Source organism: Nitrosomonas sp. ANs5 (assembly GCF_050584665.1).
Lineage (GTDB): Bacteria > Pseudomonadota > Gammaproteobacteria > Burkholderiales > Nitrosomonadaceae > Nitrosomonas.
The window spans coordinates 1-49119 of sequence record NZ_JBEUDO010000021.1 but is presented as its reverse complement, the minus strand read 5'-3'; the positions used below and the strand labels follow the sequence as shown (position 1 = coordinate 49119).

47 protein-coding genes, 2 tRNA genes and 2 pseudogenes are annotated in these 49119 nt (G+C 52.7%); 31 read left to right on the top strand and 20 right to left on the bottom strand.

What is annotated here, in order from left to right; genetic code table 11:
• Positions 1-347: 347 nt before the first annotated feature.
• Positions 348-434 (bottom strand) — tRNA-Leu (locus tag ABTW62_RS07090).
• A 280-nt stretch (positions 435-714) separates the two neighbouring features.
• On the opposite strand from ABTW62_RS07090, the gene ABTW62_RS07085 reads away from it, so the two are divergent.
• Complete coding sequence (locus ABTW62_RS07085; protein ID WP_430903896.1) at positions 715-2856, top strand: RelA/SpoT family protein; 2142 nt, start codon at positions 715-717, stop codon at positions 2854-2856.
• A 128-nt stretch (positions 2857-2984) separates the two neighbouring features.
• Here ABTW62_RS07085 and ABTW62_RS07080 read toward each other — a convergent pair whose 3' ends face one another.
• The 3 genes from ABTW62_RS07080 to argS form a co-directional block, all read right to left on the bottom strand.
• The gene (locus ABTW62_RS07080; RefSeq protein WP_430903895.1) at positions 2985-3632 is read right to left on the bottom strand and encodes a thiol:disulfide interchange protein DsbA/DsbL; all 648 of its coding nucleotides are present in this window, start codon (positions 3630-3632) and stop codon (positions 2985-2987) included.
• A gap of 147 nt (positions 3633-3779) precedes the next feature.
• On the bottom strand, positions 3780-4427 hold the full coding sequence (locus ABTW62_RS07075) for an SPOR domain-containing protein (RefSeq protein ID WP_430903894.1): 648 nt from the start codon (positions 4425-4427) through the stop codon (positions 3780-3782).
• Positions 4428-4451: 24 nt separating this feature from the next.
• A complete protein-coding gene (gene argS / locus ABTW62_RS07070; RefSeq protein WP_430903893.1) occupies positions 4452-6215 on the bottom strand; it encodes an arginine--tRNA ligase in 1764 nt (587 codons plus the stop codon).
• 238 nt (positions 6216-6453) lie between these two features.
• Between argS and ABTW62_RS07065 the strand changes: the two genes are divergently transcribed.
• The 16 genes from ABTW62_RS07065 (at position 6454) to ABTW62_RS06990 (ending at position 23784) form a co-directional block, all read left to right on the top strand.
• Positions 6454-7110 carry a hypothetical protein gene (locus ABTW62_RS07065; RefSeq protein WP_430903892.1) on the top strand — a complete coding sequence of 219 codons (657 nt, stop codon included), beginning with the start codon at positions 6454-6456 and terminating at the stop codon, positions 7108-7110.
• 157 nt (positions 7111-7267) lie between these two features.
• On the top strand, positions 7268-8155 hold the full coding sequence (gene folD, locus ABTW62_RS07060; protein ID WP_430903891.1) for a bifunctional methylenetetrahydrofolate dehydrogenase/methenyltetrahydrofolate cyclohydrolase FolD: 888 nt from the start codon (positions 7268-7270) through the stop codon (positions 8153-8155).
• Between the two features lie 36 nt (positions 8156-8191).
• Positions 8192-10849 carry a pyruvate dehydrogenase (acetyl-transferring), homodimeric type gene (gene aceE / locus ABTW62_RS07055; protein WP_430903890.1) on the top strand — a complete coding sequence of 886 codons (2658 nt, stop codon included), beginning with the start codon at positions 8192-8194 and terminating at the stop codon, positions 10847-10849.
• Positions 10850-10924: 75 nt separating this feature from the next.
• The gene (gene aceF, locus ABTW62_RS07050; protein ID WP_430903889.1) at positions 10925-12274 is read left to right on the top strand and encodes a dihydrolipoyllysine-residue acetyltransferase; all 1350 of its coding nucleotides are present in this window, start codon (positions 10925-10927) and stop codon (positions 12272-12274) included.
• A gap of 47 nt (positions 12275-12321) precedes the next feature.
• Entirely contained in the window at positions 12322-13005 is a 684-nt protein-coding gene (nadD, locus tag ABTW62_RS07045) for a nicotinate-nucleotide adenylyltransferase (RefSeq protein WP_430903888.1), read from the top strand.
• Positions 13002-13358: a ribosome silencing factor gene (gene rsfS, locus ABTW62_RS07040; protein ID WP_430903887.1), complete on the top strand. Its 357-nt coding sequence runs from the start codon at positions 13002-13004 to the stop codon at positions 13356-13358. Before nadD ends, rsfS begins: the two co-directional genes overlap by 4 nt.
• 147 nt (positions 13359-13505) lie before the next feature.
• A complete protein-coding gene (rlmH, locus tag ABTW62_RS07035; RefSeq protein ID WP_430903886.1) occupies positions 13506-13973 on the top strand; it encodes a 23S rRNA (pseudouridine(1915)-N(3))-methyltransferase RlmH in 468 nt (155 codons plus the stop codon).
• 98 nt (positions 13974-14071) lie between these two features.
• Positions 14072-14695: a Maf family protein gene (locus ABTW62_RS07030; RefSeq protein WP_430903885.1), complete on the top strand. Its 624-nt coding sequence runs from the start codon at positions 14072-14074 to the stop codon at positions 14693-14695.
• A 38-nt stretch (positions 14696-14733) separates the two neighbouring features.
• Positions 14734-16185 carry a ribonuclease G gene (gene rng / locus ABTW62_RS07025; RefSeq protein ID WP_430903884.1) on the top strand — a complete coding sequence of 484 codons (1452 nt, stop codon included), beginning with the start codon at positions 14734-14736 and terminating at the stop codon, positions 16183-16185.
• Positions 16186-16348: 163 nt separating this feature from the next.
• Positions 16349-17686: an amidohydrolase family protein gene (locus ABTW62_RS07020; RefSeq protein WP_430903883.1), complete on the top strand. Its 1338-nt coding sequence runs from the start codon at positions 16349-16351 to the stop codon at positions 17684-17686.
• A gap of 183 nt (positions 17687-17869) precedes the next feature.
• On the top strand, positions 17870-18586 hold the full coding sequence (locus ABTW62_RS07015; protein ID WP_430903882.1) for a TonB family protein: 717 nt from the start codon (positions 17870-17872) through the stop codon (positions 18584-18586).
• Positions 18587-18589: 3 nt separating this feature from the next.
• The gene (locus ABTW62_RS07010) at positions 18590-19378 is read left to right on the top strand and encodes a MotA/TolQ/ExbB proton channel family protein (protein ID WP_430903881.1); all 789 of its coding nucleotides are present in this window, start codon (positions 18590-18592) and stop codon (positions 19376-19378) included.
• On the top strand, positions 19378-19797 hold the full coding sequence (locus tag ABTW62_RS07005) for an ExbD/TolR family protein (protein WP_430903880.1): 420 nt from the start codon (positions 19378-19380) through the stop codon (positions 19795-19797). Before ABTW62_RS07010 ends, ABTW62_RS07005 begins: the two co-directional genes overlap by 1 nt.
• Positions 19798-20168: 371 nt before the next feature.
• Positions 20169-22247, top strand: coding sequence for a TonB-dependent receptor family protein (locus ABTW62_RS07000; RefSeq protein WP_430903879.1), 2079 nt, complete (start codon positions 20169-20171; stop codon positions 22245-22247).
• 121 nt (positions 22248-22368) lie between these two features.
• Positions 22369-22551, top strand: coding sequence for a hypothetical protein (locus ABTW62_RS06995; RefSeq protein WP_430903878.1), 183 nt, complete (start codon positions 22369-22371; stop codon positions 22549-22551).
• Between the two features lie 87 nt (positions 22552-22638).
• On the top strand, positions 22639-23784 hold the full coding sequence (locus ABTW62_RS06990) for a PQQ-dependent sugar dehydrogenase (protein WP_430903877.1): 1146 nt from the start codon (positions 22639-22641) through the stop codon (positions 23782-23784).
• A 335-nt stretch (positions 23785-24119) separates the two neighbouring features.
• Here ABTW62_RS06990 and ABTW62_RS06985 read toward each other — a convergent pair whose 3' ends face one another.
• The 3 genes from ABTW62_RS06985 to ABTW62_RS06975 form a co-directional block, all read right to left on the bottom strand.
• The gene (locus tag ABTW62_RS06985; RefSeq protein WP_430903876.1) at positions 24120-24860 is read right to left on the bottom strand and encodes a DUF72 domain-containing protein; all 741 of its coding nucleotides are present in this window, start codon (positions 24858-24860) and stop codon (positions 24120-24122) included.
• 2 nt (positions 24861-24862) lie between these two features.
• Complete coding sequence (locus ABTW62_RS06980; RefSeq protein WP_430903875.1) at positions 24863-26293, bottom strand: RtcB family protein; 1431 nt, start codon at positions 26291-26293, stop codon at positions 24863-24865.
• A 320-nt stretch (positions 26294-26613) separates the two neighbouring features.
• Entirely contained in the window at positions 26614-27036 is a 423-nt protein-coding gene (locus ABTW62_RS06975) for an archease (protein ID WP_430903874.1), read from the bottom strand.
• Positions 27037-27238: 202 nt separating this feature from the next.
• On the opposite strand from ABTW62_RS06975, the gene amrB reads away from it, so the two are divergent.
• The 5 genes from amrB (at position 27239) to lon (ending at position 32840) form a co-directional block, all read left to right on the top strand.
• Positions 27239-28042, top strand: a complete 804-nt coding sequence (gene amrB / locus ABTW62_RS06970) for an AmmeMemoRadiSam system protein B (RefSeq protein WP_430903873.1) — start codon at positions 27239-27241, stop codon at positions 28040-28042.
• Positions 28032-28604: an AmmeMemoRadiSam system protein A gene (amrA, locus tag ABTW62_RS06965; RefSeq protein WP_430903872.1), complete on the top strand. Its 573-nt coding sequence runs from the start codon at positions 28032-28034 to the stop codon at positions 28602-28604. Before amrB ends, amrA begins: the two co-directional genes overlap by 11 nt.
• Before the next feature lies 1 nt (position 28605).
• Entirely contained in the window at positions 28606-29703 is a 1098-nt protein-coding gene (gene amrS, locus ABTW62_RS06960) for an AmmeMemoRadiSam system radical SAM enzyme (protein WP_430903871.1), read from the top strand.
• Positions 29700-30356 (top strand): dienelactone hydrolase family protein, encoded by a 657-nt coding sequence (locus tag ABTW62_RS06955; protein WP_430903870.1) that lies wholly within the window; start codon positions 29700-29702, stop codon positions 30354-30356. The genes amrS and ABTW62_RS06955 overlap by 4 nt, the downstream gene beginning before the upstream one ends.
• A gap of 147 nt (positions 30357-30503) precedes the next feature.
• The gene (lon, locus tag ABTW62_RS06950; RefSeq protein ID WP_430903869.1) at positions 30504-32840 is read left to right on the top strand and encodes an endopeptidase La; all 2337 of its coding nucleotides are present in this window, start codon (positions 30504-30506) and stop codon (positions 32838-32840) included.
• A gap of 312 nt (positions 32841-33152) precedes the next feature.
• Here the strand turns inward: lon and ABTW62_RS06945 are convergent, their stop codons facing one another.
• Genes ABTW62_RS06945 through ABTW62_RS06935 form a run of 3 tightly spaced genes read right to left on the bottom strand, consistent with a single transcriptional unit; the run spans position 33153 to position 34304 of the window.
• Complete coding sequence (locus ABTW62_RS06945) at positions 33153-33662, bottom strand: Hsp20/alpha crystallin family protein (protein WP_430903868.1); 510 nt, start codon at positions 33660-33662, stop codon at positions 33153-33155.
• A 49-nt stretch (positions 33663-33711) separates the two neighbouring features.
• Positions 33712-34104 carry a PAS domain-containing protein gene (locus ABTW62_RS06940; RefSeq protein WP_430903867.1) on the bottom strand — a complete coding sequence of 131 codons (393 nt, stop codon included), beginning with the start codon at positions 34102-34104 and terminating at the stop codon, positions 33712-33714.
• A complete protein-coding gene (locus ABTW62_RS06935; RefSeq protein WP_430903866.1) occupies positions 34101-34304 on the bottom strand; it encodes a DUF2934 domain-containing protein in 204 nt (67 codons plus the stop codon). Before ABTW62_RS06935 ends, ABTW62_RS06940 begins: the two co-directional genes overlap by 4 nt.
• A 179-nt stretch (positions 34305-34483) precedes the next feature.
• Here ABTW62_RS06935 and ABTW62_RS06930 point away from each other — a divergent pair, with 179 nt between their 5' ends.
• The 3 genes from ABTW62_RS06930 (at position 34484) to ABTW62_RS06920 (ending at position 37412) form a co-directional block, all read left to right on the top strand.
• Complete coding sequence (locus tag ABTW62_RS06930; protein WP_430903865.1) at positions 34484-36013, top strand: PAS domain-containing sensor histidine kinase; 1530 nt, start codon at positions 34484-34486, stop codon at positions 36011-36013.
• A 299-nt stretch (positions 36014-36312) separates the two neighbouring features.
• The gene (locus ABTW62_RS06925; RefSeq protein ID WP_430903864.1) at positions 36313-36933 is read left to right on the top strand and encodes a response regulator transcription factor; all 621 of its coding nucleotides are present in this window, start codon (positions 36313-36315) and stop codon (positions 36931-36933) included.
• A gap of 257 nt (positions 36934-37190) precedes the next feature.
• Positions 37191-37412: a hypothetical protein gene (locus ABTW62_RS06920; RefSeq protein WP_430903863.1), complete on the top strand. Its 222-nt coding sequence runs from the start codon at positions 37191-37193 to the stop codon at positions 37410-37412.
• Positions 37413-37467: 55 nt separating this feature from the next.
• Here the strand turns inward: ABTW62_RS06920 and rlmB are convergent, their stop codons facing one another.
• Both rlmB and rnr read right to left on the bottom strand, forming a co-directional pair.
• Positions 37468-38211, bottom strand: coding sequence for a 23S rRNA (guanosine(2251)-2'-O)-methyltransferase RlmB (gene rlmB, locus ABTW62_RS06915; protein ID WP_430903862.1), 744 nt, complete (start codon positions 38209-38211; stop codon positions 37468-37470).
• A 26-nt stretch (positions 38212-38237) separates the two neighbouring features.
• Complete coding sequence (gene rnr, locus ABTW62_RS06910; RefSeq protein WP_430903861.1) at positions 38238-40430, bottom strand: ribonuclease R; 2193 nt, start codon at positions 40428-40430, stop codon at positions 38238-38240.
• Between the two features lie 87 nt (positions 40431-40517).
• Between rnr and ABTW62_RS06905 the strand changes: the two genes are divergently transcribed.
• Positions 40518-40602, top strand: a tRNA-Leu gene (locus ABTW62_RS06905).
• Positions 40603-40865: 263 nt separating this feature from the next.
• Here ABTW62_RS06905 and ABTW62_RS06900 read toward each other — a convergent pair.
• The 4 genes and pseudogenes from ABTW62_RS06900 to ABTW62_RS06885 form a co-directional block, all read right to left on the bottom strand.
• Entirely contained in the window at positions 40866-41168 is a 303-nt protein-coding gene (locus tag ABTW62_RS06900) for a HigA family addiction module antitoxin (protein ID WP_430903860.1), read from the bottom strand.
• Between the two features lie 118 nt (positions 41169-41286).
• Complete coding sequence (locus tag ABTW62_RS06895; RefSeq protein ID WP_430903897.1) at positions 41287-41445, bottom strand: type II toxin-antitoxin system RelE/ParE family toxin; 159 nt, start codon at positions 41443-41445, stop codon at positions 41287-41289.
• A gap of 393 nt (positions 41446-41838) precedes the next feature.
• Positions 41839-41975: pseudogene (locus ABTW62_RS06890) on the bottom strand (IS3 family transposase); the annotation flags it as partial.
• A gap of 26 nt (positions 41976-42001) precedes the next feature.
• The gene (locus ABTW62_RS06885) at positions 42002-42679 is read right to left on the bottom strand and encodes an NADPH-dependent FMN reductase (RefSeq protein WP_430903859.1); all 678 of its coding nucleotides are present in this window, start codon (positions 42677-42679) and stop codon (positions 42002-42004) included.
• A 219-nt stretch (positions 42680-42898) separates the two neighbouring features.
• Between ABTW62_RS06885 and ABTW62_RS06880 the strand changes: the two genes are divergently transcribed.
• From ABTW62_RS06880 to ABTW62_RS06865, 4 genes and pseudogenes are all read left to right on the top strand, one after another.
• Positions 42899-43036 (top strand): hypothetical protein, encoded by a 138-nt coding sequence (locus tag ABTW62_RS06880; protein WP_430903858.1) that lies wholly within the window; start codon positions 42899-42901, stop codon positions 43034-43036.
• Positions 43037-43051: 15 nt separating this feature from the next.
• Positions 43052-43201, top strand: a pseudogene (locus tag ABTW62_RS06875) (c-type cytochrome); the annotation flags it as partial.
• A gap of 28 nt (positions 43202-43229) precedes the next feature.
• Positions 43230-43934, top strand: coding sequence for a hypothetical protein (locus ABTW62_RS06870; RefSeq protein WP_430903857.1), 705 nt, complete (start codon positions 43230-43232; stop codon positions 43932-43934).
• Positions 43918-45516 (top strand): FAD-binding oxidoreductase, encoded by a 1599-nt coding sequence (locus ABTW62_RS06865; RefSeq protein ID WP_430903856.1) that lies wholly within the window; start codon positions 43918-43920, stop codon positions 45514-45516. Before ABTW62_RS06870 ends, ABTW62_RS06865 begins: the two co-directional genes overlap by 17 nt.
• Here ABTW62_RS06865 and ABTW62_RS06860 read toward each other — a convergent pair.
• The 4 genes from ABTW62_RS06860 to ABTW62_RS06845 form a co-directional block, all read right to left on the bottom strand.
• Positions 45506-46855: an ATP-binding protein gene (locus ABTW62_RS06860; RefSeq protein ID WP_430903855.1), complete on the bottom strand. Its 1350-nt coding sequence runs from the start codon at positions 46853-46855 to the stop codon at positions 45506-45508. The two genes, ABTW62_RS06865 and ABTW62_RS06860, sit on opposite strands and share 11 nt — an antisense overlap.
• A 54-nt stretch (positions 46856-46909) precedes the next feature.
• Positions 46910-47599, bottom strand: coding sequence for a response regulator transcription factor (locus tag ABTW62_RS06855; RefSeq protein WP_430903854.1), 690 nt, complete (start codon positions 47597-47599; stop codon positions 46910-46912).
• 34 nt (positions 47600-47633) lie between these two features.
• The gene (locus ABTW62_RS06850) at positions 47634-47930 is read right to left on the bottom strand and encodes a PepSY domain-containing protein (protein WP_430903853.1); all 297 of its coding nucleotides are present in this window, start codon (positions 47928-47930) and stop codon (positions 47634-47636) included.
• A gap of 85 nt (positions 47931-48015) precedes the next feature.
• Positions 48016-48363 carry a hypothetical protein gene (locus tag ABTW62_RS06845; RefSeq protein ID WP_430903852.1) on the bottom strand — a complete coding sequence of 116 codons (348 nt, stop codon included), beginning with the start codon at positions 48361-48363 and terminating at the stop codon, positions 48016-48018.
• Between the two features lie 444 nt (positions 48364-48807).
• Here ABTW62_RS06845 and rpsT point away from each other — a divergent pair, with 444 nt between their 5' ends.
• Positions 48808-49071, top strand: a complete 264-nt coding sequence (gene rpsT / locus ABTW62_RS06840; RefSeq protein WP_430903851.1) for a 30S ribosomal protein S20 — start codon at positions 48808-48810, stop codon at positions 49069-49071.
• The last annotated feature ends 48 nt before the right edge of the window (positions 49072-49119 follow it).

The window sequence follows — 49119 nt, the reverse complement described above, 5'->3', positions numbered from 1 at the left end:
GTTAAGAAAAATGAAGGTGACGATTGGGGGGGGTCGCAAGAACCCGCTGCGCGTTCTATTCTTGACCCATCCCCAACTACTTTCGCCGGCAATGCAAGTCATTCAACGTATTATTTCCACTTCGATTTTAGTTGCTGATGTCCGGCTTGAGCCTTGGTGAGAAAACTTGCTGGTTTACGAATGTTCTGGCGATATAAAAATACTCGCCAAGACTTTTCTAAAAAGTGGCTGCATCTGGTGCAATTCATGGCGTAAAGATTATGGAATGAGTGCGCCAAAGAATTATAATAACCTTGTGATTCGTTTGAACAAACTACTTGGTGTGATGTTGTGAGAGTATGCTGATGTGGTGCCGGGAGGGGGAATCGAACCCCCATGAAGTTGCCCTCGCGGGATTTTGAGTCCCGTGCGTCTACCAATTCCGCCATCCCGGCTTTTTTCCTGCAAGTGCGCAATTATTACCGAAATCGGATCGTACGGCAACTAATACCGACAGTTTGCTGGCCAGAGTTTGCATTCCAGGTGAAAAAATTGGTCAACAAATGTTATATTGCTGGAAAAGGGCGAGCGAGTCTTTACTGGTATTTCAGATATTTGTACTTTCGAACCATGCCGCTATTTTTGCCAGCCTGGTGATTGTTGGTTTTCTCAGTGAATGGCAATCCAGAATATTAATCCAACCAGCATATAACACGAGAATTGGAGAATTATTCCATGTCGAGACCTTCTTTGGCTGACTGCGAGGCCACTACGCCGGAAGCGGATTTGCTTTTTTATAAAGTATCCAAGTATCTCAAGTCTGATGATATAGCGTTGCTCAAGAATGCTTATGTCTTCAGTCGGGGTGCGCACGCCGGCCAATTCAGGAAAACTGGCGAGCCTTATATTACGCATCCGGTCGCGGTCGCGGGAATTCTCAGTGAATTGCATCTGGATGCGGTGACGTTATCTGCGGCCTTGTTGCACGATGTCGTGGAAGATACCGGTATTTCCAAGCAAGAGATCAGTGAGCGCTTCGGTGTCTCCGTGGCCGAGCTTGTGGACGGCGTTTCCAAGCTTGACCGTATCGAGTTTCAAACAAAAGCCGATATGCAGGCTGAAAATTTTCGCAAGATGCTGCTGGCCATGGCGCAGGATGTGCGCGTCATGCTGATCAAGCTGGCCGATCGTTTGCATAACATGCGCACCCTCGGGGTCATGCGCCCCGAAAAACAGCGCCGTATTGCAAAGGAGACGCTGGAAATTTATGCGCCGATTGCGCATCGCTTGGGGCTGGAAAATGTCTATCACGAACTGCAGGAGCTGGGTTTTTGTTTTTCCTATCCGACTCGTTATAAGGTTCTGGTGAAAGCATCCAAGGCGGCTCGCGGGAACCGGCGGGAAGTGGTTGGAAAAATACTGGAGGCAATCAAGCAGCGTCTGCGGGATGTCGGGCTGGATGCGGTCGTCACCGGGCGCGAGAAACATTTGTACAGCATTTACAAGAAAATGGTCGAGAAACAGCTTAGTTTCTCCGATGTGCTGGATATTTATGGCTTCCGGGTTGTCGTCAAGGATGTTTCATCCTGTTATGTGGCGCTTGGGGCACTGCATGGCCTGTATCGGCCCATTCCAGGGAAATTCAAGGACTATATCGCCATTCCCAAAGCAAATGGTTATCAGTCGCTGCACAGCACGCTGCTTGGCCCTTACGGATTGCCGATAGAAATACAGATTCGCACCCGTGACATGCATCATATTGCAGAAACTGGCGTTGCCTCGCACTGGCTCTATAAAAGTGGCGATGCTGAAATAGATGATCTGCATTTGAAAACCAATCAATGGATGAAGGGTTTGTTGGAAACGCTCAGCGATTCGTTTGATTCGCTGGAATTTCTCGAACATATCAAGGTTGATCTGTTCCCGGGGGAGATTTATGTCTTCACGCCGCAGGGCAAGATTCTGGCTTTGCCCAGAGGTGCCACGGCGGTCGATTTTGCTTACGCTGTCCATACTGATGTGGGCAATTGTTGCGTGGCTGCCAGAATCAACGGTGAAAATGCGCCGCTGCGTACCCGGCTGAAAAGCGGGGATCGGGTGGAGATTGTGACGGCTCCGGCCGCCAAGCCCAATCCGGCCTGGTTGACTTATGTGGCGACCGGCCGGGCACGCTCGAGTATTCGGCACTTTCTGAGAACAATTCAATACGATGAGTCCGTCAAGCTAGGAGAGCGCTTGCTGAACCAAGCGTTGAGTTCGTTCGGGATGGATCCGGAAACTGTCAGCAGCTCGCAGTGGGAAAAGCTGGTAAGAGATATCGGCGTCAAATCAAAAGACGAGCTGCTGGCAGATATTGCGCTGGGTAAACAGCTGGCTGCCGTCATCGCGAAACGCTTGGTTATGCCGGGTGAATCGGTTTCTGATCATCCGGGCAAGAGTTCCATCACCATACTCGGCACCGAGGGTATGGCGGTTAAGTTTGCAAAGTGCTGCTATCCCATTCCCGGGGACGGGATTGTCGGATTGATCAAGAAGGACCGCGGGCTGGTGATACATACCCAGGATTGCTCGACAGTGGCCAAGAATCACAAGAATGCCGACAGTCAACTGGATGTCGTCTGGGGGCGGGATATCAATCGATCGTTTCCGGTGGGCATATTCATGGTGGTGGTCAACAAAAGCGGGGTGCTCGCGCGGGTTACCACCGAGATCGCCAAGGCGGACTCGAATATCGATGATATCGCGCTGGAAAATGACAAGGATTACGCGACCATGCGCTTTGTTCTGCAAACCAGGGATCGCCGCCACCTGGCACGGATTTTACGTCGACTCAAGCATATCGAGGAAGTCGTGAAACTTGGCCGTATCAGGCATTAGTGAATGATGTCCGGTGTGAAAACCGGCTGATATTGCGATGAGGTGGATAAGGGAAGCTTTGCAGACAGGCGGCCTGGCTGATTGATTAAATAGTTCGCTTCCCTTTACAGGGTAAAAGAGTGCGGTTTTTATGGCTGTTTTTTGTCCTGGCGCACTTTCTCGATCAGCTGTTCGAGTACGGCAATGGTGTCCTGGGGCGTGCTGGCGAATTTGCCGCTGGCGAGATATTTTCCGTCGACTATCAGAGCGGGTACGCCCGTGATCTTGTATTGCCGGGTCAATTGCGCGGACCGGTTCGCCTGGTTTTGTACGGAGAATGAATTATACGCGTTGGCAAATTTGCTGCGCTCGATGCCCTGTTTTTCGGCCCAATCGAAAAGCACGTTTTCTTTGAATAGATTGATTTTCTCGCGATGGATTGCATGGTAGATCTTGCCATGGAATTCGGTGGTGATGTCCAGGCTCTCGATGGCATAAAAAGTTTTGGCGGCGGGCATCCAGTTGGCGCGGAATACCGCGGGCACGTAGCGGAAATTGACATCGTCGGGCTTGTTTTCCAGCCATTTCGCCAGATAGGGATGCAGATCATTGCAGTGTGGGCAGCCATACCAGAAAAATTCGATGACTTCGATCTGCTGCGCGTTTTCGGTGGGTTGCGGTGAGGGTAGCAGGGCGTAATCCCTGCCCTCAACAATTTCCGCATGGGCAATGGAGATGCCTGCCAAACCTGCAAGAAGGGTACTCAGAAAAAAATGGGCGATTTTTTTTACATTCATTTACATGTCCTCATCATCGAATTGAATGGGATGCTTGCGTTTGAACCAGGATCCCCCGGTTGGCCGGTCAGGCTGTGATGATGCTGGTAATCGGCAGCCAAGCGCTGAACTTCGGAGTTCGGCATGGCCAGGGCGTACCTGCCTGATTTACTGGCCATTACCTGGTGTGCGAACGAGACTCGTTGCCATGCCGCTTGCCTGCAAGGAGGATCTGACCCGGTCGACTTCTTCCAGCTTGTTGAAAGGCCCGATGCGTACCCGGTGCAATACCATGTTGTCTGCCGATTTTCCGACCTGGACCGAGGCCACTACACCCAGCATTGCGAGCTCGGCTTTCATTCTTTCCGCATCACCGGGGTTTCTGAAGGATCCAGTCTGTATGTAGTAATGTTCCCTGGCTGCGGGCGCTTTTTTTGCCGGCGAGGCAGGGATGGCAGGTGTGGGGGCGCTAGGAGCAGGGCGAGGAGAAGGCGGTGGTTCGAACAAGTCTTCGCCAGCCGGCTCTTCGATGCCGGGCAATATATTATAAAAATCAAAGCGTGGTTTGTTCAGGTTTGCCTGGTTAGCATCAGAGGTGGCCTCTTTCTTTGGAGATTTTGGCGTGGATTTCTCCGGCGGCGCTGATTTGGCAATTTTTTCCTCGGTGAGGTAAGGGCTGGGCGCCTGGCTGATGTATAGCCATACGCCTATGGCGCTGGCCAGGCCCAGGGTATAGCCGATGAATAATCCAAGCATCATTGAGCCGCTGCCTTTGCGGTTTCTGGTGGCGTTTCTTTGCTTGTAATCCCGACTCATGAATAATTCCGTGCTCTGGTTTAATTACATTTCACGAGGCGACGTTACGCCGAGCAGCGTCAGCCCCTTGGATAGGATTTGTTGAATCACTGAAATCAATGCCAGCCTGACAATCTTGAGGGCTTCTTCGGAAACGAGAAAGCGCGTTGAATTGTAATAGCTGTGAAATTCGCTGGCCAGCTCGCGCAGGTAAAACGCAATCAGGTGCGGGGCGCGTTCCCTTGCTGCCGCTTCCACGGTCTCCGGAAAATCGATCATTTTCTGTAGCAGTGCCAGCTCAGCCGGATCGTTCAGTAAAGTAGTATCGGCGGTGGCAAGCATGGCTGGGGTGCCGTCCCATTGGGCGAGTACACTGCAAATGCGGGCATGTGCATATTGCACATAATAGACCGGATTATCATTGCTTTGTGATTTGGCGAGATCCAGATCGAAATCCAGATGCTGATCGCTTTTGCGCAAGACATAGAAAAAACGTGCCGCATCGTTGCCCACTTCCTCGCGCAACTGCCGCAGTGTGACGAAATCCCCGGAGCGGGTCGACATGGAAACTTTTTGACCATTCCGGTACAGGACAGCAAATTGGACCAGGGCGATTTCAAGTTTTTCAGGGTTCAGCGAGAGTGCTTCGATAGCACCCTTTACTCGCGGGATGTAGCCATGATGATCCGCGCCCCAGATATTGATCATGTGATCAAAGCCGCGCTCATATTTGTTGAGATGATAAGCAATGTCGGATGCAAAATAGGTATACTGGCCGTTTTCCCGCTGTACCACGCGATCCTTTTCGTCACCGAACTCGGTGGAGCGGAACCAGACGGCGCCATCTTGCCGATACAGCAGCTTTTTTTTCTCCAGCAGGTGCACGGCATGGGCGACCATGCCGCTGTCAAACAGGGATTGTTCCGAGAACCAGGTCTCAAACTCCACGCCGAATTCCATCAGGTCATTCCGGCAGTCGCCCAATTGTTCTGTCAGAACTAAATTGTGCAAATAGGCGTAATCCTGTCCGAGGATGGATTTTGCGGTAGCGATGAGGCTGTCCAGTAATCCATCATCGCTTCCAGCCGTTTCCAGCGAGCTGGCTTCGGTCAGTTTCTGTATCATGGCGTCGGAGCGATGCACGTAACGATCCCCATGGGCGCGGTATATTTCCGTCGCCATGTCGATGACATACTGGCCCTGATAAGCGCTGCCCGGGAATGGGAAAAAGAGACCATTCAGTTCCAGATAGCGCAGCCAGGTGGATAAGGTCAAGATGTCCATTTGCCGGCCGGCGTCATTGACATAGAACTCGCGTGCAACCGTATAGCCGGCAGCAGCGAGAATGTTGGCTAGACTGGCGCCAAACGCCGCGCCGCGCCCATGTCCGACATGCAGGGGACCGGTCGGATTGGCAGAGACAAACTCAACCTGAACGGTTTTTCCCGCACCGAGCGAGCTTTGGCCGAACAGTTCGCCTGTTTGTAATACAGTATGCAGAAACTGCTGCTTGGCGGTATTTTTTAGAAACAGGTTGATAAAGCCGCCGCCGGCAACTTCGGTTTTCTCTAGCCAGGGCGATTCGGGTAACGCTTTGATCAGTGCCTGTGCTAATTCACGTGGATTTTGGCGCAAGTGCTTGGCCAGTTTCATGGCGAGATTACTCGCGTAATCGCCATGGCTGGCTTGCTTGGGCCGGGACAGCTCGACATGAATCTTTGTTTCGGACGGAAGCAAGTTGCTTGCAGCCTGGTCGAGTAACTGGGTGCAATGCGCTTTGAAATTAGGTGGAATAATTCTTGTGACCATGTTGGGAATCGTGTTTCAGCAAGCTCGCATTATACCGGCTTGCACGCAAACCTGTACGCGGTTTTGTCGCACAGGTCATGTCACGTGCATTTTGTTTGTTGTCAGCGGTGTAGCGGGAGTGATGCCAGTCAGGTGTTCGTGTATTTCGAGGCCTGCCGATTTCATGTGTGCATCAGCCAGTATATAATGTGTCAATATTCTATTGAACCGATTCTAAAAATGACGAGGGGTCCTGGTAATGGAAGAAGTAGTGGAAAAATCTGAGGAAGCGATACTCGATGAATGCATTCAACACGCGACAGAGGTCCTGGCAGAACAGCTTCCGCACATCAAGGACAAAAAGAAGTATGATTTTGCGCCGCAATTCAAGGAGATGACCATCCAGCTTTACCTGGTTGGGGTGATGTGGAAGTTTTATAAGCAGTATGAAACAGCCGAGAATGCGCTGGAAAAAGCCTATGGCGCGCTGGCTGCCATGATGGCCAAGGACGGGATTAAACCCAAACGCGTAGAAAAACAGGTCGCTTTTATCAGGAAGGTTTCCAAACTCGAGGATGATGAAGCATTAGCGACGGCGTTAGGGTATGAATCCAAACCTGGCGACCGAAGCCTTGCGGCAGTATTTGACCAATACCTCGACGATGTCAGGGTGTCGGGCAGTTTGTGGCGCTATTATGATAACGGTAAGAAAATTTTGCTGCTGGGCGGGCTACTTTTCGCGATGATTGGGGTCTGGTTTATGACGATTTTTATGCCGGAAAGCGACGACATGGTCATTCTCGCGGTAGGTCTTTTGATGGCGTTCTTGTTCATGATTCCGGTTTCTCTGATCGGCCTGTTGATTTACCGTCACAAAATCAAGAAAGGCGGACGTTCTGATATGCCATCCTCCTAGCATTTGAGCTGGTGAATCAGACACATTCAAGCATGATAAAGCCATGCTTTCTGGAGCAGAATGTTTGCAAAGATAGGCTTTTTGTAAGTGATTTTACCCATTCAATAATCTGCTGGTGGGGTAACTGCCCATCACGCTTGACATTACCTTGGAGTTTATGAGCGCAAACATCATTGACGGTAATCTTGTCGCGCGCAAGCTTCGTGCCGAATTGAAATTACGCGCCGACTTGCTGGCGGAAACCTGGCTGCAGCCAGGACTGGCGGTTATTCTGGTTGGCAATGACCCGGCTTCTTCCGTGTATGTCCGTAACAAAGCCAAGACATGCGGAGAGCTGGGTATTCGATCTGAGGTCTTCAATTTTCCTTCCGACATCTCTCAGGATATGTTGTTACGGCAAATACTGGACCTGAATGCAAACCCTGAAATTCATGGCATCCTGGTCCAGTTGCCATTGCCCGGGCATATTCAACTAGACGAGGTGATCGCCGCGATAGCCATCGAGAAGGATGTGGATGGATTTCATCCTTGCAATGTGGGGGCGCTGGTAACCGGCCATGCCTTGTTTCGGCCCTGCACGCCGTTTGGGGTGATGAAAATGATGGCCGAATACGCTATTCCTGTTCAGGGGCAACATGCTGTCGTTGTCGGGCGCAGCAATATTGTCGGCAAGCCCATGGCGCTGATGCTGCTGGAGAAAGGTGCTACCGTTACGATCTGCACCTCCAAAACCCGCGACTTGGCGCATCACACCCGCCATGCGGATATTGTCATTATGGCGACGGGCAAGGCTAATTTGCTGACAGCAGAAATGGTCGGGGAAGGTGCGACGGTTATCGATGTCGGCATCAATCGTATGGCTGATGGCAAGCTGTGCGGGGATGTGGCATTCACGGCCGTCAAGGAAAAAGCCGGCTATATTACGCCAGTGCCCGGCGGTGTTGGTCCCATGACCATTATGATGCTGATGAACAATACCATTGAAGCAGCCGAACGTGCTAAAACAGGTATGCAATCTATTGCCCGGCGTGGACCGGTGCAATAGTCTTGGAATTGCTTAATAAGGGAGCAACGATTCGATATGGATTCACAGGATATTGACCCTCAGGAAACACAGGAGTGGCTGGACGCTCTGGAAACGGTGCTGGCAAACGAAGGCGCCGAGCGCGCGCACTATCTGCTGGAGCGGCTGGTAGAGAAAGCACGCCGTTCCGGTGCATACCTGCCGTACAGCGCCAATACGGCCTATATCAATACGATTCCATCTGGTAAGGAAGAGCGCTCACCGGGTGATCATGCGCTTGAGCATCGTATCCGCTCCTATGTGAGGTGGAACGCGATGGCCATGGTGTTGCGCGCCAACCGCAAAACCAATGTGGGTGGGCATATCGCCAGCTTTGCCTCGGCCGCAACGCTTTATGATGTGGGCTATAACCATTTCTGGCGGGCTCCAACTGAAAAGCATGGAGGCGATCTGGTTTATGTGCAGGGCCATTCCTCGCCCGGTATCTATGCTTATGCCTATCTGTTGGGCGCTTTGACGGAAGAGCAGCTCGATAATTTTCGCCAGGAAACTGAAGGGAATGGATTGTCTTCCTACCCGCACCCATGGTTGATGCCGGATTTCTGGCAATTCCCCACCGTTTCGATGGGTTTGGGGCCCTTGATGGCTATTTACCAGGCCCGTTTCATGAAGTACCTGGGAAGCCGGGGGCTGGTCGACACCGAGGATCGGAAAGTGTGGGCATTCATGGGCGATGGTGAAATGGACGAGCCGGAGTCGCTTGGCGCCATCACTTTGGCTTCGCGCGAGAATCTGGATAACCTGATTTTCGTTGTTAACTGCAATTTGCAGCGTCTGGATGGGCCTGTCAGAGGGAATGGCAAGATCATACAGGAGCTTGAAGCGGCTTTCCGTGGCGCCGGCTGGAATGTGATTAAGGTGATTTGGGGCTCGTATTGGGACCCGTTGCTGGCCAAAGATACTAGAGGATTGTTGCAGCAGCGCATGATGGAATGTGTGGACGGTGAGTATCAGACCTTCAAGTCTAGGGATGGCGCTTACGTCAGGGAACATTTTTTCGGCAAGTATCCCGAGCTGCGCGAAATGGTGGCCAACATGTCTGATGATGATATCTGGCGCCTGAACCGTGGCGGGCATGATCCGCATAAGGTTTATGCGGCCTATACAGCTGCATTGCGCCACCGCGGACAGCCCACTGTGATTCTGGCCAAAACCATCAAGGGTTATGGGATGGGAGAATCGGGTGAGGCACAAAACATCACGCACCAGCAGAAAAAAATGGGAACGACTTCATTGCAAGCGTTCCGTGATCGTTTTGGGGTACCCGTGCCCGATGATAGGATTGATGACGTGCCCTATCTCAAATTTGACGAAGATTCCCCTGAACATTCGTATATGCATGGGCGTCGCGAAGCTCTGGGAGGATTTCTACACCGTCGTCGGCGGCAAGCAGAGAGCCTGCAGGTGCCGCCATTGGAAGCATTTGAATCTTTGCTGAAAGGCAGTGGCGAGGGCCGGGAATCGTCCACTACCATGGCGTATGTGCGCGCGCTCAATGTGTTGGTCAAAGACAAAAAAATCGGTAAGCATATTGTGCCGATTGTAGCGGATGAATCGCGCACCTTCGGCATGGAGGGCATGTTTCGCCAACTCGGTATCTGGTCTTCGGTCGGTCAGCTCTATACCCCGCAGGATGCCGATCAGTTGATGTATTACAAGGAAGACAAGCATGGTCAGATTCTGCAGGAAGGCATCAACGAAGCGGGTGCCATGTCTTCCTGGATTGCAGCCGCCACTGCCTACAGCACGCACAATGTGCAGATGATCCCTTTCTTCATCTATTATTCAATGTTCGGCTTTCAGCGTGTCGGGGATCTTGTCTGGGCGGCCGGCGATATGCGTTGCCGGGGATTTCTGATAGGCGGAACAGCCGGGCGTACGACACTCAATGGCGAGGGGCTGCAGCACGAGGATGGGCATAGCCATATCCTGGCTTCCACGATTCCCAATTGTGTCGCTTATGATCCCGCCTATGCTTATGAGTTGGCTGTCATCATTCAGGATGGCCTGCGCCGCATGTGTCAGGAACAAGAGGATGTGTTTTATTACATCACGGTGATGAATGAAAATTATTCTCATCCGGACATGCCGAAAGGTGCGGAGCAGGGCATTTTGAAAGGCATGTATCTGTTGCGTGAAGGGAGCAAGCGTTCCAAAAAGCCGCGCGTACAGTTATTGGGCTCGGGAACCATTCTGCGGGAAGTGATCGCGGCGGCCGAGTTGTTGGAGAAGAACCATAACGTCGTGGCAGATATCTGGAGCGTGACCAGTTTCAACCAGCTGCGGCGAGAAGCGCTCACTGCTACCCGCTGGAATCTGCTTCATCCGACGGAGTCAAGCAGGCTTTCGTATGTGCAAACCTGTCTCAAGGATCGCGATGGTCCGGTGGTTGCCGCTAGCGATTATATGAAGATCGTTGCGGACCAGATCAGGGAATTTGTGCCAGGACGCTATTGCGTGCTGGGAACGGATGGTTTTGGCCGTTCCGATACCCGCGAACGGTTGCGGCGATTTTTTGAGGTTGACCGGCATTACATTACCGTGGCAGCGCTCAATGCGCTGGCAGAGGAAGGTAAAATCCCGGCAGCACAGGTTGCCGAGGCAATCCAGGCTTATGCGATTGACCCGGATAAACCGGAGCCGGTCAACGTATGAGTGGGATGCCAATGAGTCGAGTTATTATGTTGGATCGTCTTGCTGGCCGTTGTGGCAGCAAATCGGGGAGTGCGCGTGGCTGAAATCAAAAAAGTACTGGTTCCAGATATTGGGGATTTCGAAAATATTCCAGTGATCGAAATCATGGTCAAAACGGGTGATGCTGTCCGGGTAGAAGATCCCTTGATCGTGCTGGAGTCGGATAAGGCTACGGTCGAAGTGCCTTCGCCGTATGCCGGGATTATCAAGCAGATCAAGGTCAAAGCCGGCGCCAAGGTGTCGGAAGGCGCAGAGATTCTGACCATGGAGGTGACTGCCGAAGACAGTGAAGCTGAGGGTTCCAGTCCGGCGCAATCCGAAACCAGGGCGCCTGAAGCACCAGCCGGCCAGCCAGTCGAAGAGGGCGGCGAAGAAACCAAGGCGGTGCAGTCACAGGCTGCTGCCGCAAAGAAACCGGCTGAGCCCTCTCGTCCCCCTGTGCGGATGGAAGAGAGGGCCGGGCACGATGCGGATGTGAAGCCTCACGCGGGCCCTGCTGTGCGGCGATTTGCCCGGGAACTCGGGGTAGATCTGAGCCGGGTAACCGGAACGGGCCCTAAGCTGCGTATTCTGAAAGAAGATGTTCAAGCCTATGTCAAGCAGGTAATGGCTGGAAATCAGGGCGGGACAGCCGGTGGCGGACTGAATCTATTGCCCTGGCCACAAGTGGATTTTGCTAAGTTTGGGCCCATTGAATTGAAGCCGTTGGCGCGCATTCAGCAGCTCTCTGGTGCGAATCTTCATCGCAACTGGGTCATGATCCCGCATGTCACGCAATTTGACGAAGCAGATGTGACGGATCTGGAATCACTTAGAAAGTCGCATAATGATACGAATCAGGAAGGGGGTATCAAATTGACCATACTTGCCTTTCTGATCAAGGCTGTGACAGCCGCTCTCAAGAAATTTCCGGAATTCAACGCTTCACTCGATAATGGCGCGGAAGAAAGCCAGCTGATCATCAAGCGTTACTATCATATCGGTTTTGCGGTGGATACACCCAACGGGCTGGTCGTGCCGGTGATTCGTGACGCTGATCAGAAGGGTGTGATGGGGATCGCCGAGGAACTTGGCGTAATGTCGTCGCTGGCTCGCGACGGTAAATTGAAGCCCGCCGACATGCAGGGCGCGAGTTTTACCATATCCAGCCTGGGGGGTATCGGCGGGACGGGCTTCACACCGATTATCAATGCACCAGAGGTGGCCATATTGGGTGTTTCGCGGGCAAGCCTGAAACCGGTTTATCGCGACGATAAACTTGTCCCGCGTCTGATGCTGCCCTTGTCGCTGTCGTACGACCATCGCGTGATCGATGGCGCTTCGGCTGCCCGGTTTACCACACATCTCGCCAATATCCTGGCAGATATGCGGCTGGCGTTGTTCTGAGGATGCCGGATTGTGCCGGTTCCTTTATATGTTGCGTATTTCAGTAAATGATCGCAGCTAACGGCTTCTCACTGGTAGGAATCTACGGCGGCACATTTGACCCCGTGCATTACGGCCATCTGAGAGTGGCCGAAGAGCTCGTGGAAGTTTTGCAGCTGAGCCACTTGCGTTTTCTGCCTGCACATCATCCCCGTCTGCGCAATGCACCGGTTGTGGCCAGCCGCCATCGTGTTGCCATGCTGCACCAGGCCATCCATGACAATGCCAGGTTTTCAATGGACGAGCGGGAGATCAAGCGGCCAGGAGAAACCTATAGTGTCGAATCGCTGCGCGAACTGAGGCAGGAGTATGGCGAGCATAAATCGGTTGCGCTGTGTTTCATTCTGGGGGCCGATGCTTTTATGAAGCTGCCGGGCTGGTACTGCTGGCACGAGCTGTTTGAATTATGCCATCTTGTTGTGGTCAATAGACCAGGGCATGCTTTACTCACTGACCCGTCCGATTTGCCTCTGGCGCTGAGAAATATCTGTCAGGAGCGTTGGGCAGCTCATGCAGGTTCGCTCAAGGAAATGTCTTCCGGGCTTGTCTATGTTGCACCAACGACCCTGCTCAATATTTCTTCGACTAAAATCAGAACATTGATGGCGTCAGGAAAAAGCGCCCGTTATCTATTGCCCGAGAGGGTGCTTGATTATATCAACATGCATAATTTCTATGCTGGAGGAAAATGAAGTCTGAAGAACTGCAGAAAATAGCCATTGTCGCGCTGGAGGATCTCAAGGCCAAGGATATCGAAGTGATTGAGGTAGGGCATTTTACTTCGCTATTCAATACCATGATAATTGCCAGTGCCGAATCCACCCGCCAAACAAAAGCACTGGCTAATCATGTGCGCGAGGAAGTAAAGGCGGCAGGCGGGACAGTTTATGGGGTCGAAGGTGAGCAGACCGGTGAATGGTTGCTGGTCGATCTGGGGGATGTGGTGGTGCATATCATGCAACCCGCCATTCGCGAGTACTACGACCTTGAGGGGCTGTGGGCAGAATCGGTCTGGAGACCGTCTAAAGAAGGCTCTGCTGCATAACAACGGTCTGGTCTTTATCCAATCGGGTTTTGCGGGCGGTCGCTAGGTATATAGCAGGTAAATCGGTCAGTTGTTGAAATTTCTGGCATTATTTTCTTGGCGCAATCACGGTGCTGCTTGCCTGCCTATTGCTGGCTGGGAAGTATCATGAAACTCTTTGTGTTAGCGGTCGGAAACAAGATGCCGGCGTGGATCGAGGCGGGTTTCAAGGAATATAGCCAGCGTATGCCGCGAGAAATGGCTATTCATTTGGTTGAAATCAAGCCGGAGAAGCGGAGCGGAAAAAAAATCGAACAATTGCTCCACGCTGAAAGTGAACGGATACATGCAGCACTGCCATCCGATTGTCATGTCATTGCGATGGATGAGCGCGGCCAGCAGATCACGACCATGAAGCTGGCGGACAGACTGACGGAGTGGATGGCATGCGGACGGGATATTGCGTTTGTTATCGGTGGGGCTGATGGGCTGCATCCAACCATCAAGTCGATGGCGCACGAGAAGCTGGCACTGTCCGCGCTGACCCTTCCGCATGGGCTGGTCAGGGTTCTACTGGCAGAACAGCTTTACCGTGCCGTTGCGATCATGCGGCAACACCCTTATCATCGTGCCTGACTCTAAACTTCCATTAAAAGTGCCGTTTTTAATGGTTTGGGGGGCAAGACCGTCACTGGGCGCTTCGATAAGGTTTGTTAACTCTCAAATTTTGGACAATGGTTTCAGCCAAGGATTATATTTATCTCGCATCGCGCAGCGCTCGTAGACGCGAATTGCTCAAGCAAATCGGAATCAGGCATAACGTGTTGCTTATGCGCGAAACCTTGACGCGGCCGGTGGACGTGGATGAAACACCGCTGGCCGAGGAATCCCCGACCGATTATGTTTACCGGATCACCCATGCCAAGGCAGAAGCAGGCTGGTTACGCCTAAGGCAGCGTAAATTACCGCTTTCCCCGGTGCTGGCTGCGGATACCGTCGTTGTGCTGGATGGTTGCATTCTTGGGAAACCCAGGGATATCGAGCATGCCGAAGAAATGTTGCGCGCGTTATCCGGCCGGAAACATCAGGTGCTGACTGCGATTGGGCTGGCAGTCCAAGGGGAAATTAAGCTGCGGCTGTCAACTACCACAGTTCGATTCCGGGATATCAGCCAGCGAGAAATCAAGGCTTGCATTGCCAGCGGAGAATCGCATGACAAAGCCGGCGCTTATGCCATCCAGGGATTGGCGGCTGCATTTATCATTGAGATTTGTGGCAGTTATAGTGGCGTCATGGGTTTGCCATTATTCGAGACAGTGCAATTGCTGGAAGAAGCCGGGATATCCATATTTTTCTGAATCAGTGCATTTAACCCCGGCCCCAAACGGTTTTCTCTATGAGTAATGAAATCCTTGTCAATGTCACGCCACAGGAAATACGGGTTGCGAGCATGGAGCAGGGGATCGCACAAGAATTACACATCGAGCGTACCAGCAGCCGGGGGATCGTAGGCAATATTTATAATGGACGTGTCAGCCGTGTATTGCCTGGCATGCAATCAGCATTTATCGATATCGGCCTCGAGCGTGCTGCCTTTTTACATGTGGCGGATATCCATGAATTTGGTCACAGCAGCCAGAACAAGCCCATCGAACAACTCCTGGCAGAGGGCAGCAATGTACTTGTGCAGGTTGTCAAGGACGCCATAGGCGCCAAGGGTGCAAGACTCTCCACGCAAATCAGCCTTGCCGGGCGATTGCTGGTTTATTTGCCGCAGGAATCCCACATCGGCGTATCGCAGCGTATCGAGGACAATGCCGAACGTGATTTGCTGCGCCAGAAATTACAACGTCTCCTGCCACCCGATGTGGCGGGCGGCTACATTATCCGCACCATGGCCGAGACTGCTGAAGAGCCGGAATTGCGGGCGGATATCGATTACCTGCACAAGCTCTGGTTCGATATTCAAAAAAAATCCACAACCATTCGCCCCCCTACACTGCTGTACCAGGATCTCGACCTTAGCCTCCGCGTCTTGCGTGATTTCGTCGATGATGTCACTTATCGTGTCCTGGTCGATTCGCGCGAGACATTCCTCAAGATGGTCGGATTTGCACAGGAATACATGGTGAATGATGCAGAGAAGATCAGCCACTACACGGGTGAGCGGCCACTGTTCGATTTGTACGGCGTTGAGCAGGAGATTGAGAGATCATTGGCGAGAAGAGTGGACCTGAAGTCGGGCGGGTATGTCATCATCGATCAGACTGAGGCGTTAACGACCATGGATGTCAATACAGGTGGATTTGTCGGTGTGCGCAATTTTGATGACACTATTTTTAAAACCAATCTCGAGGCGGCTCAAGTCATTGCACGGCAACTTCGGCTACGAAACCTGGGTGGCATTATCATTATCGATTTCATCGATATGGACAGGGAAGAACACCGCGCTGCAGTCCTGGCTGAATTCAACAAAGCATTGTCGAAAGACCGGACCAAGATGACAGTCAATGGCTTTACCGCTCTGGGGTTGGTCGAAATGACGCGCAAGCGCACGCGTGAGAGCCTGGCCCAGATACTGTGTGAAACCTGCCCCACTTGTGAGGGACGCAGAGAGATCAGAACGGCCAAAACAATCTGCTATGAAATATTGCGCGAGTTGTTGCGGGAATCCAGGCAGTTCGATGCCCAGGAGTTTCGGATTCTCGCTTCCCAGCAAGTGATCGATTTATTTCTGGACGAGGAGTCACAGAGCCTTGCGCAATTGGGTGATTTCATTGCTAAACCGATCAGCCTGCAGGTCGGGGCTTCCTATACTCAAGAGCAGTATGATGTGGTGCTGATTTAAATATTCTGGATGAGGGACTCTATTTGTAGTGGGGGCCGGAATGACCTATCTGCTTGCCATGGCATGTAGATTGATATCTGGTTGGAGATAGGTTTGATACATTTTCCAGCATTATTACTGACCGTTTGAATTTCCGGACAATATCTCAGAAGGAGCCGCGATCATGAACCGGATTACTGCCATGTTTTGCTTGTGCCTGACAGCTTGTCTGGCAGGTCCACAGGCCGCCAGGTCATCTGAACTCATTACCATATTTCAGAATGTGCGCATCTTTGATGGCATGGGCGCGGCACTGACACCACCACGCCATGTGCTGGTAAGAGGAAATGTGATTGAACGGATTTCAGCCGATCCGATTTCAGTTGAGAGAGATGCATCTCCGGAAATTATCGACGGTGCGGGCCGCACTCTCATGCCAGGGCTGATTGATGTCCATACCCACTTGGCTATGGGTACGATTACAGAGTTGGTGCTAATGACTAGAGATGCCAACTATGCCACTTTACTCTCTGGCAAGGCTGCTGGTGAGATGTTGATGCGTGGCTTTACTTCTGTTCGCGATGCCGGTGGACCAGTGTTTGGACTCAAGCGTGCAATCGATGAAGGGCATATCCCGGGGCCACGTATTTGGCCGTCGGGTGCCCTGATTTCACAAACTTCTGGACACGGTGATTTTCGTTCGATTCATGATTTGCCACGTGCGGATGGTGAGCTGCATTTTTCAGAGCGCTTGGGGTACGCTGCTATCGCTGATGGCGAATCTGCTGTGCTGAGGCGAGTGCGCGAGCAGCTCATGCAGGGTGCCAGCCAGATCAAGTTGGTAGCGGGTGGCGGGGTGAGTTCGCAATATGATCCGTTGGATGTCAGCCAATATACCGAGGCTGAGCTGCATGCTGCCGTTCAGGCAGCATCGGCTTGGGGAACCTATGTCATGGTCCATGCCTACACAGCGAATGCCATACAGTTGGCTGTCCGTGCTGGCGTGAAATGTATTGAGCATGGACAACTGGCGGATGAAGAATCGATCGAGATGATGGCCGAGAATAATGTCTGGCTGAGTATTCAGCCGTTTCTCGGTGAGCCTGATCCACGCTTTCCTGAAGGTTCTCCGCATCGTATCAAACAACTTCAGGTAGCTGCTGGCACAAACAATACGATAGCACTGGCCAGAAAACATGGAGTGAAAATTGCCTGGGGGGCGGATATCCTGTTCAATCCGGCCAAGGCAAGAGCTCAAGGCACGCAATTGTCAGTCATGTCACGCTGGTTTGAGCCCGCCGAAGTGTTAAAGATGGCTACCGGTATTAATGCGGAACTGCTTGCGCTATCGGGAGCCCGTAACCCTTATCCAGGTAAGCTCGGCATAGTTGTTGAGGGTGCTCTGGCCGATTTGCTGCTAGTGGAAGGCAATCCACTGGAAAATCTGGCGCTCATCGAGAACCCGGAACAGAATTTTGTCGTCATCATGAAAGATGGTCAAATTTATAAAAATAGCCTTTGAATTTGCGCGTGTTGACTGGAAGCAGATTGCTAAGTGATGAGATTGGCCGAAATAAAGATTGATAATCGTTATCATTTCCGATAATATCTGAAGATAGTATCCGACAATCATTCCCAGCATCTGGGTTTCATGAGTACTACCGTGCCAGATCGGGCATATCGGGCAAAAAATATCTTTACGTGTATGATCAAACCACATCGTAAACCGGTTTTTACCAGCATATCTCTCCTCAGTTTGCTGGGCGTGCTGGCGGTGCATGCGGCTTTCCTCTATGGCATGTGGCAGCACCGTTTCAGTACATCGACTACGCATACCGTCACACTTTATGCTGAATTTATTTCACCTTCAGAGAAGGCGGAGGCGACTCAGGCGCCTAAAGTCGAATTAAAAGCGGAGCCTATGCCGCCTCCGGAAAAACCCAAGCCGCCTGTCAAACGCGTGCAGCAGCAACCCAAGCGCCAGCTGGTCGCCAATGCGCCTGCCCGTACTCAGGAAAATTTTGTGGCGCCGCCCCCCCCTGTGGAAGAACCCAAGCATGAACCACAGGAGCAAGAGGTTGTCGAACCCGTGGCAGCAGTGTCAAAACCTGCACAGATGCCGACAGGCCCGGTGACATTGTCTGCCGAATTGTCGGTATCTTGCCCGGAGCTGACCCGGCCGGCTTATCCTGCATTGTCCCGGCGGCTGGGTGAAGAGGGCAAGTTAATGCTGCAAGTGGAACTCGACGAATCGGGCCGTATTAGCAAAACCCAGATCGTCGAGAGCAGTGGTTATGCCAGACTGGATAATGCGGCGCTTTCGGCTGTTAAAACCTGGCGCTGCCGCCCTGCAATGCAGGATGGTCAGCCTGTGCGATCAGTTGCCCTGCAGCCGTTTAATTTTGTAATTGAAGGAAATTGATGTATGGAAAAAACGCTCGGTTTTTCTAATTTTCTTGCTCAGATTGACCATGTTGGTATGAGTGTGCTGATTTTGCTGCTGACCCTGTCGGTCGCAAGTTGGTATTTGATCATTACCAAGAGTATCGGTAATCTGATCGCTTCCAAACGTGCGAATGCCTTTCTCGAGCGTTTCTGGCAGATTGATTCCCTGTCTCGCCTCGAAACAGAAGTCAGGAATGAAGCGGCTGATCATGCCTTTATTCAGCTGGCTAAAACGGCGCTGGCTGTGACTACGGATTCACGCCAATACGGCATGGAGAAGCTTGCCGCAGCAGGCGGCAGTGGGGAGTTGCTGACCCGCGCGTTACGTAACAGTTTGGATCAGGAGTCGGCGCGGGTCGAGAATGGTCTTACCATCATTGCTTCTGCAGGGTCTGCTGCGCCATATATTGGCTTGTTCGGGACAGTATGGGGAATCTATCACGCGCTGATTCAAATCGGTCTTTCTGGCCAGGGGACGCTGGACAAAGTCGCCGGCCCAGTGGGAGAGGCGCTGATCATGACCGCGTTGGGACTGGCGGTCGCTATTCCGGCCGTATTGGCCTACAATGGCTTCGTCCGGCGCAACCGTGTATGGCTAGCGCAGCTGGATGGATTCGCGCATGATCTCTACACGATACTGACGGTTGGCAGCAAGGCTAGCGAAAAGTATGATCAAGAGAAGACTCAGGAACACCTGTCAGCACCGTCCATGCCCGCAACCGGGCTGGCGGGCGCAGCCACGGCCAGCTTGGCAGGAGAGGAACGCTAATGGCATTCGGTGATTCAACGCGCTATCAGAGTAAAGCCGCGATGTCGGAAATCAACGTGGTGCCGTTGGTGGACGTGATGCTGGTGTTGCTGATTATTTTCATCATCACGGCACCCTTGCTGACGCATTCGGTCAAGGTGGATTTGCCCAAGGCTTCAAGTAATCCCAATGTGACGCAGCCCGAGCATATCGAATTCGCTATTCGGTCAGATGGCAGTTTTTTCTGGAGCGGCGAACAAGTTACGCTCGAACAATTGCCGCCACGTTTCGCGGATGCAGCGGAAAAATCTTCTAAAACGGAATTGCATATCCGTGCTGATCGGGACGCGCATTATGAGCTCGTGGCCAAGATCATGAGTGTTGCCGCCCAGGCTGGGCTAACCCGCATCGGGTTTGTGACCGACCCAACCAGCGAATGAACGGCAGGCATCAGTCATCTGTTTGTTCCAGATGGTGAGTCACCGTTCTCTTCTCTTCACATCGGCCAGGTGGTCAAGATATTATTCTGATCATCTGGCCGGCAAATTTCCCGCCAATGATTTTATAATTCCCTGTGCGCAGTATTTAATCTGAAAATTTCAGTTGAACAGGGTGAGCGTGCAGTTCTCAAACTACGGAGTAGGACAAGACTCGCTACATGGTGATGCCATTCCTGGATGTTGTCACGTCACCTGATCGCGCTATCACCGGTTGGGTGGATATGAAAGTCACAATCAACTGAGAATTTCAGGTTTAAGCGCGCTGTCTCTTTGCATTTCGCTAAGTGGGTACAGGGAACAAGGGGTGCGCCATGTGGGGCTTGAAGCAGTCAGGAGTAGGGTGTGTGTGGCAAATTGGGTGCTGTTTGCCCGCTACGATTGCCTGGGCGCAGCCTCCGGCAGATACTGCACCGATCATGCTTGATCCGATTCAGGTAACCGCCACACGCAGCCCGCGGCAGCCTTCACAAATTCCTGGCGCTATCTCGCTTATTTCGCGGGAGCGGCAGCATGATTATCTGCCTGGCAGGACACTGGATGAGTTTGGGCGCGGCACACCGGGCGTTTTTTTCCAAAATCAGTTCAACTTCGCGCAGGACTTGCGTATTGCCATCCGTGGTTTCGGTGCGCGCTCCGCATTCGGTGTGCGCGGGATCCAGATGCATGTGGATGGCGTTCCATTGACCCTGCCCGATGGCCAGACCCAGCTCGATGGCATCGACCCCTCCCTGATAGAGCGCATGGAGATTTTGCGCGGCCCTTCAGCTTCCTTGTTCGGCAATGCCTCGGGTGGCATGATCAGCATGACCACACTGACCGCCCCGCATGAGGGATGGGTCATTGCGCCGCGCCAGGTATTCGGTCAGTTTGGTCAATTCAAATCGGAAATCTACGCCGGTGGACGAAGCCAGCTGCTCGACTATGGATGGTTCGGTTCTTATCTGCGGCAGCGTGGCTGGCGCGATCACAGTGAGACGGAAAATCTGTTTTCTCAGCTCAAGCTGAATTATCTCAGCGGGGATGATGCTGACTGGATGCTGGTGTTCCGCAAGTTTTATTCCCCGGAAACCCTGGATCCCGGTGGATTGACGCTGGCTGAGCTGCATGCAGACCGCAGGCAGGCATCTCCGGGCAATCTGCGTTTCAATGCAGGCGAACGTATCAATCAGGAACAATTCGCACTGCGGTATCGCAAGGCCATCTCCGCTGCCCGTGAATTGACTGTGACCGTCCACGGCTTACACCGCGATTTCCGGAATCGCTTGCCGTTCGTCGCAGGGGGGCAGGTATCATTCGAGCGCTGGGTGGGGGGCGTGAGCATGCAATATGTCAGTGATCACACCCTACTGGAACGGCCCAACCGTCTCCTGGCGGGATTCGATTACGGCATTCAAAATGATGACCGCCAACGCTACCACAATGATTTCGGCGCACGCGGGGCGCTTGCTTTGAATCAGATCGAACGGGTGCAAAGCATCGGGCCATTCTTCCGCAGTGAATGGGAAGTCAGCGACAGGCTGGCTGTTACACTGGGCGGGCGCTGGGATTGGTTGCATTACCAGGTCAAGGATAAATTCCGGGCTGATGGCGATCAATCCGGTACCCGGACATTATCTCAGGCAAGTGGTACCGTTGGGTTCGTGTATCGTTTGGCCGATCGTCATCAGTTTTATGCCAATGCCGCATCGGTATTCGAAGCGCCGACTACGACCGAGTTGATCAATAATCCGGCTGGTGCGGGCGGATTCAATCCCGATCTGGATGCGCAACTTTCCTTGAGCCGGGAATTGGGTATACGCGGCGAATTGGCCGGACTAGACTATGAAGCAACAGGTTTTTTAATCAGCTCCCGGGATGAAATTCTGCCGTTCGAGCTGGCAGCATTCCCGGGGCGTGCGTTTTTCCGGAATGTCGGCAGGTCCCGCCGGCTAGGGTTCGAAGGAAGTCTGTCGACCCCTGAATGGAAAGGCTGGCGGGCACAAATGGCTTATAGTTACTCGGATTTCACTTTTCAGACATTTGACAGTGATGCCAACAACTTGCAGGGCAATGCGCTGCCGGGCATTCCAGCGCATCGATGGGACGGAAACATCCGTTATGCCCACCCATCTGGTTTGTTTGGACAATTGTACCTGCAACGAGTAGGCAGTTTTTTTGCAGACAACGCGAATACAGTTACCAATCCTGCCTATCTCCTGGGCCAACTGCTCTTTGGGTGGGAGATCAAGCGCAACGATATAGAGGGATCGGTATTTGCCGGGATCGATAATTTATTTGACGCACGTTATAACGCGAATGTGCGTATCAACGCCGCGGCCGGCCGGTTCTTCGAACCTGGGCCGCCGCTCAATGTCTTTGGAGGAGTCCGTGTCCGGTTGCTGGTTTTTTAATGCGCATCAAAGCAGGAAAATGCGGGCACACTGTTCTATATTCTCTGCTGCCAATGGCGGTGTAACCAGAATCTATCACAAGTTTTATAGTGCGTATAAACTTGTGCTGCATAGGGCAGCTTTGACCACTGAAGCGAAGGGTGCATTTTATGCACCGCGCTACGGTGAGGTGATGCATAAATGGCTATTTGAGAAGCAGAATGAATCAGGATTCATAGCGCTTTCCATTGCCTCTTCCAGTGTCAACCCGATAGGTGATACGATGAACCGTGACTATGCATTCACCTTCCCGATAATAGTTTAGAAGCCTATATGTAGGTGAATAAGGTTGGGCAAGTGTCGTGATATACGCTTGCGTCGATCAGCAAACGAGGCCAAGGAGGATAGATTTATGCTGCGCAATTTTCAGGGAATCATGGTGGTGATCTTCAGTCTTTGGTTGGGCGTGCACTTCCCGGTATTTGCTCAGCCAGCTCCGGCAGAATTTGAGGTCAAAACGGTTGCAACCGGTCTGAATTTTCCATGGGGGATGGCGTTTCTGCCCGATGGCCGTTTATTGGTCACGGAGCGTGTCGGCCGATTACGCATTGTTTCGCCAGAGGGTGACGTTTCTGACCCAGTGCAGGGTGTGCCAGCCGTGTACAGTGAGAAGCAGGGGGGGTTGCTGGGTGTCGCGATCGATCCGGATTTTGCTCGTAACCGTACAATCTACCTGTCTTACGCAGAACGACAGGGCAGGCTGGCAGGCACGGCGGTTGCACGGGCAGAGCTTGCGGGATTGGCACTGAAGAACTTGCGGGTAATTTTCCGCCAGCAGCCAAAAACGAGGGGCGCGCAGCATTTTGGTTCCCGCTTGGTGTTTGCACCGGATGGTAATTTATTTGTAACACTGGGAGACCGTGCGGAATATATGCGAGAAGCCCAGCGGATAGAAAATCATCTTGGCACATTGATCCGCATCCGCCCGGATGGAACGGTTCCCGCTGACAATCCCTTTGTTAACAATCCTCAAGCCAAACCGGAAATCTGGTCCTATGGTCACCGCAATATCCAGGGGGCCGCGCGTCATCCCGAGACCGGTGCGATCTGGATTCATGAACATGGTCCACGCGGTGGGGATGAAATCAATATACCCAAATCCGGCAAAAATTATGGCTGGCCGGAAGCCAGCTATGGCACGCATTACTGGATGGCACCCATCAAGGATGAACATGCTGAACAGGGATTTGAAGAGCCGATTTACTACTGGACACCTTCCATCGCGCCTTCCGGCATGGCCTTTTATACAGGGAAACTGTTTCCCGCCTGGCGTGGCAATTTGTTTGTCGGCGCTTTGGCAGGCAAGCAATTGGTCAGGTTGGTGACCGATGGTGAGCGCATCGTTCAAGAAGAGCAATTACTGAAAAATTACGCACGTATCCGCGATGTCGAGCAGGGCCCGGATGGTGCGCTGTACCTGCTGACGGATGAGGTGAACGGCAAGCTGATCAAGCTGGTGCCAAAGGCCTCTGAAGCAGCACCGCAATCTGGTGGCTGATAGGGGATGCTTGGTTGCTTATTATTTCTGCTTCTGAACCATTGCCAGTTTCAATACGGTGCATAAAACGTATTCTATGTATTCCAGTGGCAGCCAGCATCGTGCGTAGGATGCCTTGCCCTGTGGCTTTAAAGCCGATCATATCGGCCTTTTCTTTCAACTGAAAATGTAGTTACCAATCATCTGACAGGCACTAGTGCTCCGTTCCGCCAAACCGCTTACATGAAATCGCGCCTTCGCCTGTCATGCGTTGTTGCAAATCCTCGTCATAGCTACGGCTATGACTGCGGTTTGCGCCTAGCCTGGCAGGCGAATCCATCGATTTCATTTGTAAGCTAATTGACGGAACGGAGTACTAGGCTGGCCAGCGTGCGGGCATTAAGTGGTGCAGCGCCATCGGCGTCATTATCGAAATAGACATGAACTTCCTTGTTTTCTTCCAGCCAGCCATTTACCTGTTGCGCCCAACACTGAAGTGCCTGGACAGGGTAGGAGGAAGCATAAGTGGCGTCATGGCCATGCAGGCGTATATAGACCAGGTTGGTGGTGATGGCCTGCCACATGGGCCAATCGGCGGCATCCGACTGACACACGGCTATTCCGTTGGTATGCAGGCAGGTTGCGACTTGTTGATTGAACCAGGAAGGATGACGGAATTCGATTGCATGCCGTACTTCCGGCCAAGCGGTGAGAGCCTTGGCAAACTCGCCCAATCGAGCGAGATCCATGTCCAGGGCAGCCGGTAACTGCCAGAGCACAACCAGCAATTTGGCGCCCAGCCCCTGAGCGCGCTCGCGTTCAAGGTGAATGCCCGGCAGGGTATCCAGGAGTTTTTTGTAGTGTGTCAGGTAGCGGTTGCCCTTGAGGCTGAAGCGGAAATCGGGCGGGGTTGCATCATGCCAGCGACGATAGGTCTCCCGGCTTTGCAGACGGTAGAAGCTGGCATTGATTTCAACGCTGTTGAAATGGCGGCAATAAAAGCCTAGCCATTGTTGTTCGGGCAGACCATAATAGAAGCCATTCCGCCAGGCGGTATAATGCCAGCCGCTGGTGCCGATATGGGCACGGGCAGGCATGGCTATCCTTTGATACAAATCAGCGGTTCCAGGCATGCGATCTTGCGCGCCAATCCTGCCTGATCGGCCGTATTCACTACGCTGGATACGTTTTTGTATGCGTCCGGGGCTTCCTCTGCCACTCCCCGTAATGACGGACTGCGTATCAGTATTCCTCTGGCCGCCAGGTCATCCACGACTTTACGGCCTCTCCAGTTTTTGTGGGCCTGATGCCGGCTCATGGCACGGCCTGCGCCATGACAGGCCGAACTGAACGCCAGTGCTTCGCTTTGCTCTGTGCCAGCGAGAATATAGGAGCTGGTGCCCATTGAGCCACCGATCAAGACCGGCTGGCCTACAGCACGCAGGGCGGCAGTCATTTCAGGATGACCGGGGCCGAAGGCGCGGGTGGCCCCTTTGCGATGTACGTAAAGCTCGCGCAAGTTACCGTCCACGAGATGCGTTTCTACTTTGCAGGTATTGTGAGAAACGTCATACAGCAGCGACAGCTGCGCGTCTGGAAAGAAGTGAGAAAATGCCTGGCGTGTCAGATGGGTCAGAATCTGCCGATTGGCAAGTGCGCAGTTGATGGCCGCACGCATGGCGCCGAGATATTCTTGTCCCAATGTGGAATTGATCGGCGCGCAGGCAAGCTCCCGATCAGGCAGGGTGATGCCATGCTGCGGGGCGGCAGTCACCATTTTTCTGAGAAATTCGGTCCCGATCTGATGGCCGAGGCCGCGTGAGCCGCAATGAATGCTGATCACGACATCCTGCTCCTGTATCCCAAAAGCCTGTGCGGTCTGGGTGTCAAATATCTGTGCAACCTGCTGAACTTCAAGGTAATGATTGCCCGAGCCGAGTGTGCCCATTTCGTCATGCTGGCGCTGTTTCGCATGTGCCGAGACACAGTCGGGACGTGCGCCGCGCATCTGGCCGCCTTCTTCGATGCGTTCAAGATCGGCAGCATTTCCATAGCCCTGTTTGACCGCCCAGGCGGCGCCGCCCAGAAGCATTGCGTCCATCTCGGCTAAATTCAGGCGGATGGCGCCGGTACTGCCCAGACCGGCTGGAATCTGATTGAACAGGCTGTCGGCCAGTATTTTTTGGACCGCCAGAATATCTTCCGTTTTTAAGCCGGTATGCAAGCATCGCACGCCACAGGAAATATCGAAGCCAACTCCGCCTGCAGAGACCACCCCACCTTCTTCTGGATCGAATGCGGCGACCCCGCCAATCGGAAAGCCATAGCCCCAATGTGCGTCCGGCATGGCATAGGCAGCCTTGACGATGCCGGGCAGTGTGGCGACATTGCAGATTTGCTCGTAGACCTTATCATCCATTGCGTGAATCAGTGCCGCATCGGCATAGATGATTGCCGGCACGCGCATCGCACCATGGGGAGCGATCTCCCAGGCGAATTCAGTGTGGCGGGAAAAGCGTGTCTCGTCCATAGATGGTGCCCTCCGTCAGAAAAGGTCAGCGCCTGGAAGCGGTGAATCATTCCGCCATCAACACGCTTGCAATGATTCAGTTAGATGGATTCATACCTTTGTTGCCAGTGCGCTTGCTTTGCCTCGCGCATTAATGCGCTGATTTGAAGTCATTTGGCTAGGAGGCTGTCCGAGAATAGACTGATCTACTGCGGACGAGCCTGATTGGCCGGATTTTCCGATCCTTTTCGTTAAATAGAACGACTATTCGCCTCAAATGATCGAAAAATCCAACTCAACCAGCCTCGCCCTCGCTACGATCGCTATTCTCGGACAACCTCCTAGACATCGATGACACATTGAGCGACCCATTCTCCGTTGGGCGTTTGCCCCACATGCAAGGCCGTATAGGTGGCGCCCTTGACTTCCACTGCCATGTGATGCCTGGTTTTGCTCATTGCTTCGCCAAATGCACGGGCGCTGATAGAGTGATCTTGCAACTGGATCTCAAAGTGGCTGAAAAGCAGCTTGCGCGTAGCCATTTCATAAACCAGCGCGTTGAGCCAATCGATCAGGAGCAATTCATCATCCGGGGCTTGGCAGATGATGCTTACCATTTCCAGCGCTTTGACCTGTTGCGGATCAGTGATGGCAGCCGTCATTGCCAGGGCCGCTTGTTCAAAGGCTTCGCCTAGTGTGTGGCCGATGCCGCGAATACCAATATCGGCTTCATGCGGAAAATGTTCCCAATGCGGATGATTCATGCTCAGCACCCTTTGTGTGATTAGTCACTGAGAATTCTCGGATGAGGGTTATTCTAATCCTATCTTGATCTTGATTTGTGGAGTATCGTATTTACACGTATTTATAAGTATTTACACGTATTTACCCGGCTCTCTTGATTCTGTCACAGTTGCCTCCATATCCAATATACCGGGTACAAATTTGTACAGGAGGAAATTTTCTATGCACGCTATTCGCCCACCTGCTTGTGCGGGCCTCTTTTATCCTGCCGACCCGCGTCAACTGGCGCAAGATGTTCAGTGTTTGCTGGCGGATGCGCCACAGCCTGCATTAACGCCAAAGGCGCTCATCGTTCCACACGCGGGCTATATTTATTCCGGACCGATCGCCGCTTCGGCCTACGCGACGCTGCATGCCATGGCTGCCAATATTCGGCGAGTGGTCTTGCTAGGCCCGGCCCACCGGATGCTGATACGCGGGCTGGCGTTGCCTGAGGCCGAAGTGTTTGAAACCCCATTGGGGCGCATCAATCTTGATATTGCAGCGATGGAAGCGATCAAATCTATCCCTCAAATTATCGTCAGTAACCAGGCACATGCGCTGGAGCACTCGCTGGAAGTGCAATTGCCTTTCTTGCAATGCCTGCTGCCCAATTTTTCCCTGCTGCCGCTATTGGTGGGTCATACTTCTGATGAAGTGGTCGCAGAGGTGCTGGATACATTGTGGGATGGGGACGAGACACTCATTGTCATCAGCTCTGATTTTTCGCACTGTCTTCCTTATGCGCTGGCGCAGCATGTGGATAGTGAAACAATTGATGCCATTCTAGCCTTGCATGCGCCGCTCGATCCTGATCGGGCATGCGGCAGCATCTCGGTGGATGGTCTGATCCTCGCTGCGCAAAAACATCATCTGTCGCCGCATTTGCTGGATTTGCGCAACTCTGGAGATACGGCGGGTGCACATGATCAGGTTGTGGGGTATGCGGCGATTGCTTTCACCGAGGCACATAAACATGCTAACTGAAGCAGGAAAATGCTTGCCAGGCATTGCCCGCACCGCGATAGTGGATGCGCTTGGCACGGCTGATCGAGCGACAGCTGGCACCATGGCAGAGGCTGCGCCATGGTGCCTGGAAGAGGGCGCATGCTTTGTCACGCTCAAGCGGGGCGGTCACTTGCGCGGCTGCATCGGCACACTGGAAGCCTATCGACCCCTGCTGGTCGATGTGCAATACAATGCCGTGTCTGCTGCGCTGCATGATTCCCGTTTTTTGTCCGTCACACCCGGCGAGCTCGTAGATATAACGATAGAAGTTTCCGTGCTTTCCTCCCCCGAGCCGCTGAGTTTTGAAAATCAACCGGAAGCCTTGGCGCAATTGCGCCCGGGGCGGGATGGTATCGTATTCGAATATCGATCTTTTCGAAGTACATTCTTGCCACAGGTATGGGAAGACCTGCCACAGCCTGAACAGTTTCTTGCCATGCTGAAGCAAAAAGCAGGGCTGCCGGCGGATTTCTGGGCAGAAGGCATCAGACTTTCGCGCTATGGCGTGACCAAGTGGCACGAAGCAGTCGAGGAGCGTTGACATGGACGAACCTATTCGCGCTGTCGAGCAGCATCCGGCAAAATATTGGCATTTACTTGCGGATGGCCGTATTCAGTGCGACCTGTGCCCGCGCGATTGCAAATTGCATGAGGGACAGCGTGGCGCCTGTTTCGTGCGTGGGCGCATGCACGACAGGATGGTACTGACGACCTATGGCCGTTCTTCCGGTTTTTGCATCGATCCGATCGAAAAAAAACCGCTCAACCACTTTTATCCTGGCAGCAGTGTCCTGTCATTTGGTACCGCTGGCTGCAATCTGGCCTGCAAGTTTTGCCAGAACTGGGATATTTCCAAATCACGGGAATTTGACAAACTCGCCGCCGAGGCAAGTCCCGAGGCAATTGCCCGCAGTGCGGCCAAGTTCGGCTGTAAAAGCGTGGCATTCACCTACAATGATCCCGTGATCTTTGCCGAATACGCCATGGATGTTGCCGATGCCTGTCATGCTCATGGCATCAAGACGGTTGCGGTCACCGCAGGTTATATCCATGAACAGCCGCGTCGTGATTTTTTCACCAAGATGGATGCGGCCAATGTCGATCTCAAGGCGTTTACCGAGGATTTCTATGTCAGGCAAACGGGTGGGCATATCCAGCCCGTGCTGGATACCTTGGCATATCTGAAGCATGAAACCGATGTCTGGTTCGAGCTGACTACATTGCTGATACCTGGACTTAACGATTCCTCGGCAGAAATACAAAAAATGAGCGAATGGCTCGTCAAAACGCTCGGCGCGGAGGTGCCGTTACATTTCTCGGCTTTCCATCCTGATTACAAGATGCTTGATATTCCAGCGACATCTGCCGCCACACTGAGGCGTGCACGGGCTGTCGCGCGCGCAGCCGGTCTACTGTATGTCTACACCGGAAACATCCATGATCCCGAGGGGGATGCCACGTATTGCCCTGCATGCGGCAGCGTACTGATTGAACGCGACTGGTATGAAATCAAAAATTATCGCCTGACCGACATGGGACGCTGTCCGGATTGCAGTGTGCCCATCGCCGGCCGTTTCGAGACATTTACCGGCCAGTTCGGTCGCAAACATGTGCCAATCCAGATCGAGGCCGTCGAATGAATACCCTGCCGATCCCAGTAGATGATGTCGTTTTGAGTGGTGAGCTGGTGTTGCCGCCTGCTGCAGCGGGTGTGGTGCTGTTCGCGCATGGTAGCGGCAGCAGCCGCTTGAGTCCGCGCAACAGTTATGTTGCCAGAGTGCTGCAGCAGCAGGGTATCGGGACGCTGCTGTTCGATCTGCTGACACCCGGGGAAGACCGGGACTATGCCACGCGCTTCGATATCGCATTGCTGACGCGGCGGTTATTGGCCACTACCGCCTGGCTGCAGGCCCATCCGGAAACGCAGACCCTGAAACTGGGTTATTTTGGTGCCAGCACCGGTGCAGCGGCTGCCCTGCAAGCGGCGGCGGAGATGAAAACCGCCATATCGGCGGTGGTCTCTCGTGGGGGGCGTCCTGATCTGGCTGGTGAGCAAGCATTGGGTGAAGTGGCCGCCCCGACACTGCTGCTTGTCGGAAGCGAGGATTTCGGTGTGATTGAGCTCAATCAGCAGGCCTTTGCACGCATGAATTGCGAGAAAAAGCTGGTTCTGATTGGCGGGGCAACCCACTTGTTCGAGGAACCCGGTACCCTTGAGCAGGTGGCCAATGCAGCGGGGGCATGGTTTGCACAATACTTTCATGCTGCGTCTGCCGCGCCTGAAAATGCTTGATCGACGCGTTGTGACAAGCGGCCAGAAATGGCCAGGCAGGTCAGGCGATGATGCAGCAATAATCGGCGCTTGAACGGATTGCTGGCTGCCGATGCCGGAACAGGCGGCGCAGCCTGTTAATCGCTACTATGCATGGAGGCAAGACTCATGGAGCAGACTGCAACAGCATTCGAACTTCCCAATGACATTGTTCCGCTGGTTCCCATGAGGAATGTCGTGCTGTTTCCTCATGTACTGATGCCGATTGCGGTGGGCCGTCCCAAATCGGTGGCTGCGCTCGAGCAGGTGCTGCATCGCGATTCCCCGATAGGTATTCTGTTGCAACGTGATGCTACGATCGATGATCCCGGTAGGGATGCGTTGTGCACTGTTGGCACATTGGCGAAAATTGTGCGCCACGTCACCGATGCGGACAAGTTGTATCATGCTGTGTGTCAGGGAATTGTCCGTTTCCGCATCGAGGAATTCATTGAGGGTTATCCTTTTCTGGCTGCGAGAATCAGCCGTATTGAAGAAGCTACCCAGATCACTACGCAAACCGAGGCCTTGGCTGTCCAGCTGCGCGAGCGCGCCAGCGAGTTCATGTCATTGGTGCCGGGGTTGCCGGCGGAACTGGGCCATGCCCTGCAGTCAACACGCGCACCGGCGCAGCTGGCCGATATTACGGCCAGTCTGCTGGATGCCGAAGTCAGCGAGAAACAGATGCTGCTCGAAATGCTCGATATCGATGCGCGCTTGCAGAAAGTGTTGCAAATCCTGTCGCATCGCATCGAGGTATTGAGACTGTCCAAGGAGATCAGCGAGCGTACCAAGGAACAGATGGAAGATCGCGAGCGCAAGTTTTTGCTGCGCGAGCAAATGAAAGCCATTCAGAAGGAGCTGGGCGAGGGAGAGGATAATGAGCAGGACATCAGGCAACTCAGCGAAGCAATTACCGAGGCCGGCATGCCGGCAGAGATCGAAACGGGCGTGCGCAAGGAATTGCAGCGCCTGCAGCGTATGTCAAGCGCATCGGGCGAGTATTCGATGCTGCATACTTACCTGGAGTGGATGACCGATTTACCCTGGCAATTGCCGGAAGATGTGCCGATCGATCTGCCTGCCGCGCGCCAGATTCTGGAGGCCGACCATTTCGGATTGGAGCGCGTCAAACAGCGCATTATAGAATTTCTGGCGGTGCAAAAGCTCAAACCGCAGGGGCGTGCCCCGATCCTGTGCTTTGTCGGGCCGCCCGGAGTGGGAAAAACTTCACTCGGTCAGAGCATTGCACGTGCGCTGCAGCGTGCGTTCGTGCGTGTTTCATTGGGGGGCGTCCATGATGAAGCAGAAATGCGTGGCCATCGCCGTACCTATATTGGCGCAATGCCGGGCAATATCATTCAGGGGATACGCAAGGCTGGCGCGCGCAATTGCGTGATGATGCTGGATGAAATCGATAAGTTGTCAGCCAGTCTGCACGGGGACCCGTCGGCTGCATTGCTTGAAATTCTCGATCCGGAGCAAAACGCAACCTTCCGGGATAATTACCTTGGCGTCCCCTTCGATCTCAGTCGTGTGATTTTTATCGCCACGGCCAATGTACTCGACCATGTTTCCCCGCCAGTGCGGGACCGCATGGAGATTATCGATCTGCCCGGCTATACCCAGGAGGAAAAGTTGCAGATCGCTCAGCGTTATCTGATTCAGCGTCAACGTGAAGCCAATGGCCTGCAGGCAGGCCATTGCACACTGACTATAGAGGCATTGAACAAGCTCATTGGGGAATACACGCGCGAGGCCGGCTTAAGGCAACTCGAACGGGAAATAGGGCGTGTCATGCGGCATGCGGCGCTGCGCATCGCCGACAATCCGCAACTGCAGGTGCATGCCGATGTCGATGACCTTGAAGCCATTCTGGGACCAGCCAAGTATGAGCATGAAGTCGCCTCACGCACCAGTTTGCCCGGTGTGGCGACCGGCCTGGCCTGGACGCCGGTAGGCGGCGATATCCTGTTTATCGAGGCGACCAAAGTGAACGGCAAAGGCAAGCTGATACTGACCGGGCAGCTGGGTGATGTCATGAAAGAAAGTGCCCAGGCGGCCTTGACGCTCGTCAAGGCCTTGGCCAGCACGCTCAGCATTCCCGCTTCAATATTCGAAGTCGTGGACATCCATCTGCACATACCAGCGGGCGCGATACCCAAGGATGGACCCAGTGCTGGCGTGGCAATGTTTGTCGCGCTCGCTTCGCTGTTCACCGATCGGCCGGTTTCAAATGAGGTCGCCATGACAGGCGAGATCAGCTTGCGCGGGTTGGTGCTTCCGGTGGGGGGCATCAAGGAAAAGGTTCTGGCCGCGCAGCGCGCGGGGATCAAGAGGGTGCTTCTGCCTGCGCGCAATCTGAAAGATTTGCACGATGTACCCGAAGCGGTGCGATCGGCGCTGACCATTATCCCGCTTGAGACAGTTGACGATGCAGTCCAGGCAGCATTGACCTCTAAATAGAGGGGAAATTTAACTGGCCTTTTTCTATAGAGGACCTCTAAAAACTATCGCCACCCTCCCTCTGCTACCTGCAGCCAAGCAATCCTCCCGGTACACTCCAGCATCGGACTGGATTGCTTCGGTGCGAGACACCTCGCAAAGACGGTAAGGGGGGTGCGCTTGCGCACCGTTAAAGGCTGATTGCTGCTTGGGATTGACTATGTTATCGAGGCCTGCCGGAATCATCCGATGTAAATGGTGCCTGAATGATTCCGGAATGCCCCGATAACGGTTTTTTCATGGCTTAGGCATCAGGGTGACTGCGCTGAATGGTTATTGAACTTCGATGCTGCGTCGTTTTGATGCTTCCATTTTGGGAAGCATGATTTCCAGGATGCCGTTTTTTAATGACGCGGTTGCCCTGGAGGCATCGACTGTGCTCGGCAGCATGATTGAACGGGCAAAGGAAAAACTGGAAATTTCCCGCCGGAAATAATCGCCTTTTTCTTCCTTTTCTTCATGACTGGACTCGCCCTTGATCGACAGCAGATTGCCGGTGACCGAGATATTCAAGTGCTTTTTTTCGATGCCTGGCAGCTCTGCGCGGACCAGCAGCGCGTTATCGCGGTCGATGACATCCAGACTGGGTAGGCGTTGTCCTTCAGTTTCAAAGACGTTGTCGAACACTGAAGCGTCACGCCGCCCTAATGATGGCCAGCGCGGGTGGAACAGGCGGTCGAAAATCCGCTCCATCTCGGCGATGGGGTGGATTGCCGGCCATGCATATTTGGCGGGTTCCTTACTGGCTGTGACCGGAACATCCTCTTTGCTTTCTTCAAGCATGATGGTTACTCCTCAATGGTTGATCAGTGAGAAATCAGCTCGGTGTTGGCTAAAGCCAGCTTTCGGCCTGGTCGATGGGGTGAATCATGACCACTGTCTGGTGTTGGCCCTGCTGTTCCAGGTCGTTGAAAAAAAGCTCACCGGAAAATTGTAGATTGTTGCCGACAACATTGAAGGGATGGCCGATGCGCGAAAGAAAGCGCAAATACGGGTTGACCCGCTCACCTTTGCGCAGGGTGATTTCAGATAATTGCGGCAATACTTCGGAGATATGCTGGCCGCCCAATTTGGCTGGCTGATAGCCCAGTAATTTTGCGCCGCTGTCATTGCAATTCTGGATTATGCCATCTTCCGTGAGAACCAATACCGCAACTTTATCTTTGACATGCCCAGCCGCCCGGGGTACTTTGTTTCGCTGTTTGTGAATCGATTGCGCTTTCATTGATTTGTCTCCTTTTCTGCCGCTAACCAATCATCCAGTTCTTGTCCCGGCGTAAATCCGCGTGCCTCAGCCTTGTAATAAGCTGAAACCGCGATGCGCGCCTCCAATTCTGCCGGCGGGCTTGCCTTGGATCGGGATCTGGGCGTCTTGCCTGCCACAGATAATTTGCTGCCCTTAGTCTGTGAAACGGTCGCTTTCAAATTAACCTCCTGCTCACGTGGTATTGTCTGAAGTGGTTATGTTTTTTAGCTTCCTTTTGTTGCTGTTAATTTACTAAAAGTTACTTGACAAAAAAATACGTACGGACACTTAGTTGGTCGTATTTTTGTGTATGATGATCACTCGGGTGCCAAGAAATGTTGAGAATCATTGAAAATCCATGTATGACTCTGAACCAAGTGTTGACGTAGATGTGACTGGCTCTATATCTGGCATTAGTCTGCACAAGTTGTTTGCTGCTTTGCCTGAAGCCTGTTTGTTGGTTGACCACAGCGGGCGGGTATTATTGACCAATACAGCCGTGCAAGATCTGTTTGGCTATACTGAAGCTGAATTTTGCACTCTGGAAATTGAGTCACTCATTCCTGCGCGTTTTCGGAAACACCACCGGTCTTACGTTGATGCGTATCTTGCCAATCCCAGGAAGCGATCATTGGGGGATGGCAAGCGACTCATCATGCTGCGGCGCGATGGACAGGAATTGATGGTGGATATTGGTCTGAGTCCGATCGTTTTGCCGACAGGGCTTTGCATTCTGGTTACATTGAATGCCGCGGCACGGCGGCGTCAAGCCGAACAGGCGCTGCGAATCAGCGAGGAGCGCCTGCTGCTGGCCAAGCAGGCAGCAGGCCTCGGGGTGTTCGACTGTGATTGCCAGCGCAGAGTAATATACTGCGATGAACGACTCAATGAGATTTGTGGAAATGGTGGTGGAGAGACCATTTCCCATGATGAATTTCTGGCAATTATTCATCCCAACGATCGCCCCTTGTTTGAAAACGCGCTTGAACAGGCGACCAATCCGGATGGGGAAGGTCGATTGCATGTCGAGTTTCGGCTGCGCCCCAATGCCACTAACCAGGTCGGTCGCTGGGTGGTGATTGTTGGGCGCGTGCATTTCAAGGCCAGGCAGGCCACAAGACTGGTCGGCATCGTGCGCGATATCACCGAACGTAAAATTTACGAAAAGAATCTGCTGGTACAGCGGAACGAGACCGAGACTTTTTTCAGGCAGCAAGTGGCGTTAGGTACCGCCTCGGCCATCGCGCATCAACTCAATTCGCCATTGACCGCTATTTCAATCTATAGTGAGGTGGCCTTGCGTACCATGCAACAAGATCCCCTCGAACTGGATAAAATGAAGTGTGCGCTCGAAGCTTGTGTCATGCAGGCACAGTTGGCTGGTCGCAGCCTGCACGAATTGCTGGTATTCCTGCAGAAAGGCGGCGTGCAAGCCGAAGTGCTCGATCTCAATGCAATCGTGACGGACGTGCTAAAGGATGTACGGGACACGGAGCTGGGTGAATTTATCTTGTTGCCTGAATTACAAGCCAATCTGCCGGCCGTTCAAGCCAATCGTGTCCATTTACAGAAAGTGTTGCTGAATCTGATCGGGAATGCGATTGAGGCGATGCGCGCAGCCAATATCGCTGGCGCGGCGATCACGGTTCGTACCGAAAATCTGACCGAGCAAAGCATGGCCAGAGTTACCGTGCAGGATAACGGGCCTGGACTCAATCAGGAAGTTGCCAGGCATGTATTCGAACCTTTCTTTACAACCAAACCCACCGGTATCGGGATAGGCTTGCCCATTTGCCATGCATTGATCGAAGCCAATGGCGGCCACCTCTGGGTCGATCCGGATTCTCGCCAGGGTGCCAGATTTTGTTTCACGCTGCCGTTTGCATAAGATGGGCGTTTTCTGGCTGATGACGGATTGATGGCAGGTATCGCGGGTTGATTGTTGATATATGAATTCAGCAGTACAAGGGCGCGCTTGCGTAACATGACACTGACGGGAAATTGCCCCAAGCCTCATGCATCTTACCGGTAGTTGTATGAAGGCATATGGTTGAGGGTTATCACCGGAAGGCGCGTTGCTAGAGACCCATGGCCGTTTCTGCCAATGCTGCTTGGCAGCAAGAGGAGGGGTATTGTACGGTGCAGGCGTCTTCTTGCAGGCGAGCGCGTTCGATAGAGGGATTGTTGATGGATTCAAAGCAGCCGGTGGTCTATATTGTGGATGATGATCCTGCAGTGCGGGATGCGTTTGCACTGATGCTTGAACAAGCCGGGGTTCATGCTCGCTTCTTCAGTGGTGCGGAAGATTTCCTGGCGGCCTATCAACCGGATTTTGCCGGTTGTCTTGTTCTGGATGTGCGCATGCCGGGCATGGATGGTATTCAGTTGCAACGAGCGCTTGTTGAGCGTCGATGCACATTGCCGATCATTTTCCTGACCGGGCATGGCGATATTCCGATGAGTGTCCGGGCAATCAAAGCTGGCGCGGTGGATTTTCTCAGTAAACCGGTGACTTATTCCAAGCTGATTGCCAGTATTCGTGCGGCCTTCATTGAGCAAGAAAAACGGTACAAGGCCAGCGAGCCTAATCATGAAGCGAGGGCGCGTCTCGAGAAACTCACCAAGCGCGAACGAGAAGTGGCGGTCTTGGCTGCTCAGGGGCTTTCCAGTAAGGAGATTGCCACCCAGTTAAATATCAGCTATCGTACAGTCGAAATCCATCGCTGCAATATCATGCGCAAGATCGGTGCGCGTAGTTTACTAGAGCTTGCGCGGGTTGTGCGCGAAAGCGGCTGGCAGCATATCTGAAGCCCAGCGCGGTTTCAGTCTGGAAATCCTTAGAAGCTGTTTGGAAATGCTGAACTTGAGTGATCGTGCCCCAGGAGACTGTCCGAGAATAGACTGATCTACTGCGGACGAACCTGCCAGGCTGGATTTTCCGATCCTTTTCGTTGAATAGAACCACTATTCGTCTCAAATGATCGAAAAATCCCGTTCAGCCAGCTTCGCCCTCGCTACGATCGCTATTCTCGGACAGCCTCCTAGTATGACGCATGTGGATACGAATGGTTTTTCCAAACCGTGAGCATCTTGGCAAGCGACTCGGTATCGAAGCCAAGCTGACGTTAGGCTGGATTGCTTCGCTGTGCTCGCAAAGACGGCAGAAAACAATGGCCATCCGCAATTTTAACCGCCGTCTTGGCGAGGCCCAATGGGCCGCGGCCATCCAGATGCTTTTCGGTAACAATAACGCTACAGTTGCCACAGCGTTGAGCAATCTGATCTGAGATTGGAATTCCCAAACAGCTTCTTAGGGCTCGTTAATGGTGCCGATGACAAATGTCAGGTATTGTGGACGCGCTGGCGGTAGGTTTCGAACAAACAAATACCGGCGCTGACTGAAACATTCAGACTTTCGATATGCCCGACCATGGGGATGCGCACGAGTTGATCGCAAGTTTCACGTGTCAGGCGGCGCATGCCTTCTCCTTCGGCACCCAGCACCCAGGCGATCGGGCCGGAGAGTGTCATGTCATCCAGGCTGCTATCGGCATCGGCAGTCGTGCCCATGATCCAGATGCCCATGTCCTTGAGTTCGCGCAGGGTTCTGGCCAGGTTGGTCACGGCAAAGAAAGGAACCGTATCGGCGGCACCGCTGGCGACTTTATGGACAGTCGCTGTCAAACCCGCGGCACGGTCCTTGGGTGCGATGACCGCATGCACACCCAATGCATCCGCGACACGCAGACAGGCACCCAGATTATGCGGATCCTGAACGCCATCCAGCACGAGCAGCAGGGCGGGTTCGGTCAATGCCTCAAGCAAATCCTCAAGTGTGGCAGGCTGATGTGTTTTTGTGACATGGGCGGCCACTCCTTGATGATGAACAGTGCCCGTCATTCTGCCGAGCCTGTCCGGATCACAAAGAATCAAGCGGGTTGAAGTATTCTCGGCCAGCTTGATTAAATCGCGTGCGCGTTGATCCTGTCGATGGGTGTCCAGGTAGATTTCTTTGATGCTGTCCGGGTGTTGGCGCAAACGGCTGGTAACGGCGTGGAAACCAAAGATATAGTGCGAAGTGGTCATGGTTGGAAGATGAAAAGGATGGTCGTTCAGTTTTTCTGTGTATCCACAAGTACAAAATCAATCTTGCGGGTTTCCAGATCGACCCTGACGAGTTTGACTCGCAGTCTGTCGCCGAGCCGGAAACTCTTGCCGCTGCGTTCCCCGCGTAACACATGTTTGACCGGATCGTGATGAAAATAATCGCTGGGTAGCTCTGAAATATGCACCAGGCCTTCGACATAAATATCATCCAGGGCGACAAATAGCCCAAAACCGGTGACGCCGCTGATTACACCATCAAAACTGTCGCCAATTTTATCCTGCATGTAAAAGCATTTCAGCCAGGATTCAACTTCCCGTGTGGCTTCATCCGCACGGCGCTCGGTCGTCGAGCAATGCTTGCCGAGCTCGTGCCAGTCTCCGGGAGAATAATGCTGGCCGGCGAGCGTGGCTTTGATTGCGCGATGCACCAGTAAATCAGGGTAGCGCCGGATCGGCGAAGTGAAATGGGTGTAGGTTTCATACGCCAGACCGAAATGGCCTATGTTGTCCGGACTGTACATCGCCTGGCTGAGGGAGCGCAGCATGACGGTTTGTAGCAGCTGCGCATCGGACCGGTCTTTGATGCGGGTAAGCGTGCGGGCGTAATCCTTGGCATGGGGTTCGCTGCCGCCACGCAGCTGTAATCCGAATTCTTTCAGGAAATCCCGCAGCGCAAGCAGTTTTTCTTCCGTTGGGCCGTCGTGAATTCGATAGAGCACGGGTTGTTGATGTGTCTGCAGGAAATCCGAGGCACAGACGTTGGCAGCCAGCATGCATTCCTCGATCAGGCGATGCGCATCGTTGCGCTGCACCGGGCGTATTTGTTCGATTTTACCCTGATCATTGAAAACCATTTCAGTTTCAATGGTTTCAAAATCGATCGCCCCTCGTTTCTTGCGGGATCTTTGCAATACCTTGAAAAGTTTGTTCAGTAACCGAAGATGTGGCAGCAGCTGGGCATGCTTCTTGGCAACAGAACCTTTCGGCTCTGTCAGCATCGTGGCGACAAGGTTGTAGGTCAGCCGGGCATGGGAATGCATTACCGCTGGATAGAATCGATATTCGACGAGCTCGCCTTTGGCCGTCCAGTGCATTTCGCATACCATGCACAGGCGATCCACTTGTGGATTGAGCGAACAAAGGCCATTCGAAAGCACTTCCGGCAGCATCGGAATCACCCGCCTGGGGAAATAAACCGAGTTGCCGCGATTGAATGCTTCTTTGTCCAGTGCAGCCTGCTCAGGTACGTAATGACTGACGTCAGCGATGGCCACAAATAATCTGAAGTCCTTGCCTTCCTGCTGGCAATAAACGGCATCATCGAAGTCGCGTGCAGTCTCGCTGTCGATGGTGACCAGTGGCAAATGGCGGATGTCTTCTCGTTTGGCCAGTTCCTTTTTCAGAACTCTTTTGGGAAACTTGGCGGAGGCTTGTTCGACTTCCGGTGGAAATTGGTGAGGCAGGTCGAATTTACGCAGTGCAATTTCGATTTCCATGCCTGGTGCTGCGTAATCTCCCAATATTTCCACAATATGGCCGATAGGCTGGGCCCGGTTGTTGGGCTGCTGTATGATATTGACGACGACGATTTGCCCGGAGCTGGCCTGCATGGCGCCTTCCTTGGGAATCAGGATTTCCTGGTTGATGCGCTTGTCTTCGGGTATCACGAGGCATATGCCATGTTCCGTATAAACCCGTCCGACCAGGCTGGTATTGGCGCGTTCCAGGACTTCGACGATTTTGCACTCGCGGCGGCCCCGCCGGTCTATTCCGCTGACACGCACGATGACGCGATCGCCGTGCAGCACTTTATGCATTTCTTTGGGACTTAAAAATAAATCCCCTTTCTCGTCATCCGGAACCAGAAAGCCAAATCCATCGCTATGGCCTTGTACGACGCCCTTAATGAGCTCCAGCTTCTCGGTGACGCAGATGTCGCCTTTCCGGTTACGGATAATTTGACCGGCGCGTATCATGGCGGACAAGCGGCGACAGAAGAATTCCGTTTCTTCGTCGGTGATATCCAGCAATTCGAGCAGCTTGGTTTCGTTGACCGGCACCCCCTGTTTTTCTAGGATCTGCAGGGTGAACTCGCGGCTGGGAAGCGCTACCCCACCGTAACGCGTGCGCTCGCGTTCAAGGAATGGGTCGAGGTCTCGTAACCGGTTTTTCTTGATTTTTTTTCTCTTGATTGACAAATCGACGGTTTCCTATAAAATTGGCGATCTTTACCGCGGTTATTATGCCTAACTAATTCCAGTTAAGGGAATGATAATCGTAAATATGCCCAGATGGCGGAATTGGTAGACGCGCATGGTTCAGGTCCATGTGCCTTCGGGTGTGGAGGTTCGAGTCCTCTTCTGGGCACCATCCTATTATATCGAATGTAATTTTGATCAGTAACAAATCATATAATATCAATAAATTAGGTGGTTTCCGCTGATGTTTCTAGTGTAACAAAATACTGCATTTCGGGGTCTTTGTCCTGTAATTACTGCACCAAAATTATACCGTGATTACATCACAAGCATGGCTACTTTCCAAAAGAGAGGAAAGTCCTGGCGGGTATTTGTATTATGGGCACTTGGCTATGATCATGAAGCCATTACAAGACTGGACTGGCTGCAAGACCATTAAGCGGCGATAGGTTTTGCCTTCTTTATTCGAGCTTTCCGTTTTGGTGTATTAAGCGCTTTCCACAGTTCGTTGCGTTGCTGCAGATTCAACCAAAAATCAGCTGTATTTCCAAAAACCGTGGCGAGCATCAACGCAGTGTCGGTCGTAATAGCGCGACGATTGGTGCACAACTCGTTGACGGTTTTTCGGCTGATATCCATCGCTTCCGCCAGCCGTCCCTGGGTAAGTTTCATGGGCACAAAAAATTCCTCAGTAATCATTTCACCGACACTGATGGGTTGTCGTTTTATGATATTCATAGCCTGCCTCACCGATAATCATGGTTATCTAGGAGGCTGTCCGAGACTGATCTACTGCGGACGATTCTGGCTGGCTGGATTTTCCGATCCTTTTCGTTAAATAGAACGACTATTCGCCTCAAATGATCGAAAAATCCCGCTCAACCAGCCTCGCCCTCGCTACGATCGCTATTCTCGGACAGCCTCCTAGCCGCCATTGCTTGTTAATGCGGATGGAGTGTTTCCCGGCCAAATTTCCTCTCAACTTCTCAAAATGATTGCTTGGTGGTGACCGCAAGTTGAGGTCACAGGTCGCGTCATCGATTAACTGCAATTTTCGGAACAGTCCGATCTTCGATCTCAGCCGGTGGGGTATAAAATGTATTAAAATATCATGGCTTTAATCGTTTGCTTGGCCGACAGTACAAAAGATCAATTTCTATGCTTCACCATGAGAAGCAGGTATCCGGGCTCCATGTGCAAGTTGATGTGAAATTCCTGAATTTGAAGACGGAGAGTGGGTATAAGGTTTGATACTTTCAGTACATGGTAGTAGATGATGCTGCACGTATCCGTGCGCTTAAGATTTATAAAAAGCATACTCAACAAAATGCTATCGACTTTGTGGGTTGCGTCATTGCCAAGCTCCTCTACCGGATCAATACGATTCATCGATTGAAGATCAGCTCGTCCCAAACGTTTCCCGGTGTTGATCGATAAACATCTTCACTTCTTCTTGAGGCGGTCGAGCTTCGTTTGAGCGAGAAACGTACTGGCCAGACGCAGAATCTCGTTGGCCTGGCGCAGTTCACTGACTTTGCGCCCCAAGGTCCTGATGCATTCCTGTGCAGCGGTCAGGGTGTGTTCCGTTGTGAAGGTGCTTTTGTAAAAGCCGGTACAGGCGCTTGCGAGTTGCTCATGGCCCGCTGCTGTCGCGCAGCTGAGGCCCACCAATCTAGTTGGGTAAAGGTTCTGGCGAAGTATTGCTTCCATCCTTGTGCGTCAGCACTGCCTAAAAAACTGCCGTCTTCCCCAAGCACTTCATCTGCCTTTGGTATGTGGACCATGGCTGAAACTGGCAAGCAGCCCAGCTCGGAAAGAAAGGCGCGCATGCCTACAGCTGCGCGTACACCTCCCCATTGCCCCGCTGAATAAGTGACAATGGCACTCGGTTTGTACGAGAACAAGGAACTGCCGAAATGATTGAGAAGATGCGCCAACGCCGGGCTCATTGAGTGATTGTACTCCGGGCTTACCATGATATATCCGTCAGCGCTCGCTATGCTTGCGGCCAGGGACTCGAGCTGAGTGGGTGCTTTCCCATGGGCATAGGCAAAATGCGGTTTGAAGGAAGGTGCAAGCTCGTAATCAAGCGGGTCAACCAGTTCCGCAACATGAATGCCTTGGTTTATTTCTGTAATGCATGCTCGCGCGACGCGTAACCCCAGCCGGGGCGGTTTGGGTGGGGTGCTGTTTCTCGCCGACCCGAGGAATACCAAAAATTTCAGAGGCGTATCTGGCGATTTTGTCATGTTTCAAGCTGGTTATTCTGAATGCCTGGATGGGCTTTATTCTATTCTACTGGAGTCTGCATGCTTAATGATATTTGACGCACCAAGGGAATGTTTGTAAATTGAAACTGCTTGACAGATGAAAAGCGGATATCTTTCTGTTTCTCGGTTAGCTTGTGATCAACGCACCGGGAACATTTCCGGGCTGCCTCATTTACTTGCGTAAAATTGGAGCATGCGATGATCTCTTCAAAACATATTCCCATCATAAAAATACGGCCCATCATCGTTGGTGTCGTGGTTTCCATATCGTTATCAGTTCATGCCGAAGACAGCGCGCAGCCGCGTGACGGTGAAATCGTCTATACCAAAATATGAGGATATTGCCATGATGTCGGCATAGGCCCGAACATTAAGGGCCGGCAGTTACCCCTGGAATATATCAACCATATCGTGCGGCATGGGTTGCGGGCCATGCCTGCTTTTCCCGAACCCTATATCAGCGACGAAGAGCTGAAGCAGGTTGGACGGTTCATCTACTGATTGGTCAACAAAAGAATGGGGAGGAATCATGGATGCTCAACGGCGCTTGCTGCTTAAGGGGGTGGTTGTGGGCGGTTTATCGGGTCCGGGACTGATCGGGTCGAGTATGAGTCTGGCAAGTGATCCAGCAGGGGCTGCGATGCACGCAGAGTTTACAAAGCCCATTCTGGCACTTGTGGATGGGAGGGCCGAATACTCGGCCTTTGTTCAAGGAATGCAGGCAGCTGACCATTCGGGCTCATTGCAGCTGCACAATACGAGTCTGGGTTTGGATTTTTTGCTGACATTGCAGCGCCATGTTCAGAATGCGCGGGGGAAATATATCTTGGGTTTGGTGGATGATGCCTGTGGCACGCTTATAGTTGAATTCGCGCGCGCCGCGGGTGCATGTGTGCACTGGCTTGGCCAGCATGCAGTCAGTCTGGATCGATCACACCATCAGCTACTCAGCAGCCAAATAGTTGATGGTCGTGCAGCTTCGTTGATCCAGCAGCTTGTCGTGCATGGCGCCAGTTCCGATTTTAATCGGCAGTCGGTAGGAAGGGGAATGCACTCTTCCAGACTCACTCAACATTTGTGTGGTGCGGCAGATAGAGACCGCGGGCAGTGGGCAGTGGATCTTGGCCATGCGCTTGCCAGTCTCGGCCGGACAGCGATCCCGGCGGCACCCAGGATGGATGCTGGCCTGATGCCTGCGACGGGTCATTTTATTTCGTTTGCTTTTGAGACTTAGGGGGGCTGTCAACATGGGTGAGCAGAAATTCGACGTACTGCCGCGAGGGGTGAACCAGCAGGCGTTCCTGAAAGCCGTCGAGGAGTTTCGTAAATTGCTGGGAGATGAGAACGTTTTGACGAGACCTGAGCAATTGATCGCTTATATGAAGATCATGATGCCAGTGGATGAAGCGGAACACGCGCCATCTGCTGCGCTGACAGCGACAACTGTGGAGCAGATTCAGGCAATCGTGAGAATCTGTAACGAATACAGGATCCCGATATGGACAATCTCCACCGGCCGCAACTTTGGCTATGGCTCGGCTGCTCCCCATCATCGCGGTCAGATCATTCTCGATCTGAAGAAAATGAACAAGATTCTGCATGTCGATCCCGAACTGTGTACAGCACTGGTCGAGCCCGGTGTGACTTATCAGCAGCTTTACGACTATCTGCAAACGCATGACTTGCCGCTGATGTTGTCGATGCCCGCCCCCTCCGCTATTGCGGGTCCGTTGGGTAATACCATGGACCGGGGCGTGGGATATACCCCCTATGGTGAGCACTTTCTGATGCAATGCGGAATGGAAGTTGTCCTGGCCAATGGCGAAGTGTTGAGAACCGGCATGGGTGGCGTCAAGGGGGATAATAGCTGGCAAGTTTTCAAATGGGGATATGGGCCGACAATCGATGGCCTGTTTACACAATCCAATTATGGTATTTGCACCAAAATGGGGTTCTGGCTGATGCCCAGACCGCCTGTCTACAAGCCGTTTTCCATCAAATTTGACTCGGAGGATGACATTGCCGACATCGTGGAAGTGCTTCGTCCGTTGCGTATTGCCCAGATTATTCCAAACGCATTGGTGATAGCCAATGCACTTTGGGAAGCCGGTGGAGCCAATGTTCGCCGCACGCAATATTATGAGGGCCAGGGCGTGACACCCGATGATGTGATCGAGAGAATCTGTGCCGATAAAGGTATCGGTCAGTGGAATGTATATGCGGCGCTTTACGGTACCCGGGAACAGGTCGCCGTGAATTGGAAGATCGTTACCGATGCGATCAAGGCCCTGGGGAAGGGTACCATCATAACCGAGGAGGAAGCGGGCGGTACGGAACCGTTCAAGTATCGCGCCAAGTTGATGCAGGGAATTCCCAATCTGCAGGAGTTTGGATTATACAACTGGCGTGGCGGCGGTGGGTCCATGTGGTTTGCGCCAGTCAGTCAGGCCCGTGGCAGCGAAACCAGCAAACAGATGCGGCTTGCCAAGAAAATACTGAACAAGTACGGCCTGGATTATGTGGGTGAGTTCATCGTTGGCTGGCGTGACATGCATCATGTTATCGATGTTTTGTACGACCGCAGCGATCCCGCTGAATTCAAGGCTGCCTATGCATGTTTCCATGAATTGCTGGACGAGTTCGAGCAGCAAGGATATGCCGTTTACCGTGTTAATACTGCATTCATGGAGCGCGTGGCGCAGAGTTATGGCCCGGTTAAACGTCGCGTCGAGCACGCAATCAAGCGCGCGCTGGACCCCAACAATATTCTGGCGCCAGGCAAATCGGGAATCGACCTGGAAACATTCAAGGGGTAGTGGCTGCCGCGAAATGGACTGTTACGCTGCTGCCGGTTGGCGACATCGATGTGATCGAGAGTTGGCCGTCGTTGGCTCGCAGGATGTCCTGGACGATGGCCAGGCCAATGCCATGGCCGGGAACGGATGTATCGGCTCGCTCACCTCGTTCCAGGATTCTGGCAATGTCATCCTGATGGATACCCGGGCCGTCGTCCTCGATGCTGATTATGGTCTGGTTGTTCGCATTGTAGGCCGATATACAGACAGAGTTTTGGCACCATTTGAAGGCGTTATCAATCAGGTTGCCAAGCAATTCCATAAGATCCCCTTCATCGATGCGTACCTGTAATGCCGGATCCATTTTGATGGTTGTCTGCGGTTGTTTGCTGTAATGCGCGCGGGAGACCGCTTTGATGATTTTTTCGACCACCGGGCGCAGCGGGATCAGTCGCGAGCCAGGTGATTGTCCCACGGCGGCGGCCCGCCGTAGTTGATATTGAACAATGTGGTCCATGCGCTGGACTTGTTCGGCCAGCAGAAGCTTCAGCTTTTTTGCATCCGTTTCGGTTCGAAGAGCACCTTGCAGAATCGCTAACGGTGTTTTTAGGCTGTGGGCCAAATCAGCCAACGCATTGCGATAGCGCTGCTGATGTTTTCGCTCATGATTGAGCAAAGAATTGATATTGTCGGTCAGCCTTCTCAGCTCAATTGGATAAATGCCGTTGAGACTGTCCTGCACACCCATTTCTATGCTATTCAATTCTCTGGAAACCTTGCGCATTGGCCGTAAGCCCCAGTGCAACGCAAAGGCCTGGGTGGTCAATAGCAGGATGGCAATGATGGCCAGCCAGCTCCATAGATTCTTTTGATAACGATCGATCTGGCTATCAAACAATGTGCTGTCCATCACGACATGAAATGTGAAAGGGTGATTGATGGTCTGGGTTTCCCACTCGGTTTCAAAGCTATAGATAAAATAAGGGGTCTGATTGAGCATCAGACGCTCAAAGTTTTTATGATCGATTGCTGGCCGGGTTGCGAAGGGTGGGGTTAAATGCAGGATCGATGCGGATTGCCAAGCAATCGTTTGCGCACCATTGGTAATGTAGGCATAGGTGCCCGAGTTTAATTGATTAAGTTCAGGCAGGCCGGGAAGTTCTGCGGGCATGGATAAATTGCCTGCTGTATCCACCTCGGCGCTACCCATTAATAAGTACAGTTTACCCAACATCCGGTCTTGCAGGGCGGCCAGTGCATTGTCGTGAAAAGCGTGATCCAGGGTAAAAGCGGTTCCTCCCACAAACAGCACCAGTACGATCGAGGCACTGGATAAGATGCGTTGATTGAGTGACATCATGCGGTTTGCCCGGCATTGCTGTATGGTGCCGGTGCGATCGGCAGTCGCCGGGCGTCAATCATGCTGCGTTTTGAGTTCAATCGTACAACGATAGCCACGTCCACGCACTGTCTCGATCGGATTGAGCGTGCCGGACGGATCGAGCTTGCGCCGCAAGCGGCCGATTATGACTTCGAGCACATTGCTGTCATGCTCTTCGCCGTGCGGGTAGAGGTAATCAGCAATGACTTGTCTGGAAAATATTTTTCCCTGATTACGCATTAAAAGCTCTAGCAAGCGGTATTCAAATGTAGTGAGATTGATCGTTTGATTCTGAACGCTTACGGTTTGAGTCTCCGTATTCAGGGATATCGGGCCGCGCGCGATGATGGCATCCGGCGTGCCGGCGGCACGGCGGAGCAGGGCCTTGATTCTGGCAAGCAGTTCTTCCATCTGAAAAGGTTTGGTTAGATAGTCGTCAGCGCCAATTTCCAGGCCCTTTACCTTGTCTTCCCAGCTGGCCTGAGCGGTTAGAATGAGTATGGGCAGCAGGCTGCCTTGGTTGCGTAGCGTGGCGATGATTTCCAGCCCGGATAAGCCAGGCAGTCCCAGATCCACGATCGCAGCATCGAGCGGGTATTCACTGGCGATGTGCAGGCCTTCCTTACCGTTTGCGCTCCGATCGACCATGAATCCGGCTGATTCGAGTTGCTGGCATATTTGTTTCTGTAGATGGGCTTCATCTTCGATCACTAATATCCGCATGGCAATTATTCGGCAATCAGTGGGTGGGTAGTTGTTAGCGAGTTGATAGAATAACGCCATCGCTGGCGTTTACGGTCACAACCTGAATATTGCCCTTGCGGTTAAGTATTTTTACCCGGTAGCTGCTGGCTGAGCGGCTGACGGACAGCACGCGGCCATTGACATGTTTTTGCGCAATGGCCACGGCTTTTTGCTGAGAAATTTCAGCTTGACGAGCATTGCTCACAGACAGGAAATGTGTGGTATAAGGTTGGGCGGAAGCGATGCCGGCGCCTGGCAGTGGCGCCAGAATCGCGCCCATAAACAACAGATGATTCAGAAGGTGGCGCATGCTGGATCGATTTGGCTGGCTGCAGTCGTTGACGATGACATATAGAGGCTGGCCATGCAGTCAGACGTCATGCCAGCCCCGTGATTCAATAGCCTATCATAATTCGTGCATTGCCTGAACGAATGCCCAGTGAAAAATTATCACGTGGACCGTAGTAATAGCCGCCGCCATAGGGTGGTGCATAGCGGTATGGGTTGTAATAGCCATGCCGTGCATGACGTCGATTTTTGTAAAATTGCTTCTGCCTGCGATGGTCGCGGGGTGCGACGTATCTTGGATCGCCACGGCCAGCGGAACCGAAGTAGTAATTGTTCTGCTGGTTGCCATAGACATGCTGAGAATTTCTTGCCTGGGCGACTACCGGCATTGCCAGCGTAATTGCCAAAAATAAAACTGACAGTATTGCCACTGACGAAAAGGCTTTGGTTTTCATAGTATTTCTCCTTTTGTCTGGATGGTTTGCCTCAAGTGTTGTTGCCTGGAATCTACTATAGCCCGAGCCGCCTGAACGCAAGCTGAACGAATCGGAAAATTATTGGGCGGACTTGTTTCTTGCGGGCGCTTTGGGCCGCAGGGTAGGGCGGTATGGAATTTGATCAATAGCCGCTGCGGTTTTTGCTTTGATTTGTAGGAGGAGAAAGAGAAATCTTGCCTTGAGCCGATAACCTGCCCAAATGTGCCATTGGCCGCCGATGGCAGAGCGCTCGCGGCGCGCGGGATGGATGGCTGAGGATCGCAAGAAAATCAGTGTATTTTTTTAGTACGAGGCAATTTTTGCATTAAATGTGAAATAAACGTAGAATCACGCGATTCAGAAATAAAGTGAAAGAGTGTAGCAACTGTAGCAACGAGAAAATTATTGGAGAATTAAAGATCTATGGCAAATACTGCACAAGCTAAAAAGCGCGTAAGGCAGACCGCCAAGCAGCGTGAGCGGAATTTCGGTTTGCGCTCCAGGCTGCGTACTGCAATTAAAGGTATTAGAAAAGCGATTGCCACGGGCGATAAGGGCCAGGCAGAAGCTACCTTCAGAAAGTCGGTTAGTACCATCGACTCGATAGCAGATAAAGGCATCATTCATAAAAACAAAGCATCGAGGCATAAAAGCCGCCTTTCCAGCGCCATCAAAGCGATGGGTTGAGGTGGTTCACAATTTACCCGTCTCTAAACGGGTATAAACATTCAATAA

Bases quoted from the DNA above. Each gene is read 5' to 3' on its own strand.
- ABTW62_RS07085 (WP_430903896.1), top strand. From the start codon at position 715: ATGTCGAGACCTTCTTTGGCTGACTGCGAGGCCACTACGCCGGAAGCG.
- ABTW62_RS07080 (WP_430903895.1), bottom strand. From the start codon at position 3,632: ATGAATGTAAAAAAAATCGCCCATTTTTTTCTGAGTACCCTTCTTGCA.
- ABTW62_RS07075 (WP_430903894.1), bottom strand. From the start codon at position 4,427: ATGAGTCGGGATTACAAGCAAAGAAACGCCACCAGAAACCGCAAAGGC.
- argS (WP_430903893.1), bottom strand. From the start codon at position 6,215: ATGGTCACAAGAATTATTCCACCTAATTTCAAAGCGCATTGCACCCAG.
- ABTW62_RS07065 (WP_430903892.1), top strand. From the start codon at position 6,454: ATGGAAGAAGTAGTGGAAAAATCTGAGGAAGCGATACTCGATGAATGC.
- folD (WP_430903891.1), top strand. From the start codon at position 7,268: ATGAGCGCAAACATCATTGACGGTAATCTTGTCGCGCGCAAGCTTCGT.
- aceE (WP_430903890.1), top strand. From the start codon at position 8,192: ATGGATTCACAGGATATTGACCCTCAGGAAACACAGGAGTGGCTGGAC.
- nadD (WP_430903888.1), top strand. From the start codon at position 12,322: ATGATCGCAGCTAACGGCTTCTCACTGGTAGGAATCTACGGCGGCACA.
- rsfS (WP_430903887.1), top strand. From the start codon at position 13,002: ATGAAGTCTGAAGAACTGCAGAAAATAGCCATTGTCGCGCTGGAGGAT.
- rlmH (WP_430903886.1), top strand. From the start codon at position 13,506: ATGAAACTCTTTGTGTTAGCGGTCGGAAACAAGATGCCGGCGTGGATC.
- ABTW62_RS07030 (WP_430903885.1), top strand. From the start codon at position 14,072: ATGGTTTCAGCCAAGGATTATATTTATCTCGCATCGCGCAGCGCTCGT.
- rng (WP_430903884.1), top strand. From the start codon at position 14,734: ATGAGTAATGAAATCCTTGTCAATGTCACGCCACAGGAAATACGGGTT.
- ABTW62_RS07020 (WP_430903883.1), top strand. From the start codon at position 16,349: ATGAACCGGATTACTGCCATGTTTTGCTTGTGCCTGACAGCTTGTCTG.
- ABTW62_RS07015 (WP_430903882.1), top strand. From the start codon at position 17,870: ATGATCAAACCACATCGTAAACCGGTTTTTACCAGCATATCTCTCCTC.
- ABTW62_RS07010 (WP_430903881.1), top strand. From the start codon at position 18,590: ATGGAAAAAACGCTCGGTTTTTCTAATTTTCTTGCTCAGATTGACCAT.
- ABTW62_RS07005 (WP_430903880.1), top strand. From the start codon at position 19,378: ATGGCATTCGGTGATTCAACGCGCTATCAGAGTAAAGCCGCGATGTCG.
- ABTW62_RS07000 (WP_430903879.1), top strand. From the start codon at position 20,169: ATGTGGGGCTTGAAGCAGTCAGGAGTAGGGTGTGTGTGGCAAATTGGG.
- ABTW62_RS06990 (WP_430903877.1), top strand. From the start codon at position 22,639: ATGCTGCGCAATTTTCAGGGAATCATGGTGGTGATCTTCAGTCTTTGG.
- ABTW62_RS06985 (WP_430903876.1), bottom strand. From the start codon at position 24,860: ATGCCTGCCCGTGCCCATATCGGCACCAGCGGCTGGCATTATACCGCC.
- ABTW62_RS06980 (WP_430903875.1), bottom strand. From the start codon at position 26,293: ATGGACGAGACACGCTTTTCCCGCCACACTGAATTCGCCTGGGAGATC.
- ABTW62_RS06975 (WP_430903874.1), bottom strand. From the start codon at position 27,036: ATGAATCATCCGCATTGGGAACATTTTCCGCATGAAGCCGATATTGGT.
- amrB (WP_430903873.1), top strand. From the start codon at position 27,239: ATGCACGCTATTCGCCCACCTGCTTGTGCGGGCCTCTTTTATCCTGCC.
- amrA (WP_430903872.1), top strand. From the start codon at position 28,032: ATGCTAACTGAAGCAGGAAAATGCTTGCCAGGCATTGCCCGCACCGCG.
- amrS (WP_430903871.1), top strand. From the start codon at position 28,606: ATGGACGAACCTATTCGCGCTGTCGAGCAGCATCCGGCAAAATATTGG.
- ABTW62_RS06955 (WP_430903870.1), top strand. From the start codon at position 29,700: ATGAATACCCTGCCGATCCCAGTAGATGATGTCGTTTTGAGTGGTGAG.
- lon (WP_430903869.1), top strand. From the start codon at position 30,504: ATGGAGCAGACTGCAACAGCATTCGAACTTCCCAATGACATTGTTCCG.
- ABTW62_RS06945 (WP_430903868.1), bottom strand. From the start codon at position 33,662: ATGCTTGAAGAAAGCAAAGAGGATGTTCCGGTCACAGCCAGTAAGGAA.
- ABTW62_RS06940 (WP_430903867.1), bottom strand. From the start codon at position 34,104: ATGAAAGCGCAATCGATTCACAAACAGCGAAACAAAGTACCCCGGGCG.
- ABTW62_RS06930 (WP_430903865.1), top strand. From the start codon at position 34,484: ATGTATGACTCTGAACCAAGTGTTGACGTAGATGTGACTGGCTCTATA.
- ABTW62_RS06925 (WP_430903864.1), top strand. From the start codon at position 36,313: ATGGATTCAAAGCAGCCGGTGGTCTATATTGTGGATGATGATCCTGCA.
- ABTW62_RS06920 (WP_430903863.1), top strand. From the start codon at position 37,191: ATGGTTTTTCCAAACCGTGAGCATCTTGGCAAGCGACTCGGTATCGAA.
- rlmB (WP_430903862.1), bottom strand. From the start codon at position 38,211: ATGACCACTTCGCACTATATCTTTGGTTTCCACGCCGTTACCAGCCGT.
- ABTW62_RS06900 (WP_430903860.1), bottom strand. From the start codon at position 41,168: ATGAATATCATAAAACGACAACCCATCAGTGTCGGTGAAATGATTACT.
- ABTW62_RS06885 (WP_430903859.1), bottom strand. From the start codon at position 42,679: ATGACAAAATCGCCAGATACGCCTCTGAAATTTTTGGTATTCCTCGGG.
- ABTW62_RS06880 (WP_430903858.1), top strand. From the start codon at position 42,899: ATGATCTCTTCAAAACATATTCCCATCATAAAAATACGGCCCATCATC.
- ABTW62_RS06870 (WP_430903857.1), top strand. From the start codon at position 43,230: ATGGATGCTCAACGGCGCTTGCTGCTTAAGGGGGTGGTTGTGGGCGGT.
- ABTW62_RS06860 (WP_430903855.1), bottom strand. From the start codon at position 46,855: ATGATGTCACTCAATCAACGCATCTTATCCAGTGCCTCGATCGTACTG.
- ABTW62_RS06855 (WP_430903854.1), bottom strand. From the start codon at position 47,599: ATGCGGATATTAGTGATCGAAGATGAAGCCCATCTACAGAAACAAATA.
- ABTW62_RS06850 (WP_430903853.1), bottom strand. From the start codon at position 47,930: ATGCGCCACCTTCTGAATCATCTGTTGTTTATGGGCGCGATTCTGGCG.
- ABTW62_RS06845 (WP_430903852.1), bottom strand. From the start codon at position 48,363: ATGAAAACCAAAGCCTTTTCGTCAGTGGCAATACTGTCAGTTTTATTT.
- rpsT (WP_430903851.1), top strand. From the start codon at position 48,808: ATGGCAAATACTGCACAAGCTAAAAAGCGCGTAAGGCAGACCGCCAAG.